Annotated in this window: 50 protein-coding genes and 1 riboswitch (1 of these 51 cut by a window edge); of the genes, 23 read left to right on the top strand and 27 right to left on the bottom strand. The window is 66.3% G+C overall.

The genetic code is table 11. The features are described from left to right. Window positions 1-114: 114 nt before the first annotated feature. Window positions 115-525: a thermonuclease family protein gene (locus AC0L6G_RS01395; RefSeq protein WP_473252739.1), complete on the top strand. Its 411-nt coding sequence runs from the start codon at window positions 115-117 to the stop codon at window positions 523-525. A 62-nt stretch (window positions 526-587) separates the two neighbouring features. Here AC0L6G_RS01395 and AC0L6G_RS01390 read toward each other — a convergent pair whose 3' ends face one another. Further along, the gene (locus AC0L6G_RS01390) at window positions 588-929 is read right to left on the bottom strand and encodes a hypothetical protein (RefSeq protein ID WP_184273177.1); all 342 of its coding nucleotides are present in this window, start codon (window positions 927-929) and stop codon (window positions 588-590) included. A 172-nt stretch (window positions 930-1,101) separates the two neighbouring features. Between AC0L6G_RS01390 and AC0L6G_RS01385 the strand changes: the two genes are divergently transcribed. The 5 genes from AC0L6G_RS01385 (at window position 1,102) to AC0L6G_RS01365 (ending at window position 8,403) form a co-directional block, all read left to right on the top strand. Continuing rightward, window positions 1,102-2,421, top strand: coding sequence for a TolC family protein (locus AC0L6G_RS01385; RefSeq protein ID WP_184273174.1), 1,320 nt, complete (start codon window positions 1,102-1,104; stop codon window positions 2,419-2,421). Beyond that, window positions 2,418-3,677 (top strand): efflux RND transporter periplasmic adaptor subunit, encoded by a 1,260-nt coding sequence (locus AC0L6G_RS01380; RefSeq protein WP_184273171.1) that lies wholly within the window; start codon window positions 2,418-2,420, stop codon window positions 3,675-3,677. Before AC0L6G_RS01385 ends, AC0L6G_RS01380 begins: the two co-directional genes overlap by 4 nt. A 14-nt stretch (window positions 3,678-3,691) precedes the next feature. Continuing rightward, window positions 3,692-6,877 carry an efflux RND transporter permease subunit gene (locus AC0L6G_RS01375; RefSeq protein WP_184273168.1) on the top strand — a complete coding sequence of 1,062 codons (3,186 nt, stop codon included), beginning with the start codon at window positions 3,692-3,694 and terminating at the stop codon, window positions 6,875-6,877. 111 nt (window positions 6,878-6,988) lie between these two features. Next, window positions 6,989-7,720, top strand: coding sequence for a HupE/UreJ family protein (locus AC0L6G_RS01370; protein ID WP_191558759.1), 732 nt, complete (start codon window positions 6,989-6,991; stop codon window positions 7,718-7,720). Between the two features lie 14 nt (window positions 7,721-7,734). Beyond that, window positions 7,735-8,403 (top strand): transmembrane anchor protein, encoded by a 669-nt coding sequence (locus tag AC0L6G_RS01365; RefSeq protein ID WP_184273162.1) that lies wholly within the window; start codon window positions 7,735-7,737, stop codon window positions 8,401-8,403. Between the two features lie 160 nt (window positions 8,404-8,563). Here the strand turns inward: AC0L6G_RS01365 and AC0L6G_RS01360 are convergent, their stop codons facing one another. Continuing rightward, window positions 8,564-8,983, bottom strand: coding sequence for a MerC domain-containing protein (locus tag AC0L6G_RS01360; protein WP_184273158.1), 420 nt, complete (start codon window positions 8,981-8,983; stop codon window positions 8,564-8,566). A 193-nt stretch (window positions 8,984-9,176) separates the two neighbouring features. After that, on the bottom strand, window positions 9,177-10,505 hold the full coding sequence (locus AC0L6G_RS01355; RefSeq protein WP_184273155.1) for an MFS transporter: 1,329 nt from the start codon (window positions 10,503-10,505) through the stop codon (window positions 9,177-9,179). A 67-nt stretch (window positions 10,506-10,572) separates the two neighbouring features. Here AC0L6G_RS01355 and AC0L6G_RS01350 point away from each other — a divergent pair, with 67 nt between their 5' ends. Together AC0L6G_RS01350 and AC0L6G_RS01345 are read left to right on the top strand one after the other, a co-directional pair. After that, window positions 10,573-10,848 carry a metal-sensing transcriptional repressor gene (locus AC0L6G_RS01350; protein ID WP_184273152.1) on the top strand — a complete coding sequence of 92 codons (276 nt, stop codon included), beginning with the start codon at window positions 10,573-10,575 and terminating at the stop codon, window positions 10,846-10,848. 9 nt (window positions 10,849-10,857) lie between these two features. Then, window positions 10,858-11,328 (top strand): DUF411 domain-containing protein, encoded by a 471-nt coding sequence (locus AC0L6G_RS01345; RefSeq protein ID WP_184273149.1) that lies wholly within the window; start codon window positions 10,858-10,860, stop codon window positions 11,326-11,328. A 56-nt stretch (window positions 11,329-11,384) separates the two neighbouring features. Here AC0L6G_RS01345 and AC0L6G_RS01340 read toward each other — a convergent pair whose 3' ends face one another. The 4 genes from AC0L6G_RS01340 to AC0L6G_RS01325 form a co-directional block, all read right to left on the bottom strand. Further along, window positions 11,385-12,590: a bifunctional alpha/beta hydrolase/OsmC family protein gene (locus AC0L6G_RS01340; protein ID WP_224762238.1), complete on the bottom strand. Its 1,206-nt coding sequence runs from the start codon at window positions 12,588-12,590 to the stop codon at window positions 11,385-11,387. A 15-nt stretch (window positions 12,591-12,605) separates the two neighbouring features. Continuing rightward, on the bottom strand, window positions 12,606-13,670 hold the full coding sequence (locus AC0L6G_RS01335; protein WP_473252738.1) for a DMT family transporter: 1,065 nt from the start codon (window positions 13,668-13,670) through the stop codon (window positions 12,606-12,608). A gap of 162 nt (window positions 13,671-13,832) precedes the next feature. Then, a complete protein-coding gene (locus AC0L6G_RS01330) occupies window positions 13,833-15,512 on the bottom strand; it encodes a tetratricopeptide repeat protein (RefSeq protein WP_221434179.1) in 1,680 nt (559 codons plus the stop codon). Between the two features lie 137 nt (window positions 15,513-15,649). Next, window positions 15,650-16,117 carry an Lrp/AsnC family transcriptional regulator gene (locus AC0L6G_RS01325; RefSeq protein ID WP_473252737.1) on the bottom strand — a complete coding sequence of 156 codons (468 nt, stop codon included), beginning with the start codon at window positions 16,115-16,117 and terminating at the stop codon, window positions 15,650-15,652. 192 nt (window positions 16,118-16,309) lie between these two features. Here AC0L6G_RS01325 and hppD point away from each other — a divergent pair, with 192 nt between their 5' ends. Then, window positions 16,310-17,380, top strand: a complete 1,071-nt coding sequence (hppD, locus tag AC0L6G_RS01320; RefSeq protein ID WP_184273137.1) for a 4-hydroxyphenylpyruvate dioxygenase — start codon at window positions 16,310-16,312, stop codon at window positions 17,378-17,380. A gap of 45 nt (window positions 17,381-17,425) precedes the next feature. Here the strand turns inward: hppD and cueR are convergent, their stop codons facing one another. Both cueR and AC0L6G_RS01310 read right to left on the bottom strand, forming a co-directional pair. Then, entirely contained in the window at window positions 17,426-17,878 is a 453-nt protein-coding gene (cueR, locus tag AC0L6G_RS01315) for a Cu(I)-responsive transcriptional regulator (RefSeq protein WP_184273134.1), read from the bottom strand. A 15-nt stretch (window positions 17,879-17,893) separates the two neighbouring features. Beyond that, window positions 17,894-20,401 carry a heavy metal translocating P-type ATPase gene (locus tag AC0L6G_RS01310; RefSeq protein ID WP_224762239.1) on the bottom strand — a complete coding sequence of 836 codons (2,508 nt, stop codon included), beginning with the start codon at window positions 20,399-20,401 and terminating at the stop codon, window positions 17,894-17,896. 159 nt (window positions 20,402-20,560) lie between these two features. Here AC0L6G_RS01310 and AC0L6G_RS01305 point away from each other — a divergent pair, with 159 nt between their 5' ends. Together AC0L6G_RS01305 and copM are read left to right on the top strand one after the other, a co-directional pair. Beyond that, entirely contained in the window at window positions 20,561-20,755 is a 195-nt protein-coding gene (locus tag AC0L6G_RS01305) for a heavy-metal-associated domain-containing protein (RefSeq protein WP_184273131.1), read from the top strand. Between the two features lie 11 nt (window positions 20,756-20,766). Continuing rightward, window positions 20,767-21,177 carry a CopM family metallochaperone gene (gene copM / locus AC0L6G_RS01300; protein ID WP_184273126.1) on the top strand — a complete coding sequence of 137 codons (411 nt, stop codon included), beginning with the start codon at window positions 20,767-20,769 and terminating at the stop codon, window positions 21,175-21,177. A gap of 155 nt (window positions 21,178-21,332) precedes the next feature. On the opposite strand, the gene AC0L6G_RS01295 is transcribed toward copM, so the two are convergent. The 5 genes from AC0L6G_RS01295 to AC0L6G_RS01275 all read right to left on the bottom strand — a co-directional run bounded on the left by AC0L6G_RS01295 (window position 21,333) and on the right by AC0L6G_RS01275 (window position 29,061). Further along, window positions 21,333-21,662: an ArsR/SmtB family transcription factor gene (locus tag AC0L6G_RS01295; RefSeq protein WP_184273123.1), complete on the bottom strand. Its 330-nt coding sequence runs from the start codon at window positions 21,660-21,662 to the stop codon at window positions 21,333-21,335. An 80-nt stretch (window positions 21,663-21,742) separates the two neighbouring features. Beyond that, entirely contained in the window at window positions 21,743-23,221 is a 1,479-nt protein-coding gene (locus AC0L6G_RS01290) for an efflux transporter outer membrane subunit (protein ID WP_184273120.1), read from the bottom strand. 80 nt (window positions 23,222-23,301) lie between these two features. After that, entirely contained in the window at window positions 23,302-26,481 is a 3,180-nt protein-coding gene (locus AC0L6G_RS01285; RefSeq protein ID WP_473252736.1) for an efflux RND transporter permease subunit, read from the bottom strand. Next, window positions 26,478-27,698 carry an efflux RND transporter periplasmic adaptor subunit gene (locus tag AC0L6G_RS01280; protein WP_184273114.1) on the bottom strand — a complete coding sequence of 407 codons (1,221 nt, stop codon included), beginning with the start codon at window positions 27,696-27,698 and terminating at the stop codon, window positions 26,478-26,480. The genes AC0L6G_RS01285 and AC0L6G_RS01280 overlap by 4 nt, the downstream gene beginning before the upstream one ends. Window positions 27,699-27,870: 172 nt before the next feature. Beyond that, window positions 27,871-29,061: an MFS transporter gene (locus AC0L6G_RS01275; RefSeq protein ID WP_184273111.1), complete on the bottom strand. Its 1,191-nt coding sequence runs from the start codon at window positions 29,059-29,061 to the stop codon at window positions 27,871-27,873. Window positions 29,062-29,137: 76 nt separating this feature from the next. Here AC0L6G_RS01275 and AC0L6G_RS01270 point away from each other — a divergent pair, with 76 nt between their 5' ends. Continuing rightward, on the top strand, window positions 29,138-29,413 hold the full coding sequence (locus AC0L6G_RS01270; protein WP_184273108.1) for a metal-sensitive transcriptional regulator: 276 nt from the start codon (window positions 29,138-29,140) through the stop codon (window positions 29,411-29,413). 15 nt (window positions 29,414-29,428) lie between these two features. Next, window positions 29,429-30,187, top strand: a complete 759-nt coding sequence (locus tag AC0L6G_RS01265) for a glutaredoxin family protein (protein ID WP_184273105.1) — start codon at window positions 29,429-29,431, stop codon at window positions 30,185-30,187. Window positions 30,188-30,258: 71 nt separating this feature from the next. Here AC0L6G_RS01265 and AC0L6G_RS01260 read toward each other — a convergent pair whose 3' ends face one another. The 5 genes from AC0L6G_RS01260 to AC0L6G_RS01240 all read right to left on the bottom strand — a co-directional run bounded on the left by AC0L6G_RS01260 (window position 30,259) and on the right by AC0L6G_RS01240 (window position 36,484). Next, on the bottom strand, window positions 30,259-31,296 hold the full coding sequence (locus AC0L6G_RS01260) for a cation diffusion facilitator family transporter (RefSeq protein WP_224762240.1): 1,038 nt from the start codon (window positions 31,294-31,296) through the stop codon (window positions 30,259-30,261). Window positions 31,297-31,466: 170 nt separating this feature from the next. Beyond that, complete coding sequence (kdsA, locus tag AC0L6G_RS01255; RefSeq protein WP_224762241.1) at window positions 31,467-32,312, bottom strand: 3-deoxy-8-phosphooctulonate synthase; 846 nt, start codon at window positions 32,310-32,312, stop codon at window positions 31,467-31,469. 102 nt (window positions 32,313-32,414) lie between these two features. Continuing rightward, a complete protein-coding gene (locus AC0L6G_RS01250) occupies window positions 32,415-33,332 on the bottom strand; it encodes a cation diffusion facilitator family transporter (RefSeq protein ID WP_184273095.1) in 918 nt (305 codons plus the stop codon). Between the two features lie 99 nt (window positions 33,333-33,431). Further along, window positions 33,432-34,814, bottom strand: a complete 1,383-nt coding sequence (locus AC0L6G_RS01245; protein ID WP_184273092.1) for an aldehyde dehydrogenase family protein — start codon at window positions 34,812-34,814, stop codon at window positions 33,432-33,434. A gap of 17 nt (window positions 34,815-34,831) precedes the next feature. Further along, a complete protein-coding gene (locus AC0L6G_RS01240) occupies window positions 34,832-36,484 on the bottom strand; it encodes an acetolactate synthase large subunit (RefSeq protein ID WP_184273089.1) in 1,653 nt (550 codons plus the stop codon). A 199-nt stretch (window positions 36,485-36,683) separates the two neighbouring features. On the opposite strand from AC0L6G_RS01240, the gene AC0L6G_RS01235 reads away from it, so the two are divergent. From AC0L6G_RS01235 to AC0L6G_RS01220, 4 genes are all read left to right on the top strand, one after another. Then, a complete protein-coding gene (locus AC0L6G_RS01235; RefSeq protein ID WP_184273086.1) occupies window positions 36,684-36,884 on the top strand; it encodes a heavy-metal-associated domain-containing protein in 201 nt (66 codons plus the stop codon). A gap of 133 nt (window positions 36,885-37,017) precedes the next feature. After that, window positions 37,018-37,608: a thiamine pyrophosphate-binding protein gene (locus AC0L6G_RS01230; RefSeq protein ID WP_473252735.1), complete on the top strand. Its 591-nt coding sequence runs from the start codon at window positions 37,018-37,020 to the stop codon at window positions 37,606-37,608. Further along, window positions 37,587-38,741: a thiamine pyrophosphate-dependent enzyme gene (locus AC0L6G_RS01225; protein WP_473252734.1), complete on the top strand. Its 1,155-nt coding sequence runs from the start codon at window positions 37,587-37,589 to the stop codon at window positions 38,739-38,741. The genes AC0L6G_RS01230 and AC0L6G_RS01225 overlap by 22 nt, the downstream gene beginning before the upstream one ends. A 211-nt stretch (window positions 38,742-38,952) precedes the next feature. Continuing rightward, window positions 38,953-39,705: a PepSY domain-containing protein gene (locus AC0L6G_RS01220; RefSeq protein WP_184273080.1), complete on the top strand. Its 753-nt coding sequence runs from the start codon at window positions 38,953-38,955 to the stop codon at window positions 39,703-39,705. An 83-nt stretch (window positions 39,706-39,788) separates the two neighbouring features. Here the strand turns inward: AC0L6G_RS01220 and AC0L6G_RS01215 are convergent, their stop codons facing one another. From AC0L6G_RS01215 to AC0L6G_RS01185, 7 genes are all read right to left on the bottom strand, one after another. Beyond that, on the bottom strand, window positions 39,789-40,199 hold the full coding sequence (locus AC0L6G_RS01215) for a copper resistance CopC family protein (RefSeq protein ID WP_184273077.1): 411 nt from the start codon (window positions 40,197-40,199) through the stop codon (window positions 39,789-39,791). An 11-nt stretch (window positions 40,200-40,210) separates the two neighbouring features. Next, entirely contained in the window at window positions 40,211-41,470 is a 1,260-nt protein-coding gene (locus AC0L6G_RS01210; protein WP_184273074.1) for a copper resistance protein B, read from the bottom strand. Then, window positions 41,467-43,272 (bottom strand): copper resistance system multicopper oxidase, encoded by a 1,806-nt coding sequence (locus AC0L6G_RS01205; RefSeq protein ID WP_184273071.1) that lies wholly within the window; start codon window positions 43,270-43,272, stop codon window positions 41,467-41,469. The genes AC0L6G_RS01210 and AC0L6G_RS01205 overlap by 4 nt, the downstream gene beginning before the upstream one ends. Before the next feature lie 445 nt (window positions 43,273-43,717). After that, on the bottom strand, window positions 43,718-44,224 hold the full coding sequence (locus tag AC0L6G_RS01200; RefSeq protein WP_260398552.1) for a periplasmic heavy metal sensor: 507 nt from the start codon (window positions 44,222-44,224) through the stop codon (window positions 43,718-43,720). 52 nt (window positions 44,225-44,276) lie between these two features. Further along, the gene (locus AC0L6G_RS01195) at window positions 44,277-46,790 is read right to left on the bottom strand and encodes a TonB-dependent receptor (protein WP_184273068.1); all 2,514 of its coding nucleotides are present in this window, start codon (window positions 46,788-46,790) and stop codon (window positions 44,277-44,279) included. 94 nt (window positions 46,791-46,884) lie between these two features. After that, a complete protein-coding gene (locus AC0L6G_RS01190; protein ID WP_184273065.1) occupies window positions 46,885-47,892 on the bottom strand; it encodes a FecR family protein in 1,008 nt (335 codons plus the stop codon). Next, entirely contained in the window at window positions 47,892-48,452 is a 561-nt protein-coding gene (locus tag AC0L6G_RS01185; protein ID WP_224762289.1) for an RNA polymerase sigma factor, read from the bottom strand. The genes AC0L6G_RS01190 and AC0L6G_RS01185 overlap by 1 nt, the downstream gene beginning before the upstream one ends. A gap of 144 nt (window positions 48,453-48,596) precedes the next feature. Here AC0L6G_RS01185 and AC0L6G_RS01180 point away from each other — a divergent pair, with 144 nt between their 5' ends. Beyond that, window positions 48,597-49,748, top strand: coding sequence for a metallophosphoesterase (locus AC0L6G_RS01180; RefSeq protein WP_260398551.1), 1,152 nt, complete (start codon window positions 48,597-48,599; stop codon window positions 49,746-49,748). 265 nt (window positions 49,749-50,013) lie between these two features. Here the strand turns inward: AC0L6G_RS01180 and AC0L6G_RS01175 are convergent. Then, window positions 50,014-51,200, bottom strand: a protein-coding gene (locus tag AC0L6G_RS01175; RefSeq protein ID WP_473252733.1) for an IS3 family transposase whose coding sequence is annotated in 2 segments (ribosomal slippage) — window positions 50,014-50,939 and window positions 50,939-51,200 — 1,188 coding nt in all. Because the reading frame shifts where the segments join, the coding sequence is not laid out codon by codon here. A gap of 96 nt (window positions 51,201-51,296) precedes the next feature. Here AC0L6G_RS01175 and AC0L6G_RS01170 point away from each other — a divergent pair. The 5 genes from AC0L6G_RS01170 to AC0L6G_RS01150 all read left to right on the top strand — a co-directional run. Next, window positions 51,297-52,399 (top strand): IS3 family transposase gene (locus AC0L6G_RS01170; protein WP_473252732.1). Its coding sequence is split into 2 segments (ribosomal slippage): window positions 51,297-51,558 and window positions 51,558-52,399, totalling 1,104 coding nucleotides; the frame shifts between segments, so codons are not numbered across the junction. Between the two features lie 879 nt (window positions 52,400-53,278). Then, window positions 53,279-53,339: riboswitch (Fluoride riboswitch) on the top strand. A 91-nt stretch (window positions 53,340-53,430) separates the two neighbouring features. Then, window positions 53,431-53,820, top strand: coding sequence for a fluoride efflux transporter CrcB (gene crcB, locus AC0L6G_RS01165; protein WP_184273058.1), 390 nt, complete (start codon window positions 53,431-53,433; stop codon window positions 53,818-53,820). Window positions 53,821-54,838: 1,018 nt separating this feature from the next. Next, on the top strand, window positions 54,839-55,168 hold the full coding sequence (locus tag AC0L6G_RS01160) for a hypothetical protein (protein WP_184273054.1): 330 nt from the start codon (window positions 54,839-54,841) through the stop codon (window positions 55,166-55,168). A 56-nt stretch (window positions 55,169-55,224) separates the two neighbouring features. After that, window positions 55,225-56,478 (top strand): TolC family protein, encoded by a 1,254-nt coding sequence (locus AC0L6G_RS01155; RefSeq protein ID WP_184273051.1) that lies wholly within the window; start codon window positions 55,225-55,227, stop codon window positions 56,476-56,478. Continuing rightward, on the top strand, window positions 56,478-57,129 hold the 5' portion of the coding sequence (locus AC0L6G_RS01150) for an efflux RND transporter periplasmic adaptor subunit (RefSeq protein ID WP_184273048.1). Its footprint extends 551 nt past the window's final position; 652 of the gene's 1,203 nt are visible here — the first part of the coding sequence; it begins with the start codon at window positions 56,478-56,480; the stop codon falls past the right edge of the window. The genes AC0L6G_RS01155 and AC0L6G_RS01150 overlap by 1 nt, the downstream gene beginning before the upstream one ends.

The following is a 57,129-nucleotide window of genomic DNA, read 5'->3' as shown; positions in this document are numbered from 1 at the left end:
CTGCTGTCCGCCTCCTCCGGGAAGGCGCCCGCCTCCGCCCTTCCTTTCCGATCGACGCCCCGCAGGCTTGGCGCTCGGAGCGGATCAGATCACCCTTCGGCCATGCTCAGGTTCGTGATCCCCGCCAGCTTGATTCTGGCCTGCTTCCTCCTGGCGCCGACCACGGCGCTGGCCGACCCGTGCGAGGCGCCCCTGCCCTCGCGCGCCGGCGCGACCTTCTCGGGATCGGTCCGATATGTCGGCGACGGCGACGGCCTTTGCGTCGGGCGATCTTCGGACCCGGCGACCTGGATCGAGGTGAGGCTGGCGGATTTCAACGCGCCGGAACTGGGCAGCCGCGCCGGACAGGAGGCGAGGCGCAGACTGATCCGCCTTGCCCTCGACCGTCCCGTCGCATGCACGGCGGTCAGGGGACGAAACGGCCGCGTGATCGTCCATGATCGCGTCATCGCCCGCTGCCGCCTGAACGGTCGCGGCCTGGGCGACCTGCTAAGGGCCGATGGCGGTCGCGAAGGCGGGCGATAGGCCTTGCAGAAATCGCGACATCCACGCCGTTGCATTGACGAGGCTTTCACCGTAACGGGAATCTATCGGAGAATTTCGATTTGCCACGCCTGCTCCGCCTCCTCTGCGTCTGCCTCGGCGTAACCGTAATGGTCGCGGTGCAGATGCATGGCGTGGTGAACAGCCAGCATCGTATCGAGCACGGCCTTCAATTCCCCGGCGTCTCCTATGAGGACGCGGCCGATCTGGCCCATGATCATGATCACCATCATGACCATGGACACGCCCATGAGACGGCCGATGACGGCCCTGTCTCCGATCAGGCCATGTCGATCGACATGGCCGTCGACAGCGGCGGGACGCCCTTCACTCATCATCACCACAATGGCGGCGATATTCATGTCGCCCTGGCCGCGCCGGTCCATCCCGCCGCCAGCCAACTGTATAAGCCCATTGACCTTGGCCCGGCGCGCGACGCCTTGCCGCCCGGCGCTGTTCTCGACGCGCCGCTCCAGCCCCCCAGACAGAACGCCTGATCGCCTGAAAAGCTGATCCTGCGCGGCCTTGCGGCCGTGCGCGTCCTGTTGGAGACATCCCTTGAAACCTTCCCAATCCGGCGTTGCCGGATGGCGAGGGCGAGGCGCGGCCGTATCCGCCCTCGCGCTCGCCCTGGCGGCGGCCTGGCCGCCGCCCGCCATCGCGCTCGCCCAGTCGCCGGCTTCTGCTGAAGCCGCCTCTGGTCCGGCGCTCACCCTTGAAGGCGCGCTGCGGCGCGCCGTCGCCGCCGATCCGGCGCGACCGGGTCTCGACGCGCGCCTGCGCGGCGTCGAGGCCGGGGTTCGCCAGGCCGGCCTTCGTCCCAATCCGACCCTGGGTCTGATGGTCGAAAACCTGCCCACCCTGGGCGGAGGCGACATTCTGGGGCGAACAGAAACCACGCTGACCTATGAACAGAAGCTGGAGAGGGGCGGCGATCGATCCGCCCGCACCGGCCTGGCGCAAAGCGAAGGCCTGCTGATCACGGCCCAGGCCCAGATCGCGCAACTGGATCGCCTCGAACTGGTGCAGCGCGCCTGGGTCGACGCCATGGCGGCCGAAGCCCAGTTGGATATCGCGCGGGAGCGGCTTTCGCTTGCTGAAGGCTTCCAGAGGGAAGTCCAGCGTCGCGTGAACGCGGCCCGTGATCCGTTGTTCGCAGGGGCGCGCGCCGAGGCCGAACTGGCCCAGGCCCAGATCGACTTCGATCAGGCAGAGATCGCCGTTCGCGTCGCCCGCATCGTCCTGGCCAAGTTCTGGGACGGCGTCGCCGACTTCCGCATGGGCTCCTCCGACTTTGACGACACGAGCGCCGCGTGGGTCGCCGCAGGGGCGGTGGCGCAAGCGGACCTTGAAGCCTTCCGCGCCCGTCAGGCCATCGCCGACGCCCAGGTTCGCCTGGAGCAGGCGCGCGCTGTGCCTGACCCCACGGTCAGCATCGGCGTTCGGCATATCTGGGACAATGAGGCGGCTCTGGTCTTCGGCGGGTCCATGCCGCTGCAGCGATATGACCGCAACCAAGGCGCCATCGATCGCGCCCGCGCCGATGGACTGGCGGCACGGGCCGATCAAAACGCCCTGCGCCTTGAGCGCGAGCGGGAAATCGCCCGCCTTCAGGTGCAGCTTCTGGCCCGCGCCAATGAAGCGCGGCGAATCGCCGAAGAAACCCAGCCTCAGGCTGAACGCGCCGTCGTCCTGGTCCGCGAGGGCTTCGCGCGCGGCGGCTTCACCTACAACGACGTGATGAGCGCCCATGCGGCCTTGTTGCAGGCCAAGGCCCGTCGTGCCGCGGTGCTGCAGACCTTCCACAACGACCGCGCGCGGCTCGACCGCCTGACCGGCGCGCACGCCGACCTGCTCGGCCTGGAGACACAACCATGAAGACGTCACGCACTTCCGCGACTGCGCTCGGCTGCGTCCTGGCCGCCGTCGCCCTGACGCTGGCCGCCTGCGGCGGCGGCGACAAGGCCGCCAAACCCGAAGGCGAAGCGGCGGCCGCCGCCGATTACGAACGCGGACCGCACAACGGCCGCCTGCTTCGCGACGGCGACTTCGCCATCGAGGTGACCATCTATGAGGAAGGGCCGGAACCATTGTTCCGCCTCTATCCCTACCTCAACGACAAGCCGTTCGATCCCAGACAGGTGCAAGCGAACATCGCTCTGACCCGCCTGGGGCCGAAGGTGGATCGCTTCGTCTTCACGCCCGAGAACGACTATCTGGCCAGTCCGGGCGTCGTGTCTGAGCCTCACTCGTTCGACGTCGCGGTCAGCGCCGTTCGTGCGGGCAAGCGCTCGGCCTGGACCTATCCGTCCTATGAGGGCCGGACGGTCATCAGCGCCGATGCGGCCCAGGCCGGCGGCGTCACCACCCAGCAGGTCGGCCCCGCCGTTCTCGGCGAGAGCCTGCCGCTCAGCGGCCGCGTCGAGATCACGCCGGAAGGCCAGGCCGAGGTCCACGCCCGCTATCCGGGCCGGGTCATGTCGATGACCGTTGAACTGGGTCAACGCGTCTCGCGCGGGCAGGTCGTCGCCCGCGTGGAGTCGAGTGAAAGCCTCCAGACCTATTCGGTCACCGCGCCCATCTCGGGCGTGATTACCGCCAAGACCGTCAACCCCGGCTCCATCACCGGCGGCGGCGCCCCCATGCTGACGATCGGCGACCCGACCCGCCTTCATGCCGAGTTCGTCCTCTATCCACGCGACGCAGAGCGCGTGCGCGTTGGGCAAAGGGTCGAGATCAAGAGCCAGGCGGGCGAGCATACGGCCAGCGGCGTCATCAAGGCGATCCTGCCGGCCGACGACGTGCTCAGCCAGACCCTCGTGGCCCATGTCGAATTGCCCTACCAGGGCGGTGTCTGGCGGCCCGGCCTCGGGGTTTCGGGTCTGGTCCAGGTCGGCCAGGGCGAGGCGCCGCTGGCGGTGCGCACCAAGGCGCTGCAGCCGTTCCGCGACTTCACTGTGGTCTACGCCAAGGTCGGCGACACCTATGAGGTGCGCATGCTCGACCTGGGCCGTCGCACCGAAGAATGGACCGAGGTTCTGGGCGGCATCGAGCCCGGCGCGACCTATGTCGTCGACGGCGCCTTCCTCATTCGCGCGGACATCGACAAGTCCGGCGCGAGCCACGACCACTAGGGGGATGCGTCACCATGCTTGAACGCATCATCAGCCTGTCGATCCGGCATCGCTGGGTCGTGCTGGCGCTCGTCCTCGTGGCGGCCGTCATCGGCGTCTGGAGTTTCCAGAAGCTGCCGATCGACGCCACGCCCGACATCACCAACGTCCAGATCCAGATCAATACGGAGGCGCCCGGCTATTCGCCGCTTGAGGCCGAACAACGCATCACCTTCCCGGTCGAAAACGCCGTCGCCGGCGTGCCGGGCCTGTCCTACACCCGGTCCGTCTCGCGCTACGGCCTGAGCCAGGTGACGGTCGTGTTCGAAGACGGGACCGACATCTACAGGGCGCGGCAACTGGTCAACGAGCGGCTTCAGACCGCGCGCGGCCAGCTTCCGTCAGGCCTGTCGCCTGAACTGGGGCCGATCGCCACGGGTCTGGGCGAAATCTTCATGTACACGATCGAGGCCAGGCCGGGCGCCCGCAAGGCCGATGGTGCGCCTTACTCGCCTGAGGATCTTCGCACCCTGCAGGACTGGGTCATCCGTCCGCAGATGCGCAACACGCCCGGCGTCACCGAGGTCAACACCATCGGCGGCTACGAGCGCCAGTACCACGTCACGCCCCGTCCTGAACGGCTCGCCGCCTTCGGCGTCACCATGGACGAGGTCGTTTCGGCGCTGGAGCGCAACAACGCCAATGTCGGCGCCGGCTATGTCGAACGCTACGGCGAGCAATGGCTGATCCGCGTGCCGGGTCAGGCCTCGACGGCGCAGGATCTGTCCAACATCGTCATCACCACGCGCGGCGGCGTTCCTGTCCGGATCGCCGAAGTCGCCGAAGTCGGCCTAGGCGAACAACTTCGCACAGGCGCGGCGACGGAAAACGGCAAGGAGACGGTCCTGGCGACCGTCCTGATGCTGGCCGGTGAGAACAGCCGTGTCGTCGCCCAGGCGGCGGCGGCCCGACTGGAGGAAGCAGCCAAGGCCCTGCCGGATGGCGTGGTCGCATCGCCCGTCTATGACCGCACCGACCTGGTCGAGCGGGCCATCAGGACGGTCGAGAAGAACCTGCTTGAGGGCGCCCTGCTCGTGATCGTGGTGCTGTTCCTGTTGCTGGGGAACTTCCGCGCGGCCCTGATCACGGCGGCGGTCATCCCCATCACCATGATGATGACCATCACCGGCATGGTGCGAACCGGGGTGTCGGGCAATCTGATGAGCCTGGGCGCGCTGGACTTCGGCCTGATCGTCGACGGCGCCGTCATCATCGTCGAGAACTGCCTGCGGCGCTTCGCCGAGGCCCAACATCGGCAGGGGCGTCTGCTGACCCGTGACGAGCGCTTCTCCCTGGCGGCGCGCGCGTCCAGTGAAGTGATCCGGCCGTCCCTGTTCGGCGTCCTGATCATCACCCTGGTCTATGTGCCGATCTTCGCCCTGGACGGGGTCGAGGGCAAAACCTTCCATCCCATGGCCATCACCGTGGTCATCGCCCTGACCGCCGCCCTGGTGCTGTCCCTGACCTTCGTGCCGGCGGCGGTGGCGATGTTCGTCACCGGCAAGGTGCAGGAGAAGGACAGTTTCCTGATGCGCTGGGCGCGCACCGGCTATCAACCGGCGCTCGACTTCGCCCTGAGGATGCGCATCGCCATGGTCGCCGTGGCCGTGGCCCTTGTCGTGGGCGCGGCCCTGATCGCCTCACGCATGGGGTCGGAGTTCGTGCCGAACCTGGACGAAGGCGACATCGCCATGCACGCCCTGCGCATTCCGGGCACCAGCCTGACCCAGGCCATCGAGATGCAGACCGCTCTCGAAGCCCGTCTGGCGAAGTTCCCGGAGGTCGAACGGGTCGTGGCCAAGATCGGCACGGCGGCGGTCGCCACCGACCCTGTGCCGCCTTCGGTCGCGGACACCTTCATCCTGCTGAAGGACCGCAAGGACTGGCCCGATCCCCGCAAACCGAAACTCCAACTCGTTCGCGAGATGGAAGAGGCGGTGAACGCTGTGCCGGGCAGCAAATACGAGTTCACCCAGCCCATCCAGATGCGGTTCAACGAACTGCTGTCCGGCGTCCGGGCCGACGTCGCCATCAAGGTCCATGGCGACGACCTGGATCAACTCGTGCAACTCGGCTCCCAGATCGAGGAAATCGTCGGCGCCGTACCCGGCGCCGCCGATCCGCAGTCCGAGCAGGTCACCGGCCTGCCCATGCTGCAGATCACCCCGAACCGGGACGCCATCGCGCGCCTGGGTCTGAGCATCGCCGATGTTCAGTCAGTCATCTCCACCTCGATGGGCGGGGCGACGGCGGGGCAGATCTTCGAGGGCGACCGACGCTTCGACATTGTCGTGCGCCTGCCGGAAGACCTGCGCCGCAACACCGCCGCCATCGGCCGCCTTCAGGCGCCGCTTCCGGGTGCAAACGGTCAGCCGCGAGGCTTCGTGCCGCTCAGCGAGATCGCGACGATCACGCTGGAGACCGGCCCGAACCAGATCAGTCGCGAAGACGGAAAGCGTCGCATCGTCGTGACGGCCAACGTCCGCAATCGCGACCTCGGCTCCTTCGTTGGCGAGGTGCGAGAGCGGGTGGATCAGGAAGTCGACCTGCCCGCCGGCTACTGGGTCTCCTACGGCGGGACCTTCGAGCAACTGATCTCGGCGGCCAAGCGGTTGCAGTTGGTCGTTCCGGCGGTCTTGCTGCTGATCTTCGGCCTGCTGTTCGCCCTGTTCCGCTCCTGGCGGGATAGCGCCATCGTCTTCTCCGGCGTGCCCCTGGCGCTGACCGGCGGGGTGGCGGCGCTGGCGCTGCGGGGGCTGCCGTTGTCGATCTCGGCCGGCGTCGGCTTCATCGCCCTGTCGGGCGTGGCCGTGCTGAACGGCGTCGTCATGGTCAGTTTCATCCGGGGTCTGATCGAAGAGGGCAGGCCCGTGGGCCAGGCCATCCGGGAAGGGGCGCTGACGCGCCTGCGCCCGGTGCTGATGACCGCCCTGGTCGCCAGCCTCGGCTTCGTCCCCATGGCGGTCAACGTCGGCGCCGGGGCGGAGGTCCAGCGTCCGCTGGCCACCGTGGTCATCGGCGGGATCGTCTCTTCGACCATCCTGACCCTGCTCGTGCTCCCGGCTCTCTACAGCCTGGTCCACGGACGCGACGCCCCGGGCGATCGGCCCAGGCCCGCCTGGCTGGACCACCTCCCCTTCCGTCGCCGCCGCGGGCTCTGAAGCGGTCGGCCGCCCCGTTCCGGGGCGGCCGCTCGTCAGCGCCTCAACGCATCACCGACATCCGCAGATGACGGCGGACGTCGCACCTTCACTCCCATCGCAAGGATGCCCATGACTTCCGCACCCTGCCGCGACCGTCTGTCGTGGCTTCGATCACCCTGGACCCTGGCGGTCCTCGTGGTCGGCTTCCTCTTCCTTGAGGGCCTACTGAGCCAGGTCCTCGCCCACGGCGTCGCCGAAGGCGACAAGGGCTATATCCAGGAGACCTCGGGTTTCCTGTTCTGGCCCTTCGTCTACCTGGGGGCCAAGCACATGGTCACCGGCTACGACCACCTGCTCTTCCTGTTCGGCGTCATCTTCTTCCTCTACCGGATGAAGGACATCGGCATCTATGTGACGCTGTTCGCCATCGGCCACTCATCGACCTTGCTGCTGGGCGTCCTGACGAACATCAGCGTCTCCAGCTATCTGGTCGACGCCATCATCGGCCTGTCGGTCGTCTACAAGGCCCTGGACAACATGGGGGCCTACCGGAGGTGGTTCGGCTTCCAGCCCTCCACCAAGGCGGCCACGATGATCTTCGGCCTGTTCCACGGCTTTGGTCTCGCCACCAAGCTGCAGGACTTCCAGCTTTCCTCCGAGGGACTGATCGGCAACCTGATCGCCTTCAACATCGGCGTCGAGCTGGGCCAACTGCTCGCCCTGGGCGGCATCCTCATCCTGATGGGCTTCTGGCGCCGCACGGACGGCTTCTGGAAGCACGCCTACCTCACCAACGTCGTGCTGATGACGCTCGGCTTCATTCTGACGGGCTATCAGCTCGTCGGCTTCTTCGTCATGTGACCGGAGACACCCTCATGTACAACGCAAACCGCCCATCCAAAGCCGACCTGCCGTCCACGGGCCACCTGTTGAAGTCGACCGGCGTCGCCGCCGTCACAGCCTCGGCGCTCCTGATCACGGTCGTTCTGCCCGCCGAATACGGCGTCGATCCCACCCGCATCGGCTCGGTGTTCGGCCTGACCGAAATGGGCCGCATCAAGCAGCAACTCGCCAAGGAAGCCGAAGCGGACGCTGCGGCCGACGCAGCCGCCGTGGATGCTGCCCCCGCAGCCTCGGCCGCCGCTTCCGCGCCCGCCATCGCACAGGCGCAGACGTCCGGGCCGAACGCCGCTCCCCCTGCGGCTCCGACGGTCGTCGCGCCCGGCGCCGTGCGCACCGACGAAACGATCCTGACGCTGCAACCCGACCAGGGCGCCGAGATCAAACTGGTCATGGAGGAAGGCGCCACCGCGCGGTTTACCTGGACGAGCAGCGGCGGGAAGATCAATTTCGACACCCATGCTGACCGGCCCGGTGTTTCCTATCATGCCTATGGCAAGGGTTCGTCCCCTCGTGAAGAAGGTGTCCTGACAGCAGCTTTCACCGGCAGCCACGGCTGGTTCTGGCGCAACCGCACCGGCCAGCCCGTGACCATCACCCTCAAGACCGAGGGCGCCTATACGGAGATCAAGCGGGTCGTGTAGGCCTAGTCCCTCTTCGCCGCCACCCGATCAGGCGGCGGCGAAGCCAGGCCTGAACGTGCAGGTTAACAAGGACCTCACGCGGAAGCGTCCCAGATCGCCTGCCTAGGCCTTCGGTTGGTCGGCGACAGTCATCGCACTTAACTCGTGACCTGATCGCGCCTCAGCGCGCGCAGCAAGCAGCTCTTTGGCGGGAGCGCCAGTTCAGGCCGTGCGCGAGGATCAATACAGCGCCTCCTGTCACAGTGATGACGGTTCCCCACAAAGGGCTCGGAACCTCGGCGGCTCCCAGAAACAGGAAGCCCGCGCCAGCCATCGCCAGTGCCCTCACCGTCCACGAACAGTCATGCCTGACCTGACGAAACAAGGTCCAAGCTGACAGGCCCGTGGCGGCGAAGGCCAACCCCCAATGCAGCGCTTCCGTTTCCACCCAGGCTCCAGAGAGCGAAAGCGCGCCAACGGCGATCGTCGCCGCCAGACAATGAAGGAAGCAGACCAGAGACAGAAGCATGGCCAGGATGTCGCCAGCCCTTCCGTCGCCCGATCTGCCCTTTGCGCCTTGGCTTGCAGCGGCCTGAATCATCCGTCGCACTTAGATTTGATAGGCCATGCCGAGACGCAGGTTACGACCCGGCAGCGGCGCTATGTCCTTGCGGGACGAAGCCATGAGGCGGAAAGCGGCGCGCATGAAAACCTCGGACAGAAAGACTCCATAAAATGTTATAGGATAACATCACATTCGGTCAAGCGGCCGTCCAATTTCCAGGCGCATCGCCTCACCGCCGCTTCGGCCACCGGCGGTGATTGTCATCAATCATTACAGGGTGGGCGTGCGCTACGCCTGCCGCATCGGGGCGCATTCCCTCGTCCAGGTGCGCGTGATCCGGCTCCATATCGAGGTGATCGTGCACCAGGTTCAGCGGATCATGCGCAGGCCAGAGGACGAGCGCCAGCAAGGCGCCGAGACCGCAAAGTCCCGCCAGAACGACGAAGGCCGCCTGAGGATCGGCTTCGGCCGACACCAGCCCCGCGACCGGATAGGCGATCAACCAACAGACGTGCGACAGGGCGAACTGGGCGGCGAACAGGGCCGGTCGCTCGATCGCCGTCGATGATCGACGCAGGGCGCGACCCGCAGGGGTGATGGTCAGGGAGTAGCCAAAGCCCATGACGATCCACAGACCGATCAGCATCGGATAGCTGCGGGCGAACAGGGCCCCTGCGATCAGCACCGCCGTCATCAGGACCGCGCCCGACACCATGGCGCTGCGGTCCGTCACCCGCTCCAACGTCTTCGGCAGAAACACGGCCGCCGTCATCGACCCGCCGCCGAACGCCGCCAGGGCCCAGGCAGTCGCCTGCTGCGACAGGCCGAAGTTCGACTGCACCAGGACCACGGTGTTGACGAAGACCATGGCGCCGCCCGCCGCCGTCGCCAGGCTGATCGCCAGCAAGCCGCGCAGGCGCGGCGTCAGGGCGAACAGCTTCACGCCCCCGGTCAGACGACGCAGGAACGGCAGGCTCTGCGACGCCGACAACTTGGGCAAGACCGCCGTTACGACGAAGCCCGCCGACAGGATGAAGCCCAGCGCCGTCCCGACGAAGAGGTTGTGATAGCTGATGACGGCCAACAGCACCGCCGCCAGCACGGGGCTGGCGACGCTTTCCAGATCGGCCGCCAGCCGGGACAGGGACAGGGCCTTGGTGTACTCGCCCTCATCCTCCAGCAGGTCGGGGATCATGGCCTGAAAAGCCGGGGTGAAGGCCGCCGAGGCGACATAGAGGACGGTCATCAGCCCGTAGACCTGCCAAGCCTCGGAGACGAAGGGCAGCGAGGCCGCGACGCCGGCCCGCATCACGTCCAGCGAAACCAGCAGGGTCTTGCGCGGCAGTCTCGACGCCAGGGCGCTGGCGAAGGGCGCCGCGCCGACATAGGCGATCATCTTGATCGCCAAGGCCACGCCGAGGATTTCACCGGCGCTGGCGCCTGCCAGATCATGCGCCAGCAGCCCCAGGGCCACGGTCGCCATGCCGGTCCCCAGCAAGGCCGCCACCTGGGCGATGAACAGGCGGCGATAGGCGGCGTTCCTCAGGGGCGAGAACATCACGGACCTTCCAATGCGGGCGTTTTCGCCATTTGACCTATCCCCACCAGGGGGATAGGTCAAACTCATGGCACACATCTCTCATGCTTCGCATCCGGAAGTCATCAAGCGCCTCAAGCGCGCCGAGGGCCATCTGCGGTCCGTCGTCCAGATGATGGAGGACGGCCGGGCCTGCCTCGACCTCGCCCAGCAGCTTCAGGCCATCGAGAAGGCGGTCGCAGCGGCCAAGAGGACCCTGATCCATGACCATGTGGATCATTGCCTGGCGCAGGCTGCGGCGGGCGCGCCTGAACAGTCGCGGGCCGCCTTGGCCGAATTTCGCGACATCACCAAGTATCTGTGAAGGATCGGCATGTTTTCACCCTCCCCCAGCCGTCGCAGCATTCTGTCTGGCGGGCTGGTGCTTTGTGGCGTCGTCGTCGGATCCGGAGCGATGGCCCAGACGCGACGAAACATCACGGTCTACAAGACGCCCTGGTGCGGTTGCTGCGGCCTTTGGGTCGGTCATCTGCGCCAGGCCGGCTGGACGGCCCGTGTCATCGATGTCGAGGACCTCGCCCCCGTCCGGGCGCGCCACGGGGTGCCGGACAGGCTCGCCTCCTGCCATACCGGCGTCGTCGGCCGCTACGCCATCGAGGGTCATGTGCCGGCCGCCGATATCGATCGGCTGATCAGGGAGGCGCCCGCTGGGCGCGCCCTGGTGGTTCCCGGCATGCCCGCCGGCTCGCCCGGGATGGAATCCGCCGGACGTGAGCCCTACGTCTCCCTGCTGTTGCTCGCCGATGGTCGGACCCGGGTGTACGGCCGTCATAACGGGGGGTGACTTTCGGCGGGTGTGGCCGGGCGACCGGCACTCGGCGCACACCCGGCCGAAACCGTTCAGGCGGCGGGGAGCAGTTCGGTCTCAACCTCCGCGCCCCGGACGAGCATCAGATCGACAGGGCAGCGGTCCGCCATCTCCAGCAACCGGGCGCGCTGCGTCTCGTCCAGCGCGCCTTCAAGGGTGATGGCGCGTTTGAAGACGTCGGCCGGCGTCTGGTCCCGCCGTTTCGAGTGCACGACGCGAACGGCGGCCCGTTTCAGCGGCCATCCCTTCCGGGCGGCGTACATACGCATGGTCATCACACTGCAGGCGCCCAGACCCGCCGACACGAGTTCGAACGGCGATGGACCACTGCCCAGGCCGCCCAGGCTCACCGGTTCGTCGGCGAGGAAGGCATGAGGCCCGGCGCGAACCCGGGTCTGATAGGCGCCGCCGCCCGTCTCCTCGACGAGGACGCCAGCCAAGTCGCCCTCGTCTCCCGTCAGGTCGGGCTCGAGCGCCGGAAGGTAGCGCGACGCCCAGCAGGCGATGACGCCGGCGACATAGTCGGCGTCCGTCTGGCGGGTGAGCAGGTGATCGGCGTCGTCCAGGGAAATGAAGCTCTTGGGATGTCTGGCCGCCACGAAGATGGCGGAAGCGTTGTCGATGCTGACGACCTCGTCCAGCGGCGCATGCATCACCAGCAGCGCGCGTTTCAGACGGCTGACGGCATCCAGAGGCGAGCGGGTCCTGACGTCGTCGACGAAGCTCTGGCCGATCCGGTACGGTCGACCGCCGAGCGTCACCTCGGCCTCCCCTTCGCTTTCGATCCGCTTCAGATCCTCTTCTGACACATGGGTCAGTACATGGGCCGCGTCGGCGGGCGCCCCTATGGTGGCGATGGCCCGCACCTGGGGCAGATGTTCGGCGGCGGCCAGCACCGCCAGGCCGCCCAGGCTGTGACCGACCAGAAGATTCGGCGTCATGCCGGCCGCTTCCATGGCTCCGCTGGCCGCGATCAGATCCTGCACGTCGGCGGCGAAGCTCGCGTCAGCGACCTGGCCGTCCCGATCACCCGCCCCGGCGAAGTCGAAACGCAGGACGCCTACCCCGCTTCGCGCCAGCGCCCGAGACAGCCGCACCGCGGCCAGACCGTCCTGACCACAGCTGAAGCAATGCGCGACGATGGCCCAGCCTCGCAGCGTCGCCTGCGGCCGCTCGATCACGCCGACGATCCTGCGCCCGTCCCCCAGTCCGAACTCGAACTCCTTGTCTCCGCTCATTCGCATGTTCTCCATTCATGGGTCCAATCGGCGCGGGCCGCTCGGGATGATGCGGCCCAGCCTACAGTGTTCCGCCGCGGCATGGTCAAGCGACGCGTCGTCGGGCTTCGCATCAGGCGGCCGCCTCGGTCTCTGTCGGCCGTCCCGGAGGGTCAGCCAGACGCCGCCGGCGCAGACCAGCAGCAACAGCAGGCTGAATGCGCCCGGCGCGGCTTCCCAGCCGAGCCCCCACTCCCCCATGCGGACGAGGAACGGCACCGCCAGCATCAGCGAGGCTGTGAAGAGCGCCCCCTTCCGCAGGATGAGCCTGTGCAGGATGAGGAAGACCGGCGCCGTCAGCCCCGCGCCCAGACCTGCGATGGCGGCCCAGTCTGAAGGCGCGACGCCGACGAGCGGAACGAAGAGAACGACCGTCACGGCCAGCATGGCGGCGCCGGCCCCGGTAATGGCCGGCAAGGCCGAGAGGGCGGACAGGTCCGCCATGCGCGCGCGGAAGACGTAGCCGTACAGGGCGTAGGACGCTGTTCCGCCGAACACGAGCAGGGCGCCGCCGATGAGGTGCAGCCCCTCCGCCCCGGCATGACCCTCGCTTGCGGGCATGTCTGAGATCGCATAGACCAGCGCGCCGCCCAGGGCGAGACAGGCTCCCAGCACCTTGTTGCGGGTGACCCGTTCCCCAAAGGCGACGGCGCCGATCACGAATGTGAGGCTCGGCAGAAGCGAGATGATCAGACCGGTGCGGGAGGGGCCGATGAACGCCGCGCCGAGCATGGTTCCGGCATAGTAGAGGAAGAAGCCCAGCAGTCCGAGCAGAGCGACTGTTCCGCCGCGTCGCGCCGCAATCCGCGCCTCGGAACGGCTCCGAGCGGAAAACAGCACGATCGCGGCAAAGACGATGAAGCTGGCCCCTGTGCGGCCGGCGGCCACCAGCAGCGGCGACACGCCCGAAACGAGGTAGCCGACGAGCAGCCAGCTCGCCGACAGAAGCAGAACGAGCGTGACCGAGAGGATCGGCGTCGTCAGCGCGGTGCGCGAGGCGGCGACCAGGCGAGTCCCGTTCCACATCCTGCTTCCCTTCATCGCCTCCTCCAATCGCCGACGAGCAAGGCTCCCCAGCCCGCCGGCGGCGTCCGGCAAGCCCGTGACGGATCAGAGGAAGACGCAGGTGATCCGGACATCGCACGCAGCGCGCCAGGCCCGGACGGCGCCGGCACGGTCAGGCCGGTCGAGCATCCGGTCCCGTCAGTCGGCCTCGTTCTCAAAGGCGCTCAGGCGACAGAAACAGGCTGCGGCGATCTTGATGTCGGCCGAAGCCACGGCGATGTCGCGCTGGAGGACGATCTCCCGGGCCTCGTCGTGCCGGCCGAGTTTCGTCAGACACTCGTAGAGGCCGTGCAGGCTCCAGACGTTGTTCGGTCGGATCCGCCGCCTGCCCAGCTTGCGCTCCAGCCCGAGGTCGATCCTGTGCTGTTCGGCAGCTTCGGCGTGCCGCCCCTGCTCGGTCAGCAGGGCGCAATAGGCGTGGCGGACGGGCTGCAGCCAGGCCGGAGGGTCGCTGTAGGGCAGCGTGTCCTCGAGGGCGATCGCCTCGCGCAACAGCGAGAACGCCTCCTCGATATTTCCCTTCCTGTATTCCAGTTCCCCGTCGAGCATCTTGCGCGCAATAGCGAGCGCCTGGAGCTCCGGCACGGGAATGGAGTTGAAACGGCTGTCCGGCACCGCGGCGACGGCGTCGATGAATTTCTCCCGTTCCGCCTCGGCTTCCGGCACGCGCCGCAGGGCCGCGAAAGCGATGCCGCGGGCATAGTGGATCATCGCCGTGGTCGAACAATAAAGTTCGCGGTCCGTCGGAAATTCCAAATCGAGGATGTCCTGCCAGCGCCCGAAGCGAATGAGAACATGCGGAAGCGTGGTGCCGTGCGCCTCGAGCAAATCCGCCATCGGCGGACTCTGGATGCCGAGCAGTTGCGGCGTCAGGACTTCCTTCAGCCGGTTCGCCATGAACAACGCCTCACGCGAACGGCCCGCCATCATCGCGCCATAGGCGCCGACCATCAGGTTGTGGACGCGATAGACGTTGTACCAGGCGCCGACTTCGGTCTCGTGACCGAAATAGCGTTCATCCGCCTCGACCGCATCGAGGTTGGAATCGATCACCCGGCGCCAGTCGCCGCAGGCGTTGTCGATGTGGGTGGACATATGCGCCAGATGGGCGCCGTCCCGCGACAGCCGACGCAGACGGTCGGCGGCCGGATGCGCGATCTCGGGCCACGGCGACATCTCCATCAGGTGGATATAGAGATGGTTCAGGACCGGATGCCGGTCGCCCCCGGGACGCGGCAGGGCGTCCTCGATCACCGCCCGGGCCTCCAGCGTGCCCGGTCCGATCGGTTCTCCCGTATCGAGATCCCACAGAGCCCGCGGACTGAGACAGATCAAGGCGTCCCCGAACAGCGCCGCCGCGTCGATGTCGTCAGAGAACTGCTGATAAAAGACCCGCATGGCGTCCGCGTAGGCGCGGTTCAGGCGATCGAATTCCTCCGGGTCGCGGGTCGCCTGTTCGGGAAAGCGTGGTCCAAGCGCCGCGATCAGGGCCTTTTCGAAGGCGGTGCCGTTGCGGGCGACCGCTTCGCGAGCGCGTTCAAGCGCGGCACGGCCGATCGTCACGGCCTTCTGCATGTCCTCGGCGTCGAAAAGCCGCCAAGCCTTGTTGTAGTTCGGGCCCGTGCCGAAGGCGACGCCCCAGTGCGCCATGGCGCAGTCGGGATCGTAGTCGAGCGCCTTTTCGAAGCAGCGGACCGCTTCCTCGGGATTGAAGCAGTAGGCCCAGGCCAGCCCCCGATCAAACCAGAGTTGCGCCTGTGGCGAGGTGGTCGTCACATCGCGACGGAAGTCGCCAAGGTCGTAATAGTCGTCTTTCATCATCCATGCTCCGCTGGCCAGGGCCGATCTGGGAACCCGACCGCCAAGGCTATAAGTTAATACCTGAATACATATTCATATATCATGTTTCAAGCGCAGATCGCGGGATTCCGGCCGTGTCGATCCATGCGATCCGCCTAGAGCGGCACGGCGGTGGTGTATTTCACCTGGCTGAGCGCGAAGTGGGAGGCGGCGGTCGCCACATTCGGATGGTTCAGCAGATCGCACATCAGGAAGCGTTCGTAACCGGCGACGTCTGCGGCCACGATCCGCAGAAGGTAGTCCCATTCCCCGGACATGGAATGGGCCTCCATGACGTCCGGCCGGGTGGCGAGGTAGGCCTCGAAGGCGGTCCTGTCTGCCGGGGCGTGCGACCGCATCCTGACCTGGCACATCACGTTCACGCCCCGGCCGACCCTTTCGGCATCGACCAGTCGCATGGCTCCCTTCAGAATTCCCGCCTCTTCCAGCGCCCGGATCCGGCGCCAGCACGACGCCGGAGACGATCCGGCGAGCTCCGCCAGGGCCACATGGCTCAGGCCGGCGTCGCCCTGTAAGGCGCGCAACAGCCGACGATCGACATCATCCAGCACTCTTTCTTTCATGAACTCGTCCATTCTGGAATTGGATTTCATATCACGCTCAAATTCGAGCCGCTTTGAAAGGCGATCCTCGCCTATCCGGTCTACAATGACCACGATGGCGCAGCCTCCTCGCGAGCTCTGGCCTCACCTCCCTCGCGCGCGCCTGCGCCATCTGTCACAGACGCGCCGTCAAAGAATGCCGGAGACACCCCCATGAGCATCACCCCCGAGAACCCCATTGGTCTGGACGGCTTCGAATTCGTGGAATTCACCAGCCCCGATCCCGAGGCGATGACCACCTTGATCGAACGCCTCGGCTTCGTCGCCACACACCGTCACCCGACGAAGGCGGTGGTTCGCTACAAGCAGGGGCGCACCAATCTGCTCGTCAACAGCGAAGCGACCGGACAGGCGGCTGCGTTCCGGGCGCTGCACGGGCCTTCAGCCAGCGGTATGGCCTTCCGCGTGGCCAACGCTCGCCAGGCCTATGATCTGGCCCTGTCGCGCGGTGCGCGCGCCGCCGACGCCGCCGCCGGCGCGCTCGGCGCTGACGCCATGGTGCTGGAAGGCATCGGCGGCTCCTACCTCTATCTCGTCGACCGCCACGGCGCAGCCGGGTCGCTGTACGACGATTGGACCGAGATCGACGGATGGCGCGAGGCCGAGGCCGCAAACAGCGTCGGCCTCGATATCCTGGATCACCTCACCCACAACGTCCGTCGGGGCCAGATGCGGACCTGGTCCGGCTTCTACAACCAGATTTTCGGCTTCGAGGAGCAGAAGTATTTCAACATCAAGGGCCAGGCCACCAGCCTCATCTCCCAGGCGATGATCGCGCCGGACAAGGCCATCCGCATTCCGCTGAACGAGAGCGAGGACGACCAGTCCCAGATCGAGGAGTTTATCCGTGAATACAACGGCGAGGGCATCCAGCACTTGGCCATGACCACGGATAACATCTACGAAACCGTCGAAGCCCTGCGCGCCCGTGGCGTACGATTGCAGGACACGATCGAGACCTATTACGAACTGGTCGACAAGCGGGTGCCCGGCCACGGCGAGGATCTGGAGCGGCTGAAGGCGAACCGCATCCTCATCGACGGAAACGTCGGCGAGGAAGGCATTCTGCTGCAGATATTCACCGAGAATCTGTTCGGACCCATCTTCTTCGAAATCATCCAGCGCAAGGGCAACGAAGGGTTCGGCAACGGCAACTTCCAGGCCCTGTTCGAATCGATCGAGCTCGACCAGATCCGGCGCGGGGTGATCAAGGTCGACGCCTGACCCGGCGCGGGGGTCGGATGCATATCATCCGACCCCCGTCATCGCTCAGACGCGCGACTTCAGTTGACCGACCCCGCCAGCCGACCGGACACCGGTCGGCGGCGCTTCCGAGGTTTCTTCCAGATCCATTAGGATCGGACAGTCGGGGCGATTGTCGCCCGCGCAACAGGCGATCAGCGTCTGCAGGGTTTCAGACATCTGCCTGAGGCTGGCGATTCGCGCATTGAGCACCGCGATATGCGCGCTGGCGATGCGTTTTACATCAGCACTTTGACGCGACCGGTCGTTCCACAGACTCAGCAGGTCCTGAATCTCAGCGACGGAAAAACCGAGGTCGCGGGCGCGCCGGATGAACCGGAACCGGTGCACGTCCGCGTCCGAATAGTCGCGATAGCCCGACTCCTTTCTGTCCGCCACCGGGATCAGTCCGGTCTGCTCATAGTAGCGGATCATCTTGGCGGATACGCCGGAAGCCTTAGCTGCCTGACCGATATTCATACTGATCTCTCCTATTCACCCAAGCCGTCCCGCGCCATCGCCCTCGCCGCCCTGCGGCGACCGGAAGCCACGCAGCCGCAGGGCGTTGCCAAGCACGAACACGCTGGACATGGCCATGGCGCCCGCCGCGAACACGGGCGACAGCAAGACACCCCACACAGGATACAGCACGCCGGCGGCGACAGGGATGAGCGCGGCGTTATAGACGAAGGCCCAGAACAGGTTCTGGCGGATGTTGCCGATGGTGGCCCGCGACAGGGCGATGGCCGTGGCCACGCCCTTCAGGCTGCCCGACATCAACACCACATCGGCCGCCTCGATGGCGATATCCGTGCCGTTGCCGACCGCCAGGCCCACATCCGATTCCGCCAGCGCGGGGGCGTCATTGATGCCGTCGCCGACGAAGGCGACCCGGCCATGCTCGCCCTTGAGACGGCGGACCGCCTCGACCTTGCCGTCCGGCAACACCTCGGCCACGACTTCGTCGATGCCCAATTGGCGGGCGATGGCGGCGGCGGTGCGGCGGTTGTCGCCGGTGATCATCGCCACCTTCAGGCCCAGTCCGTGCAGGGCGGCGATGGCCGCCGGAGTGCTGGCCTTGATCGGATCGGCCACCGCGATGATCGCCGCCAGACGTCCGCCGATGGCGGCGTAGAGCGGCGTCTTGCCCTCATCGCCCATGCGGCCAGCGGCGGCGGCGAAGACGCCCACGTCCAGTCCCAGTTCGCCCATGTAGCGATCCGAACCGATCTGCACGGCCTCGCCGTCCACTGTCGCGGTCACGCCACGTCCCGTAACGGACTCAAAGGCCGAAACCAGCGGCAGCGTCAGACCCTCGGCCTCGGCGGCCTCGACAATGGCGCGGGCGATGGGGTGTTCGGACTTGGCCTCGACCGCAGCCACCAGAGCCAGAACGCGGGCGCGCTCCATGCCGGGTTCAATCTGCAGGTCCGTCAGGGCGGGACGACCTTCCGTCAGGGTGCCGGTCTTGTCGACGGCCACGACCTTGGCGTCCTTGAGCAGTTGCAGCGCCTCGCCCTTGCGGAACAGCACGCCCAGTTCGGCGCCGCGACCGGTGCCGACCATGATGGAGGTCGGCGTCGCCAGACCCATGGCGCACGGGCAGGCGATGATCAGCACAGCCACCGCATTGACCAGGGCGAAGGTGAGCGCAGGCGACGGACCGAACACCAGCCAGACCAGGAAGGTCAGGGCGGCAACAGCCATGACCGCCGGAACGAACCACATCGTCACCTTGTCGACCAGCGCCTGGATCGGCAGCTTGGAGCCCTGGGCCTGTTCGACCATGCGAATGATCTGGGACAGCATGGTGCCGTCGCCGACCGCCGTGGCGCGGAACACCAGGGCGCCCTTCTGATTGACAGTGCCGCCCACCAGAGCTGCGCCCGAAGTCTTGGCCACAGGGACCGGCTCGCCGGTGATCATGGATTCATCGACATAGCTTTCGCCCTCGACGACTTCGCCGTCGACCGGAACGCGCTCGCCGGGACGGACCTCGACCAGATCGCCAGCCGCCACCTCGGTGATGGCGATTTCGACCATCATGCCGTCGCGGCGCACGCGCGCGGTCTTGGCCTGAAGCCCGACCAGACGCTTGATGGCCTCGGAAGTGCGGCCCTTGGCCTGGGCCTCAAGGAAGCGCCCCAGCAGGACCAGGGTGACGATGACGGCGGCCGCCTCGTAATAGACATTGACCGTTCCCGCCGGCAGTAGCGCCGGAGCGAAGGTCGCCACCAGGGAATAGGCATAGGCCGCCAGGGTGCCGACAGACACCAGCGAGTTCATGTCCGGCGCCAGACGCCCCAGGGCGGGCAGACCCTTCTTGTAGAAACGCGCGCCCGGCACGGCCAGCACCAGCGTGGTCAGGGCAAACTGCAGATACCAACTGGCCTGCATGCCGATGGTCCCTGCGATCATCGCATGGACGCCCGGAATGAGGTGCGACCCCATCTCCAGCAGGAAGACCGGAAGGCTCAGAGCGGCGGCGATGATCAGATCACGCTTCAGGGCGGCGCGTTCGGCGTCCTTGCGCTCGGCCGCTTCTTCGCCCGCATCCGCAGCGTCGCTCAGCGGACGCGCCGTATAGCCCGCGCCAGCCACGGCGGCGATCAGGGCCGACACGTCCGCCGCCCCCTGGATCGTGGCCCGTTCTGTGGCCAGGTTCACGCTGGCGCTCACCACGCCCGGCGTCGCCTTCAGCGCCTTTTCGACCCGCCCGACGCAGGACGCGCAGGTCATGCCCTCAATCGCCAGTTCGACGCTGGCGGCCGGAACGGTGTAACCGGCCGATTCCACAGCCTTGACGAGGTCTGCCATCTGGATCGGTCCGCTCGCCTGGATGTCGGCCCGCTCCGTGGCGAGGTTGACGCTGACCGCGGCCACGCCCGGCGCCTTGCTGATGGCGCGTTCGACGCGGCCGACGCAGGACGCGCAGGTCATGCCTTCGATCGGCAGACTCAACGGGGAGCCGACGGTTTTCGTCGGCGCATAGGGGGCGTTCATCGCGCGATCCTCACACGGGTGACTAGAGTTCGCAGGGATGATGGGGCTTCCCATTGTTGGAATGTCAACTCCCCAAAAAAAGTCGCGACCATCCTTGACCTTCCAACGATGGCAAGGGGCATTTCATCTCTCACCAACCGATGCGAAAGGACTTTTCCCATGCAGTTCCACGTCGAAAACATGACCTGCGGCTCGTGCGTGAAGCACATCACCCAGGCCATCGCCACGGTGGATCCGAACGCCCGTCTCGAGGCCGATACGGTGTCGCGCACCATCTCGGTGACCACCACCGCCGACGCCGACGCCATCCAGCAGGCGCTGGCGGACGACGGATACACCGCCCGGCCCCTCTGAGCTCTTCCGACATGCAAGCGAAGGCTCTCACCGTCATCTTCATCGCCGGCGTCGCCCTGGCCGCCAGCGGTCTCGCCTATGCCCAGTCCCAGATCGTCAAAGGAGATTCGGAACACGCCATGACCCAGAACAGCCACGCCAATCACCCCGCCCCCGTCCCTTCCGGCAATCCTGCCGTGCGCGCCTATCAGGAAGCCAACGACCGGATGCACGCCGACATGACCATCGATTTCACCGGCGACGCCGACGTCGATTTCATGAAGGGAATGATTCCACACCATCAGGGGGCCATCGACATGGCCCGCGTCGCGCTGGAACATGGACGGGATCCGGAGGTTCGCCGGCTCGCCGAGTCCGTCATCACCGCCCAAGAGGCGGAGATCGCCATGATGCAGTCCTGGCTCGATACCCGGAACCGGTAAAGGCCGCCCCTTCGCCGCCCGTCCGTTCCCTCCCCCGATGTGACGGTGGAGTTGGCGTCATCGGACAGAAACCTTCGAGAACGCCATGGCAGGCGCACCAGTCCCTGGTGCGCCTGAACCCTTTTCCGAACAGCGCCCAATCGCCGCCGTCGTCTTCAGGCGTCCTCATCCTCATTGATGTGGTGAAGCATGTCGATCAGCACATGACTGACATGATGATCGGCCACCTCGTAGAAAACCTGCCGCGAGGAACGTTCTCCCCGGACCAAGCGCGCCCCGCGCAGAAGCCTGAGATGGTGGCTGACGAGGGTCTGGGACAGGTCCAGGCTGTCGGCGATCTGCTTGACAGGCTTCGGGCCATTCAGACAGAACATGAGGATTCTCAGACGGGTCGGATCGCCCAGCAGACGAAAGGTCTCTGCAAGAGCCGACAGTTGGCGCGTATCCAGCGCTGGCACCTTTTCGTCGCTGGCCCGTTCCGACATGGCGTACGCTTCCCCGCATCATTAAACATATGGCGATGTCTTCACCTGTTCATGTATCGTGAGACAGGGCGTCGCTCCAATCAAGTGCGACCGCCTGTCTGCGTCTGTTCGGTCCAGCCGCCGCCCAGCGCCTTGTAGAGGGTCGTCAGATTGCTCAGCCGGGCCAGACGGGCGCGCAGCAGCGCCTGTTCCGATCCATAAAGGGTGCGCTGGGCGTCCAGAACCGACAGCGAACTGTCCTCGCCTTCCTGATGCCGCCTCTGCGCCAGATCATAGGCGCGGCGGCTCGCATCCACCCTTTGCTGTTCGGAAAGGATCTGTCGTTCGAGGGCGTCGCGCGCGGCAAGCCCATCGGCGACCTCCCGGAAGCCCGCCTGAACGGCCCGCTCATAACGCGCCACCTCGATTCTCTGCCGCACCTTGGCGAGGTCCAGATTGGCCGACAGGGCGCCGCCGTTGAAAATCGGCAGGCTGAGCCGGGGCGCGAAACTCCAGCTTCTGGTTCCGGCGCTGAACAGATTGTCCAGATCGCTGCTGGCCGATCCTGCCGAGCCCGTCAGGGTGATCGTCGGAAAGAAGGCCGCGCGCGCGGCGCCGATATTGGCGTCGGCGCCGCGCAGCATCTGTTCGGCGGCGCGGATATCCGGTCGTCGGTCCAGCAGATCGGATGGCAGACCGGCGGGCAGGTTCGCCTCGACCACATCATCCGGCAGCGGTTCGCCCGCCCATGCCTGAAGCGTCCGGGCCAGGTCCGCATCCAGAGGCTGGCCGATCAGCAGGGTCAAGGCGTTGAGATCCTGAGCCGCCTGCCGTTCGTAAACCGCCTGATCCGCCTCGGCGGAGCGAAGCGCGATCTCGGTCCTGCGGACATCGAGTTCGCCCGCCTCCCCGACCTCGGCCAGAAGCTGGGTCAGTTCATGAGAGCGCCGCTGGGCTTCGGCGGTGTCCCTGGCCAGTTCCAGCAGGGCCTGATCGGTGCGCAGGGTGAAATAGGCGGTCGCCACCTCCGACACCAGACTGAGTTGCGCGGCCGTCCGCGTCTCGTCCAGCGCAAGCCAGGTCGCCAGGGCCTGGTCATTGAGGCTGCGCACACGGCCCCAGAGGTCCAGCTCCCAGGCCGTGACCGCCCCGCCCGCCTCATAGGCGCGCGTCACCTCGGACTGACCGGTTGGGCTGAGATCCGCCGGCGTCCTCTGCGACACGCCCGCGGCGACGCCGTCGATGCGGGGCAGGCTGTCAGCGCGCCGGATGCGATACTGGGCGCGCGCCGCCTCAACATTCAGGGCGGCGACCCTCAGGTCGCGGTTGGCGTCCAGTGAGGTCGCGATAAGCTGTTGCAGGACCGGATCACGAAAGACATCGCGCCAGCCCAGATCAGCCGCCGCAACCGCAGCCGGAGCGGCCGCCTGATCCGCCTGCGAAGGATAGGCCGCCGCCACCGGCGCGACGGGCCGCACCGTCGTCGGCGCCATGGCGCAACCGGCCACCGCAAAGACCGCCGACAGGGCGACGCCGTAAGCGAGCCTGCGGCCCGGACGAAGCAGAGAAGAGGATTTCATGGAGTCATTCTCCTTGTGGGTTGGCCGCGTCGTCCTCCGTCCTGACCGCGAGGGCCGTTGAACGGAGGACGACCACGGCATCACTCGGCCGTCGGCGCGATGTGTCGGGCCGCATTGCGGCGGCGCTCACGACGCAGTTCGAAACGGCGCACGATCACGTAGAAAACCGGGGTCAGCAGCAGACCGAACAGGGTCACGCCCAGCATCCCCGAGAAAACGGCGATGCCCATGGCGTGCCGCATCTCCGCCCCCGCGCCCGTGGCCAGCACCAGCGGCACGACACCGGCGATGAAGGCGAGCGAGGTCATCAGAATGGGCCGCAGACGCAGACGGGCGGCTTCCAGAACGGCGCCGAGCGGATCGACCCCGTCATGTTCCCTGGCGCGGGCGAACTCGACGATCAGGATGGCGTTCTTGGCCGCCAGCCCCACCAGCACCACAAAGCCGATCTGGGTGAAGATGTTGTTGTCGCCCCCCGACAGCCACACGCCGACGATCGCCGACAGAAGGGCCATGGGCGCGATCAGCAGCACCGCCAGAGGCAGGGACCAGCTATTATACTGGGCCGCCAGGATCAGGAAGGCGAGCAGGACCGCCAGCGGGAAGACATACATGGCCGTGTTGCCCGCCTGCTTCTCCTGGAACGTCAGATCGGTCCATTCATAGGTCATGCCCGCCGGCAGGGTTTCCTGCACGATCCGCTCGATCGCCGCCGTCGCCTGGCCTGAAGAATAGCCGGGCGCGGCGCCGCCGCTGATGTCGGCGGACGGATAGCCGTTATAGTGCATGACCCGGTCCGGTCCCGAACTGCGCGTGATGCGGACCAGAGAGGCCAGAGGGATCATTTCGCCCGAGGCGTTGCGCACCTTGAGCTGGCCGATGTCCTCGGCCTGCTGACGGAACGGCGCGTCCGCCTGGACCATGACGCGATAGGTCCGGCCGAAACGATTGAAGTCGTTCACATACATCGAGCCGAGATTGACCTGCAAAGCCTCGAAAACGGTCGTCAGGGGCACGCCCATGGCCCGCGCCTTGACCCGGTCGATATCGACCTGAATCTGTGGCGCATTGGTCTGGAAGCTGGCCAGCATGCCGGCCAGTTCCGGCGTCTGATAGGCCTTGGCCATGACCTCGCCCTGGGCCTTGGCCAGGGCGTCGAAGCCCAGTCCCGCCCGATCCTCGATCTGGAGTTTGAACCCGCCCATGGCGCCCAGTCCCGGCACCGGCGGCGGCGGGAAGACGCCGATGAAGCCGTCGGGAATCTGGCTGAACTGCCCCATCAGGCGACCAGCGATGGCGTTGGCCGACAGATCAGGCGTCTTGCGCTGGTCGAACGGGTCCAGCATCACGAACATGAGGGCCGCATTGGGGATGTTGGCCCCGCCGTTGACCGACAGACCAGGGAAGGCGACGACGCTTTCGACGCCGGGCGTCTTCAGAGCCGTATCGGACACCTGCTTCACCACCGCCTCGGTGCGGTCCAGAGAGGCGCCCGTGGGCAACTGAACCACGCCGACCAGATAGTATTTGTCCTGCGGCGGCACGAAACCGTTGGGGATATGGTTGAAGCCCAGCCACGTCAGGCCGATCAGACCGCCATAGACGATCAGAACCAGTCCCGTGACCCGCACCGCGCGCTTCACCGACCAGACATAGCCGTTGGACGCACGATCAAAGGCGCCGTTGAAGCGGCGGAAGAAGCCGCCGAACAGGCGATCGATGATCCGGGTCAGCCGGTCGCGCGGCGCATCGCCGTGGTGCGGCTTCAGCAGCACGCCCGCCAGGGCCGGAGACAGGGTCAGAGAGTTGACCGCCGAGAAGATGGTCGAGATGGCGATGGTCAGGGCGAACTGGCGATAGAACTCGCCCTGCAGGCCCGACAGGAAGGCGGAGGGAATGAAGACCGCCGCCAGCACCGAGGTGATGGCCAGGATCGGCCCCGTCACCTCGTCCATGGCCGCGCGCGCCGCCTCCTTGGGCGACTTGCCCATGGCGATGTGACGCTCGACGTTTTCCACCACGACGATGGCGTCATCGACCACGATGCCGATCGACAGCACCAGGCCGAACAGCGACAGGGTGTTCAGCGAGAAGCCGAACAGATGCATCATCGCAAAGGTCGCCACCAGCGAGATCGGCACCGCCACCAGCGGAATGATCGAGGCGCGCCACGACTGAAGGAACAGCACCACCACCAGCACCACCAGCAGGATGGCTTCCACCAGGGTGACGCTGACCGACTTCAGCGAAGCCCGGACGAAGACCGTCGGATCATAGGCGATCTGATATTCAAGCCCCTCGGGGAACTCGGTCTGCAAACGATCCATGGCGCCGCGAACGGCGTCGGACACGTCCAGCGCATTGGCGCCGGGGCTCTGGAAAATCTGCATGGCCACGGCGGGTTTGCCGTTCAGCAGGCTGCGCATGCCATAGGCGTCGGCGCCCAGTTCGATGCGCGCAACATCACGCAGGCGCGTAACCTGCCCCTCATCGCCCGACTTGATCACAATGTCGCCGAACTGCTCTTCGGATGTCAGCCGCCCCAGGGTGTTGACGGTGATCTGGGCGGCCGCCGAGGCGTTGGGCTGCTGGCCGATGGAGCCGGCGGCGACCTGGACGTTCTGTTCGCGGATGGCCGCGACCACGTCGCCGGCGGTCAGGCCGCGCGCCGCCACCTTGTCAGGATCCAGCCACGCGCGCATGGCGTATTCGCCCTCGCCGCCCAGAACCACGTCGCCGACCCCCGGCAGACGCGCCAGTTCATCGCGGATATGCAAGCGCGCATAGTTGGAGACGAACAGGGAATCATAACGATCGTTGGGCGACCGCAGGTGGTCCACCATCAGCACGTCAGGCGACGTCTTCTGGGTGACGACCCCGATGCGCTGCACCTCTTCGGGAAGACGCGGCAGCGCGCGGGCCACACGGTTCTGGACCTGGATCTGGGCCAGGTCAGGGTCCGTGCCCTGTTTGAAGGCGACCGTCAGGGTCATGCGGCCGTCGGTGGCCGCCTGAGAGCCCATATAGAGCATTCCCTCGACGCCGTTGATGGCCTGTTCCAGCGGCGCGGAGACTGTCTCGGCGATGACCTGGGGATTGGCGCCGGGATAGCTGGCCGTGACCTGCACCGTGGGCGGCGTCACCTGGGGATACTCGCTCAGCGGCAGGCGCATGAAGGCCAGCCCCCCGGCGATCAGCATCAGGACCGAAAGCACGACCGCAAAGATCGGCCGGTCCACAAAGAAACGGGGAAATTTCATCGGGCGGCCTCCGCCGACGGGGCCGCCTGCTCAGCAGGGGCCGCAGCCCCCGTCGCAGTCGCAGCCGCAGTCGGGGCGGCCGCCATGGGCTGCGGCGTCACCTTCATGCCGGGACGCACCAGTCCCTTGACGATGACAGTGTCGCCGGGATTGAGGCCCGTCTCCACCACACGCATCCCGTCAACCACGGGACCGAGCGACACCGGGCGATATTCAGCGGTGTTTCCTTCACCCAGAACCATGACATAGGTCTGGCCCTGTTCAGCGCCGACCGCCTGATCGTCGATCAGCATGGCCTGACGCGGCGCCCCGGTATCCAGTCGGATCCTGGCGAAAAGACCCGGCGCCAGTTGACCGGACGGATTGGCCACGATCGCACGCGCGCGGATCGTTCCAGTGCCGCGATCGACCTGGGCGCCGAGGAAGTCCAGCGTGCCCTGATGCGGGAACCCGTCTTCGCTCATCAGCCCGATCTGGACCGGAAAACGCCCCGCCCGGCCCGAGCCGTTCGGACGGGCGCGCTGTGCGAAGTCGAGATAGGTCGCCTCATCCATGTCGAAATAGGCATAGACGGGGTTCACCGAGACGATGGAGGTCAGCGGCGTGGTTCCGGCGGCCACAATATTGCCGGTCGTCGCCAGCACCCGATCGACCCGGCCGCTGATCGGCGCGGTCACGCGGGTGTAGGACAGGTCCAGACGCGCGGCGGCGACGGCGGCGCGCGCGGCGGCGACCTGGGCCTCGGACTGACGCGCCTTGCTCTGGGCGTTCTCAAGGGCGCGGACCGGTATGGCGCCGCCGGGCGCCAGTTGCTCAGCCCGCGACAGATCGGACTGAGCCTGCGCCAGCAGGGCCTCGGCCTGCCTCAACTGCGCCTGGGCGCCGTCCAGCGCGACCTGGAATGGTCTGGGATCGATCTGGAAGAGCAGTTGCCCACGCTGGACCAGCCCGCCTTCCGGCACGCTGACCCGGATGATCGGGCCGCTGACCTGGGCGCGCAGCTCGACGGTATCGGGCGCAGCGAGGTGTCCGGTGAATTCCGCAGCCGGTGCGATTTCCCGCATGACGACCTTGGCGACGGGAACGGCGGGCGCTCCCGGCGGGGCGGAAGCGGCGGCCGGCACGCCCCCGCCCTGTGTTTGCAGAACATAGATCAGCCCCGCCGCGGCCAGCAGCCCGGCGGCCGCGATCACGGCGGTCTTCTTGTTGAAGCGCATCGGTCGTCCCCTTGGAAATCGCCGCAGATTCGACACTGATCGAAGGCGGCTTGGCGCTGATTTCCATGGGTGATGCAGATTCCAACGCTAGGAAGGTCAAGCGTTGAATCGCTGATATTCGAACAGCCGACGTCCAGACGTCCGCGGAACGCCGGGCCTCAGGAACCGGCGATCAGATCGAAGGGGGCGCGCTTCGCCGCGCGGCCTGCCACAGCAGGGGCGCCAGAATCAGGGCGACAGGCGGAAACAGCAGCCAGTTGATGGCCTGCCAGCCGGAGGTGTTCAGCACGGCCCCCGCCAGGAAGGACACGATGGCGGTGGCCCCGAAGACGAAGAAGTCATTGGCGCCCTGGGCCTTGCCCCGCTCCTCGGCCGTATGACAGTCCGTCACCATGGCCGTGGCCCCGATGAAGCTGAAATTCCAGCCCACGCCCATAATCATCAGCGACAGCCAGAAATTGGCCACCGCCATGCCTGACAGGGCGACAGCCGCCGAGACGGCGATCAGCACCATGCCCACGGCGGCGACCCGCTCCTTGCCGAAACGCCCCATCAGCCGTCCGGTGAAGAAGCTCGGCGCGAACATGGCCAGCAGATGCCACTGGATGCCCAGCGCCGCGCTGTCCACCGAATGGCCGGCGTTGACCATGGCCACCGGGGCGGCCGTCATGACGAAAGCCATCAGGCCGTAGGACACCACGCCCGTCGCCACCGCCAGGATGAAACGCGGAACGCGCATGATCTGACCCAGAGACCGGCCGCCGCCGGCGCCGGACTGAACGACCGCCGGCGGCGAACGCAGCAGCAACAGGACCGGGATGACCAGCAAGGCCAGGGCGGCCTGACTGAGGAAACTGCCGACGTAGGGCGTGCCCGGCACGGCGTCCCGGGTCCAGATGACCAGTTGTGGGCCGACGACGGCGGCGACCAAGCCGCCGACCATCACCCAGGAAATCGCCTTTGCTTTCAGGTCTCCTTCGGCGCCGTCGGCGGCCGCGAAGCGGTAGCTCTGAACATAGGAGCCGTAGAGACCGGCGGTGAAGGCGCCTATGCAAAAGAGCCAGAAGGACGCGATGAAGATGCCGAAGGCCGCCACGAGACCGGAGGCGACGCCGAACAGCGCGCCCAGCAGATAGCCGTTCCGACGACCATGTCGCCGCATGATGAAGGCCGCCGGCGGTGCGCCGAGGGCGAGGCCGACGCCGAACAGACTGACTGGAAACGTGACCCAGGCGGGATCGGCGGCCAGGTGCTGCCCCACCAGACCGCCTAAGGACATCACGATCGGCGGGCTGGCGCCGCCCAATGCTTGGGCGGCGGTGAGGACGGCCATGTTTCGGCGGGCGATCGACTGATCAGTCATGAAGACCTTCGGGAGGGAGGCCGGGCGGGAACAAATCGGTGCTTTGCACGATACCTAGCCAGGGTATGGTAGACACATGCAGGCCAGAGACGTCAAATCAATCCGCTCCGCCCTGAACCGGATTTCCGGTCAGGTTCGCGGCGTCAGCCAGATGGTGGAGGACGGCCGTTACTGCATCGATATCCTTTATCAGGTCCATGCCGCCCGCGCGGCCCTGGCCCGTGTCGAAACCCAGATTCTCAAATCGCACGCCGCGTCCTGTGTCGAGGAAGCGATTGCGTCAGGCGACGCCGCTCAGCAGCGCGAAAAATTCACCGAACTGGCGGAGTTGTTCGCCAAAGCGAAACTCTAGAACCCGGAGGGAACCATGGCCTCACCCGCCAAACGCGCCGAAATTTACCGAATGGTCATGCCGGGCCACACCTGCCCCTATGGCCTGAAGGCGCTGCACCTGCTCAAGAGTCAGGGCTATGCGGTGCAGGATCACCACCTCGCCTCGCGTGAGGAAACCGACGCCTTCAAGGCCGAACACGGCGTCCAGACCACGCCCCAGACCTTCATCGACGGCCAGCGGATCGGCGGCTACGACGACCTGCGGCGCTTCTTCGGCAAGCGAGTGCGCGACAAGGACGAAGTCACCTATACGCCCGTCATCGCCCTGTTCGCCATGGCCGCGCTGATGGCCGTCGCGGCGGGCTGGGCCGCCTATGGCGAACTGATGTCGGTGCGTGTCGTCGAATGGTTCATCGCCATCGCCATGTGTCTTCTGGCCCTGCAGAAGCTCAAGGACGTGGACGCCTTCGCCACCATGTTCCTGAACTATGATCTGCTGGCCAAGCGCTGGGTTCCCTATGGGACGATCTATCCCTTCGCCGAAGCACTGGCGGGTGTGCTGATGCTGGCCGGGGCGCTGATGTGGGTTTCGATCCCGGTCGCCCTGTTCATCGGCGGCGTGGGCGCCGCATCGGTGTTCAAGGCGGTCTATATCGACAAGCGTGAACTGAAATGCGCCTGCGTCGGCGGCGACAGCAAGGTGCCGCTGGGTTTCGTCTCGCTGTCGGAAAACCTGATGATGGTCGGCATGGCGATCTGGATGCTCGTCAAGCCGATGACCATGGGGCACTGAGCGGAAGCTCATCCACGAGCCTCCGCACATAGCCTGTCCGGCGCCGGTCGCCCGGCGCCGGATCACCTGCCTCAGTGGGCGTGCGCCCTGCGCGCCCCCGCTGCGGACTTTGGCTCGTGATCGTGACCGGCGTGGTCATGATCTCCATGATCATGGCCCGAATGGTCGTGATCCGAATGGTCATGACCAGAGTGATCGTGGCCAGAGCGATCGTGGGCATCATGGTCATTGACCGGCGGCGACGACAGGCTGCACACCACGGACCCATCGTTCCAGTCCACGGCGACGGTGGGATGCTCAATACTGAACCTGGACTTCAACTCCCGCTCAACAGCGATCGCCACGGCCCGCGCCTGAGCGTCGGATTCCGGACGCACATGCAGGGTCGCCAGGGTGCGGCCTGACGTGATCTGCCAGACGTGGACGTGGCTGACCTCGGCCAGACCCGGCACCTTGGCCTTCAGGTGAGCCGTCACCGCATCAGGCGCGGCGTTGTCAGGCGCGCCTTCCAGCAGGATGTGCAGCGACTTGCCCAGCAGCTTCCAGGCGCTGCGCAGGATCAGCAGCGAAACCAGCACCGACAGGATCGGGTCGATCGGCGTCCAGCCCGTCAGGGAGATGATGATCGCGGCGGCGACAGCACCGACCGAGCCAAGCAGATCGCCCATCACATGCAGGGCCGCGCCCTTGATGTTGACGTGTTCGGTGTCGCCGCGGGTCAGGATCCAGAACACCAGGATGTTGACCAGCAGGCCCGCCACGGCCACCCAGAACATCGGGCCGGCCAGAACGGCGTGCGGTTCCTTGAAGCGGTTCCACGCCTCAAACAGGATCCAGCCGACGATGGCGAACAACGTCACCGCATTGACGAAACCGGCGACGACCTCGAAGCGCATATAACCGAAGGTGCGCTTGGAATCGGCCATGCGGCGTCCGAAGCGGAACGCCAGATAGGCCAGCGCCAGCGCGATGGCGTCGGTCAGCATGTGGCCGGCATCCGCCAGCAGAGCCAGCGAGCCGGACGCCAGACCGCCGATCACCTCGACGATCATGAAGGTGAAGATCAGGCTGAAGGAAAGCAGGACCTTGCGTTCATTGTCGCGCGTCACGGTCGGCGCGTGAGAATGGTCGTGGTCGTGTGAGTGTTCGTGATGAGAATGAGACATGGAGCAGCGCCCGCTGAAAACAGATAACATATGAATACGTATTCATATGTTATCTGTCAACGCCATTCGCACATGCCGCGTCTGATCGTAGCGCGCCTGCGAGACGCCCGGCTTCAGGTCAGGTCGACGGGATCGAAACTCTTGACCAGATGGTCCACCGCCTTGACCTGCTCCAGCACCGCGCCCAACCGATCCAGCGGCAGGGCGCTGGGGCCGTCGCAGAGCGCCCGGTCCGGGTCGGGGTGCGCCTCCAGAAACAGACCCGCCAGTCCCAGGGCCAGCCCCGAGCGGGCCAGTTCCAGCACCTGTTCACGCCGCCCGCCCGACTGGGCGGCGCCGGGGGCGCGCGTCTGCAGGGCGTGGGTGGCGTCAAAGACGATCGGCGCCCCGCCAGTGACTGCCTTCATCACGCCGAAACCCAGCATGTCCACGACGAGATTGTCATAGCCGAAAGAACTGCCGCGCTCGCACAGGATGACATCCGGGGCGCCGAAATCGTCGAATTTCTCGACCACATGGGCGATTTGCTGCGGGCTCATGAACTGGGGCTTCTTGACGTTGATCGCGCGTCCGGTGCGCGCCAGCGCCTCGATCAGATCGGTCTGGCGCGCCAGAAAGGCCGGAAGCTGAAGGATGTCGCAGACCTCCGCGACCGCCGCAGCCTGCTCCGGCCAATGCACGTCGGTCAGCACGGGAACCGCGAATTCGCTGCGAACCTCCTGAAGAATGCGCAGCCCGGCTTCAAGACCCGGACCGCGATAGGATCGGTTCGAGGACCGGTTGGCCTTGTCGAAAGAGCCCTTGAACACAAAAGGCACGCCCAGTCGCTGCGTCTGCGCCTTCATCGCCTCGGCCACGGTCATGGCCAGATCGCGGCTTTCCAGCACATTGACCCCGCCGATCAACACCATCGCCCGACTGTTGTTGAAGGCGACCTCCCCGATCGTGACTGTCTTCATGGTCATCTCCTGACGGAATTGATCGGCCCCAGGGGACGGACTGTCAGTCAGCGCCCCTTGGAACCAGTTCGCTGTCGGCCGAACACGGCCCGAAAAACAGGCTCAGATCGGCGCGGGTCGCCGCAAGGCGCCGGGGGCGTCAACCTGAACGGTGACGTGATCAATGGCGTGATGGGTTTTCAGCCAGTTCGCCACAAGGGCCGGCAGGGTGATCGGATCGATCCCCGGCGCAGGCGTGACATGGATGGTGGCCACCACGGTTTCGTCGGTCAGGGTCCAGGCATGGAAATGGCCCGCTTCCTCGATCTCGGGCAGGGTCGCCAGATCCGTCTCGGCCTTGCGCGCGTCCAGTCCGCGCGGCACCGCCTGCAACAGAACCCGCAGCGATTCCTTCACCAGCGACCAGGCCGAGCGCACGACCAGCAGCGCCACCAGAACCGACAGCAGCGGATCAAGCAGCGTCCAGCCCGTCAGCATGATGCCGATCGCCGCCGCGATCGCCCCGACCGAGCCCAACAGGTCGCCGACCACGTGCAGCAGGGCGCCGCGCAGATTGCTGTCGCCCTTGCGGCCGCGCGACAGGATCCAGGCCCCGACCAGATTCACCACCAGACCGATGGTCGCGACAATCAACATCGGCCCGGCCATGACCTCGACCGGCTGGTTGATGCGGTTGACGGCCTCCCAGGTGATCCAGGCCACCAGCAGCAGCAGCGATGCGCCATTGGCCAGCGCCGCCAGCACCCGCACGCGGTGATAGCCATAGGTCCGCACGCCATCGACGGGACGGCGCGCCACCCGATAGGCGATCAGCGCCAGCAGCAGGGCGGCGGCGTCCGACACCATGTGGCCGGAGTCCGCGATCAGGGCCAAAGAGCCGGACATCCACCCGCCGATGGCCTGAATGGCGGCGTAACCGGCGGTGAAGATCAGGACGAAGCGGATGCGCCGCTCGTTATCCGCCGTCACCACCTCGCCGTGGTCGTGCCCGTCGCCCTCATCATGCTTCGCCGACGCCATGTCCATCTCCGATCCTTCTGGATGCAGGCCTTCCCGCATCGACAATCCTTTCGGCCCCATGCGTCAAGGCCGCCCTCATCCGCAACGACCGTCAGGGTCTCAACCCCGGCGGAGCACGACCATCTTCTCCTGCGTCATATCCCGCAGGGTGTAACCGATCCCGCCGGTCCCGTACCCGGAGGTCCGACGCCCGGCGAAGGGCATCCAGTCGGTCCGGAAGGTGGTCGGATCGTTGACCATGACCGCCGAGGCGTCCAGCCGGTCCGCCGCCCTGAGCGCGACACCGATGTCGCGAGCGAAGACACTGGCCTGGAAGGCCGTCGGCAGAGCGTTGGCGCGCGAGATCGCCTCGTCTAGATCCTGGTAGCGGTAGAGAGCCAGCACGGGCCCGAACACCTCCTCGCGCGAAATCCGGGCCTCGGCGGGCGGATCGAGCAGCACCGCTGGCTCCAGGGTTGTCGGCGACAGGCGCCCTCCCCCGATGGCCAGACGGGCGCCGCCCGCGACCGCCTCTTCGATCCAGGCCGCCACCCGATCAGCCTCACGCCCCCGGATCAGCGGGCCGACCTCGGTGTCCTCCCGCGTCGGATCGCCCGTGCGCAGAGCCGCCACGCGGGCGACCAGTCGCTCCGCGACGGCCTCGAAGACCACGTCATGCACATAGAGCCGCTGGGTCGACACACAGACCTGCCCGGCATGATAGAAGGCGCCTTTCACGACAGGCTCGATCAGGGCGTCAAGATCCGCGCTACGATCGACGATGGCCGGCGCCGCGCCGCCGTGTTCCAGCGCGGAACGCACGCCGGGCGCCAGGCGTGAATGCAGATACCATCCCACGCGGGCCGAGCCGATGAAGCTGAGAAAGGCGATGCGCGGATCCGTGGCGAGCCTTTCGGCAAGCGCGGTGTCCGCGGTGATCAGGGTCTGGCACCAGGCTTCCGGCAGGCCCGCCTCCCGGACGAGGGCGACGAGATCCAGGCAGGACAGGGGCGTAGCCTCGGCCGGCTTCACAATGACCGGACAACCGGCGGCGATTGCGGGCACGATCTGGTGCACGATCAGGTTCAGGGGATGGTTGAAGGCCGAGATCGCGGCCACCACCCCGATCGGCTCCCGAGTCGTGAAGGCCCAGCGGTCGTCCGATGCGGGCGACAGGCCCATGGGGATCTCGCGTCCGGAGAAGGTCCTGAGCTCGTCGGCGGCGTTCCGGACCCCGTCGATGGCGCGAACGGCCTCGATCCGGGCGTCGGCCAGCGGCTTTCCGCCCTCGCGCGCGATTTGCATCGCGAAATGCTCCCGTCGCGCCTCCATCAGTTGGGCCAGTCGCCGAAGGACGGCCACCCGCTCATGCGGTTTCAGCCACCGGTCACGGTGCGTGAAGAGATCGCGGGCGGTCTGCAACTTTCGCTCCAGCGCCGCCGCGTCGTCAGTCTCGATCCCGGCGATGAGGGCCTGGTCGTAGGGTTGTACGATCTGCAGCATAATATTCTCCGGCACGCTCAGGACAGGTCGATCGCCGACGCCCGGGTCTTCAGCTCATCGACCAGCACCCGGGTGTTCTCGGAGTAGTCGATGGCGCAGTCCACCAGGTGAACGCCGCCGCCGGCGAACGCGGCCTCCAGCACAGGGCCAAGATCCGCCGCCGACGTCACGCGGGAGCCCTTGGCGCCGTAGGCCTCGGCGTAGCGCACGAAGTCCGGATTGCCGAAGGTCATGCCGAAATCCGGAAAATCGTCGACCGCCTGCTTCCAGCGGATCATGCCATAGGCCCCGTCGTTGAGGACCAGGACGACGAGATCGAGGCCCAGACGGACGGCCGTCTCCATCTCCTGGGAGTTCATCATGAACCCGCCGTCGCCGCACACCGCCATGACCCGCCGGTCGGGATGCAGCATCGCCGCCATCATCGCCGACGGCAGACCCGCCCCCATGGTCGCCAGTGCATTGTCGAGCAGGAGGGTGTTGGCCACATGGGTCCGGTAGTTCCGGGCGAACCAGATCTTGTACATGCCGTTGTCCAGACAGACGATCCCGTCGTCCGGCATGACGGCGCGGACATCGCGCACCAGGCGCTGTGGCGTGACCGGGAAGCGATCCTCGTCCGCCCGGTCTGCAATGCGCGCCAAGATGCTCTGGCGCAGTTCCAGCATCCGTGTCTGGGGCGCCAGTCGCCCCGACAGGCGCCGGGCCAGCCCCGAGGCCGTCGCCCCGATATCGCCGATCACCTCGGCATCCGGATGATAGACCTGCTCGACCGTCGCCGACTGGACCCCGACATGCAGCACCTTCGGCCCCCCGGCGTCGCGCATCAGGAACGGCGGCTTCTCGACCGTATCATGGCCGATGGCGATGATCAGGTCAGCCAGTCCGATCGCCTCATGCACATAGTCGCCTTCGGACAGGGCCGCCGTGCCCATGTAGAGGTTCGAGCCGCCATCCACGGCGCCCTTGCCCATCTGGGTGTTGAAGAAGGGCAGGCCCGTCGCGCGAACAAAGGCGGACAGCGGTTCGACCAGTCGCGGACGATTGCCCCCGGCGCCGATCATGACCAAAGGGCGCTGCGCCGCCAGGATCATCCCGGCTGCCCGATCAAGGGCGGCCTCGGTGGCGACAGGCCGTTCCAGGGCGTGAATGGGAATGGGCGCGACATCCGCCGTCTCGGACGCCACGTCCTCGGGCAGTTCAAGATGCACCGGACCCGGGCGCTCCTCCATGGCCACGCGGAAAGCGTCGCGCACCACGGTCGGGATGCTGGCGGCGCTCAGAATCTGCCGGGTCATCTTGGTCAGGGGGCGCATGGAGGCGATTACGTCCACGATCTGGAAGCGCGCCTGTTTGGCCGTCATGATCGCCTTCTGGCCGGTGATCAGGATCATCGGCATGGCCCCCAGATGGGCATAGGCGGCGCCGGTCGAAAAGTTCAGGGCGCCGGGACCAAGCGTCGCCAGACACACCCCCGGCTTGCCGGTCAGGCGGCCATAGGTGGCGGCCATGAAGGCTGCGGCCTGCTCATGCCGGGTCAGGACCAGTTCAATCTTTGAATTGCGCAGGGATTCCACAAGATCGAGGTTTTCCTCGCCCGGCACGCCGAAGATGCGTTCAACGCCCTCGTTTTCGAGCGCGCTGACCAGAATGTCGGAACCCTTGGGCATCGAAGCCTCCCTTCAGTGAGCGGACGGACCGATTCCGGCGCCGCGCCCGGGAACGCCTCGGCTGACCAGCCCTTCGCAGGCAGGATGGGCCTTTCAACAGTGGCAAGGTCAAGCCCGGAATTATCATTCCGGCGGAGGCTTGACATTGCCACTGTTGGAAGCCGGACCGTGGTTTTCCTGCAAACCCAAGGAGATCGCCATGATCCATCTCAGCATTCCGAAAATGGCCTGCGGAGGCTGCGCCAGCGGCGTCACGAAGGCCATCCTGGCCCTGGACCCCGACGCCCGGGTCGACACCTCCACCGAGCGACGCGAGGTCACGGTCGACACCGTTTCGAACCAAGCCCAGGTCCAGTCCGCGCTCGCCGAAGCCGGCTACCCCTCGACACCTGTCGCCTGAGCCGTATCGGGCAGGGATCTCCTCCGCGCATGAAGAGATCCCGCCTCCCGGGCGGCGACGCTCGCCCCCTGTCCGATCCGGTCGCGGGATCGTCACAAGGTTTGGCCAGGATCGCCAGCCAGAGGAGTTCGAAATGACCGAAACCGTCGCCGACCTTATCGCCGAAACCCTCGCCGACGCAGGCGTGACCCGCATATGGGGGGTGACCGGCGACAGTCTGAACGGACTGAACGACAGTCTGCGCCGCATGGGCCGGATCGACTGGATGTCGGTGCGCCATGAGGAAACAGCCGCCTTCGCAGCGGGGGCTGAAGCGGCGATCACCGGGGAACTGGCCGTCTGCGCCGGCAGTTGCGGCCCTGGCAACCTGCACCTGATCAACGGTCTGTTCGACTGCAAGCGCAACCATGTGCCGGTGCTCGCCATCGCCGCCCACATTCCCTCCTCCGAGATCGGCCTGAATTATTTTCAGGAAACCCATCCCCAGGAGCTGTTCCGGGAGTGCGCGGATTTCGTCGAGCTGATTTCCAATCCGGCCCAGCTTCCCGAAATGCTTCACCGCGCCCTGAACGTTGCAATCGGACAGAAGGGCGTCGCCGTCCTCGTGTTGCCGGGTGATGTGGCGCTGGCCCCGTCGCCGGTATCCCCAACGCCCCGCTATACGGCGCCCCGCCCGCCCCGGATTCTCCCCCCGAGGACGAGATGGATCGCTTCGCCGCCCTGATGGATCAGAGCCAGGCCGTCACCATTCTCGCGGGCAGCGGGTGCGCCGGTCATCATGACGCCCTGGTCGAGCTGGCCGAGCGGCTGAAGGCTCCGATCGTCCACGCCCTGCGCGGCAAGGAGCATGTCGAATGGGACAATCCCTTCGACGTGGGCATGACAGGTCTGATCGGCTTCTCGTCCGGCTATCACGCACTGATGTCCAGCGACACCGTCCTGATGCTCGGCTCCGACTTCCCGTATCGCGCCTTCTATCCGAAGGAGGCGCGAATACTTCAGGTTGATCGCGATCCGGGCGCCCTGGGCCGGCGCGCGCCCCTCACACTGGGTCTGGTCGGCGACGTCGGCGAGACCCTGACGGCGCTCCTGCCCCGGTTGAAGGCGAGACCTGACCGCGACTTCCTCGACCGGGCCCTAAAGCACTACGCCTCAGCGCGTCAGGCGCTCGACGACCTTGCGACCCCGTCCGTCCGGGGACGCCCCATCCATCCCCAGTATCTGACCCGCCGCATCGACGAGATCGCGGCCAAGGACGCCATCTTCACCGCCGATGTCGGCACCCCGACCGTCTGGGCGGCGCGCTATCTGACGATGAACGGGCGGCGGCGGCTGCTCGGCTCGTTCAACCACGGCTCCATGGCCAACGCCATGCTGCAGGGGATCGGCGCCCAGGCCGCCGCGCCCGACCGCCAGGTCGTTTCCCTGTCCGGAGACGGCGGCTTCACCATGATGATGGGCGACTTCATCACACTGTCGCAGCTCGACCTGCCGGTGAAGGTGGTGGTCTATAACAACGGTTCTCTGGGCTTTGTGGCCATGGAGATGAAGGCGGGCGGCTATCTGGACACCGGCACCGACCTGAAAAACCCCGATTTCGCCGCCATGGCCCGCGCCATGGGGGTCAAGGGCATCCGGGTCGAGGCGTCCGACGATGTCGATGCGGCGCTCATGGAAGCCTTCGCCCACCCCGGCCCGGCGCTGGTCGACGTGGTGACGGCCAAGCAGGAACTGGTGATGCCGCCGAAGATCCAGCTTGAACAGGCCAAGGGCTTCAGCCTCTATATGCTGCGGGCGATCATCAACGGACGTGGCGACGAAGTGGTCGAACTGGCCCGCACGAACCTGCGTCGCTAGCTCCGCCGCCGACGGCTTTGAACAGCCCCCTGCGCCGATCTTGCCGCCGCCTTTCCCGGCGTTAAGGTGAAACGCGGCGTCGGTCAGACAACCGAGTCTCAAGGGGGAGATCAATCTTGACCAGCCGCGCCTGCCCTACCCTTGCCTGTCCTGACTTTGCCTGTCCGGGCCTCTCCTGTCTGACGACGCCGGTCGCTGTGGCTCCAAGCGAATGAAGCTGCTTCGTCTTTCCGCCCAGATCCACAAATGGATCGCGGTTCTGGTCGGTTTGCAGATACTGTTCTGGGTCGGCGGCGGTCTGGTCATGACCGCCATTCCGATCGAGACTGTCCGTGGCGAGCACAGGGTGCGGACGGCGCAGCCCCAGGCGCTGGACCTGACCGGCATACGCGCCCTCGACGCGGTCGTCGCCGAGCGGAATCTGACGCCGACGCGCGCCGAGCTTAAATCGACGCCGCGCGGCCCCGCCTGGCTGCTGACACCGACGGAAGGCGCGCCGATCACCCTGGACGCGCGCACGGGTCAGACGTTTGCACCGCTGGAAGCAGACGAGGCCCGGCGACTGGCGACGGCTGTTTATCGCGGCGGGGCCCAGGCCGTCGCGGCGACGCGGCTCAACGACGCCAAGCGCGAGACAGGTCGCACGGGTCCGCTCTGGCGTGTCGATTTCAATGACCGGGAAAAAACCCGTTTCTACGTCTCGCCCGACACCGGCGAGGTCATAACGCGCCGGTCCGCCGTCTGGCGTCTGTACGACTTCTTCTGGCGCCTGCACATTCTGGACTTCAAGACAGGCGAGAACTTCAACCACCCGCTGCTCATCGCCGCCAGCGCCCTGTCGCTCGTCGTCGTCCTGTCCGGCTTCGTGCTGCTCTGGATCAGGCTAGAGCGCGATTTCGTGCAGTGGCGCGTCCGTCGCGGCGGCAAACCGCGCCGGACGTCGGGACGGACAGGCAATTCCTGAAGGCGCCGCCCGGTCGTCATGGCGGCGGTCAGGCAATGGCGATGACGCCGGGATCATCCGGCGTCATCGCTCGCCTCAGGGGGTCAGTGAACCATGAAACGCACGGCGCCGTTCACGGCTTGCCCATCAGCGCCCTGAGCGGTCCAGTTCAGGGTGTAGTTGCCCGCCGCGAGACGCGGCAGGGCCGTCGAGACCTGCCTGGACGCCGCCGCCGCCGTCACCGGCGCCTGAATGGCCGCACGGCCCTGCGGCGTGATGGTGACGCTGCGCAAGGTCATCGGCTGAGGGAAAGTCGCCGAGAAACGCTGCGGCGAGCCATTCAGCATGGCCCCGTCCGCCGGGACGGTGACGACGCCGCTCGGCGTCGCCGCCGAAGCCTGGGCGCGCGGCGCAGAGCCATGGTCGCCGTGACCGGCGTGGCCCTGTTGCTGGGCCAGAACCGGCGTGGCGATGAAAACAGCCGCGACAGCGGCCAGCAGGGTGGATTTACGCATGTCTTTTCTCCTTAGAACCACGCACGCACACCAACGACCACCCGGGTGTGCTCGGGCTCCCCGCCCATGGCGCGCGTCAGGTCGGCGGTGCCGCCCAGATCGCTGCTCCATTCGACCCCGACATAGGGGGCGAATTCCTTTTTGAACTCGTAGCGAAGGCGCACTCCGGCCGAAACATGGGTCAGACCCGACGCCAGTTGCAGTTCAGGAATGTCCGAAGCCGACGCCTCGACCTCCACACGCGGCTGCAGGATCAGCTTCTGGGTGATGCGCTGGTCATACTCCGCCTCGAAACGTGCGGTCAGGTCGCCCTCGGTCGACAGAAAGGCCGCACCGTCGACCTCGAACCAATAGGGCGCCAGTCCCTGGATGCCCAACACCAGATGGGTCGTGTCTTCTCCACCCTCGCGGAAGTCCTGACGCACGCCCGCCTGGACATCCCAGAAGGGCGCGACGGCCCGACTGTAAAGCGCCTGGACTTCACCTTCGACCTCGCCATCGCCGCCGAAGTCGCCGCCGCCCTCTGACTTCCACCAGAAGCGGTTGATGTCGCCCCCGGTCCAGCCGCCGACATCCCACGCCCAGTTTTCGTTTCCGTCGCCGAAACCGGCCTCAAGCCGATCAATGACCACGGCCGTGGTGCGAATATCGCCATTCTCGCGCACCAGAACCTCGCGCGCGCTCGACATCGCCGCCTCGCCGAAGATGGCGTCCGCCGCATGGCGCGGACCCGACAGCGCCGCAGCCGGCGGCGGCGGGACAGGCGGACGTCCGGCGTCATTGGCGCTGGTCGGCACATCGGGCGGCCCCATGCTGGTCATGCCGCTCATGTCGTGACCCGCATGCGGATCGGCCTGAGAACTGGCCTGAGAACCAGCCTGAGACATGGCGCTCATATCGTGGCCTGCATGTGGGTTCCCGGCCTGAGGCGTCATGGAACTCATGTCGTGACCCGCATGCGGGTCCGCAGCCTGAGGCGCCATGGCGCTCATGTCGTGGCCGGCGTGCGGATCGGCCTGCGTCGGAGCCGGGGTCTGCGTCTGAGCCGGAGTCTGGGCCGGGCGCTGGGCCGCGCTCATGTCGTGCCCCGCATGAGGGTCCGCGGCTTGAGACGTCATGGCGCTCATGTCGTGACCTGCATGTGGGTCGCTTACGGTGGCCGCAGGGGTCTGCGGCGCGTTCTGGGCGGACGGGTTCTGACTGTGATCCTGAGCCGAAACCGTCCCTGCGGCGGCCATCAGAGGCAGAAGACCGATCGCGAGCCGGATCATGCGGCGTCTCCATCGAGGGGTCGCACGGTCACGACGTTGAACATGCCCGCATGCATGTGCATCAGCATGTGGCAGTGGAAGGCCCAGTCGCCCGGCGCATCGGCGGTCAGGTCAAAAGTGACCTTGGAGCCGGGCGCGACATTGACCGTGTGCTTCAACGGCTGATGCCCGGCCGGCCCGCCCGTCACCAGCTCAAAGAAGTGGCCATGCAGATGGATCGGGTGGGACATCATGGTGTCGTTCACCAGCGTCACCCGCACGCGCTCGTCGCGCTCGAAGCGGATCGGCTCGACCAGTTCAGAGAATTTTCGACCGTCGAAACCCCACATGAACCGCTCCATATTGCCGGTCAGGTGGATTTCCATCGAACGCGCCGGGGGCCGCTGATCCTTGTTCGGCGTCAGGGACGCCAGATCGGTATAGACCAGCACGCGATGCGGTTCGTTCTCCAGCCCCATGGGCCGTTCAGCCAGACGGTTGGCGGGCGACGGCGCCACCATGTCCACCCCGACGCCCACCGCCATATTGGCCGGCGCATTGTCGGGATTGCGCATGTCATGGCCCATGTTTCCATGATCCATGGGCGCGGCCTGTCCCATGCCGTCCTGCGCCATGGCGGAATGATCCATGCCGCTCATGTCCATGCCGCTGTGGTCCATGCCGCCCATGTCCATGCCGCTGTGATCCATCCCGGCCATGCTTCCCATGCCCATGTCGCGCATGGTCAGGGTCGGCACCTGCCGGAGGGGGGGAACCTCCGCCGTCATGCCCATACGGGGGGCCAGCGTCGCCCGCCCCATGCCCGAACGGTCGACCGCTTCGGAGACGATGGTATAGGCGCGGTCCTCGGTCGGCTGGACGATGACGTCATAGGTCTCGGCCACTGAAATCTGGAACTCGTCCGTCTCGACCGGCCGCACATTCTCGCCGTCGGCATTGACCACCGTCATGGCCAGACCCGGAATGCGCACGTTGAAGATGGTCATGGCCGAGGCGTTGATGACGCGCAGCCGCACCCGCTCTCCCGGCCGGAACAGACCCGTCCAGTTCTCCTGCGGGCCATGGCCGTTGATCAGATAGGTGTAGGTCGTCCCGGTGACGTCCGAGATGTCACGCGGATCCATGCGCATCGATCCCCACATGCGCCGATCAGCCGGGCTGACGCCGTCCTCACCGGACAGCAGGCCCGCCAGGGTGGTGCGCTGCTGGTTGAAATAGCCGGGGCTTTTCTTCAGCTTATCCAGGATCTGGTGCGGATGCATGAAGCTCCAGTCCGCCAGCACCAGCACATGTTCGCGGTCATAGGCCACGGGATCGGTCCCGGCCGGGTCGATGACCAGGGGCCCGTAATGGCCCATCGCCTCCTGAAGGCCGGAATGCGAATGATACCAGTAGGTCCCCGACTGGATCACCGGAAACTCATAGACAAAGGTTTCGCGCGGGCGGATGCCGGGAAAGCTGATGCCCGGCACACCGTCCATCTGGAACGGCAGCAACAGGCCATGCCAGTGGATGGATGTGTCCTCGTCCAGGGTGTTGGTCACCATCAGCCGGACGTTCTGCCCTTCGCGCAGCCGCACCAGCGGCGCAGGCACGGTTCCATTGACAGTGACGGCATGACCGGTGCGCCCGCCGACGGTGAACGGCGAATGGCCGACGCTGAGGCGAACCTCTGGCCCTTCAAGGGTCGGCAGCGTCGGCGCGAGCCCCCGCGACCCCGACTGCGCCCATGCCGGCATCAGCCCCTGAGCCGCCCACAGCCCCGCCGCGCCGCCAAAGAGGGCCCGTCTATGAAGCCTCATGCTCTACTCCGCCTGGATTATGCCCGCCTCGCGAGCCTTTTATCAAATTTACGCAAGAAAAAGCCGCGCCCCTCGCGACAGGGCGCCGCACCCTTCGCCGCACCGCCATTCCGGCGTGACGGATGGCCAAGTCGGCCTCAGACGTCCCGAAGCCTGGACAGACTGGCCGCAAGACTGCGACGCGCCCTGGCCACGCGCGCCTCGACGGTCTTGATCGAGACGCCCAGAATCGCGGCGGCCTGCGCCTAACTCAGGCCGTCCATAGCCGTCAACAGCAGCGGCTCCTTCAATTCGGAGGCAGGGCCACGACTGAACGGTTAAGGGCCGAGAGCAGTTCCCGCGTCGTGAGACTGTCATCAGGCGCAGGCGCGCCCTCCCCACCCTCAACGCCTCGGCGCTGTCGAGCGGCGCCGGCGGGCGGCGCAGGCTTCAAGGCTCTTATGAGTCACCGACGCTCATGCGCCCTCGGCGAGAATCGCGACAACCAGCTTCCCGTCGAACCGATCCGCCTGAACCGGCGTCTCACCATTCTCATTTCGGAAATGTGCGTGATGGTCGCCTGCTGAAGCTCCCCTATGGCGTCATGGAAGTGATCGACGGCGGGCCGCACGACGCTCACATCCCCGTCGCTGGCGGAAATGGCGGCGGCCAATTCTCGATTCGCGGCCTGGACGCGGGCCTCGAGTGCGATCCGCCGGGGCGCGAAGCGCGCCTCAATAGCCTCGATACGGACGCCTTGATCGGCGTCAAGCGCCAGATCGCGGTAAACGATGGCATGCAGCGAGGGCGGCGCATCGCGTTTCTGCACCCAGGCGCCCCCGCCCCACGCCCCCCCGCGCCACTGGCGATCAGCGCTAGAGCGACGGTGCCGGCGACCGACTTCCATCCCATCGACATCACCGACCTTCCAGCCGCGCGAGCGAGAATGCAGCAATATGAACTGTTCGGTCATCCCCCGGCATGCGCCGTCGCCTTGACGTGAGAGCGACGGCGCAATTGGACCCTCAGAAGCTGTAGCGCAGCCCCACGCCATAGGTCGCCGGGGCGCCGACCAGCCGCGACGCGCCGTTCAGCTCCGGGAAGTAGACCTCGTCGGTGATGTTGCGGCCATAGGCGTAGACCGCCCAGTTGGCCGCGCTCTCCAGTTCCACCCGTGCGTTCAGCAGGGTGTAGGCCTCAGCCGTATTGCCCGGCGCGGCGTTCAGGCGGTTGCTTTCCTCGCCGTGGTGCGAAACCGACAGCCGTGTGTCCAGACGCCAGCCGTTGGCCAGCATCAGCCCGTGGTTCAGCGAGGCGGTGGCCGTCACGTCCGGCGCGCCCGGGAGGGGATCCCCGACCGTCGACAGCACCTCGGCCACGCGCGCCGAGCTGAAGGAGATGATCTCGGTGTCCAGGAAGGCCGCCGCCACATCCAGGTCCAGCGTCTGGTTCGCCCCTTCGAACAGCAGGGCGTTGACGGCGAACTCCACGCCCTTGCTCTCGGCCTCGCCGACGTTGGCGCGACCATTGGTGTCGTTGGCCAGGCGGGTCGTCGCCTGCAGCTCCTTGAACCTGTAGCTGAAGGCGTCCAGCGAGAGGCGCAGGCGGGCTGTCGTCCAGCGCAGCCCGGTCTCGTAGGCGATGACGGTCTCGGACTCGAACGGCAGGGTCTCGGCCTGGGTGAAGATGGAGGTGCCGTCGAAGCCGCCGCCGCGATAGCCTGTCCCCGCCGAGACGAAGACGTTCAGGTTCGGAGTGAAGGCGTACCTGGCCGTGACCCGGCCCGAGACATTGTCGTCCTCGAAAGCGCGGTCCCAGATGAAGGGGTTGGTCGTTGCGAAGGTGGTGGTGAAGGTCGAGATGCCCCAGGGGTTCAGGTCATCGTTGCGACCGCTGAAGGTCGCCTCGTCTCGCGTGTAGCGCAGGCCGCCCGACAGGGTCAGCTTGTCGGTCAGGTCATAGTCCGCCTGGCCGAAGACGGCGAAGCTGTTGCGGGTCTGCTTGTGCAGGTTGTCGTACTTGGTCCGGGCCGTATAGCTGGTCCAGTGGGTGTCGAAGTCGATGTCGTCCGAGACGTAGAAGACGCCCGCGATCCAGTCCAGGCGGCCGCCGGTGTCGTCGCTGAGGCGCATTTCCAGCGACGCCTGGCTCAGCGTCTCGTCGGCGTCGAAACGCGAGGCCGGATAGGGCGAACCGTCGCCGTTGCCCCGGACCGAACGGGTCGTGCCCTGGACGTTGCCGATCACGGCCAGGTTCAGGTTGTCAGCAAACCGATGCGCCAGCGCGGCCGACACGCCGTAGATGTCGATGCTCTGGGTCGGATATTCGGACGAATAGAACTCGTAGGGGTCGTCGTTCTCGCCAGCGTTGGCGATGTTGCTGTCCAGCGCCGCCGAGATGCGGTCGTACTGGCGCGTGTCGCCCCGGTCGCGGCTGCCGAACAGCTTCACGGTCAGGTTGGTGTCCGGCGTGAAGTCGAAGGCGACCGTGGCCCGGCCGGCGAACAGGTCCTTGTCGCCGAAGCCTTCGCGACGGCCCGGATCGACGATGGCCGGAACCTGGGTCTGGACGACCCCGCCGATGACCGGGCGATAGCCGGCCAGGTCGCCCGCGCCCGCGCCGGTCATGAAGCCCCCGCCCTGCTCGGCCAGGACGGCCAGGCGCACGCCGATCTTGTCGCTCAGCGGCCCGCCGACAGCGGCCTCCATGGCGGTGTAGTCATGGCTGCCGATCTCGAGACGCCCGCCGCCCTCGACCACCTCGCCCGGCCCCTTGGTGATGGCGTTGATCACGCCCGCCGTGGTGTTGCGTCCATAAAGGGTGCCCTGCGGTCCCTTCAGAATCTCGACCCGGTCCAGGTCGAACAGGGGCATGCCCAGATAGGCGTTGGAGGTCTGGTAGACGCCATCGACATGAAGGGCGACCGAGGGGTTGCCGTTGGGCTTGTAGTCATCGGCGCCGCCGATGCCTCGAATGCTGATCAGGCCGTAGTTGGTGCCGCCGAAGGCGTAGTTGACCGAGACGCCCGGAACCTCGTCCACCAAACCGGTCACGCTGTCTATGCCGCGGCGCTGGGCGTCGTCGCCGTCCAGCACCGTGACGGCCAGCGGCACGTCCTGGATTCGCTGAGCGCGCTTCTGGGCCGTGACGATCACGTCCTCGATGGCCGTGACGTCTCCGGTTCCGGCGTCAGCGCGGTCGACTGCAACAGAAAAGGTGCGCGCGCCGACCGGCGTCACGGTCAGGCCCGTACCCTCCACCATGCGGCGCAGCGCCTCGGCGGGCGCCAAGACGCCGACCACGCGGTTGGCGCGACGGCCGCGCACGGCTTCCGGCGCGAACAGCACCTGCACGTCGGCGGTGCGGGCCAGGGTCGTCAGCCCCTCCTCCATCGACTGGCCTTCAATGGCGAAGGAGACGACTGCGCCGCCGTTCGGCGACTGGGCCAGAACCGGCGTCGCCGCTGCGACCGCGGCGACGGCCGAGCAGGCCAGAAGCATGCGCTTGAAGGCGCCGGCGCGCGGCTTGGAAATGAACATGGGAGCCCCTGAAAACTGGTCGGCCGCTCGTCGGCGGCTCCCCCTCAGAAACGAAAGGCGCCCTGCAGACCCCCACCCCGTCGTGGAAATTTCATCAAAGCGTAGCCGCCGCGTCAGACGATTTCCCGGGCGTTCCGATGCGCCATTCCCCGTCCGCCGTCCTCTGCACGGACAGGTCGAACCCGCGCGCCAGAGCCATGACGAACTCCTGCCCTCCGTCGTAACGGAAGGAGCCGGATATGCGCACCTCGCCAGCCGCCGCGTCCGTCAACGTCAGTCGTTCCGAGGCGTAGCGATTGAAGCTCTCGACCACCTCGCGAAGCGGCCGGTCGCGCACGACCAGTCGCCCCATCCGCCAGGCCGTCGCGGCCTCGACATCGACGGGCGCGGCTCGCAGTTCGCCACCCAGCGCCTGTCCGCCCTGCCCCGCCGTCAGGAACAGATGCGCGCCTGCGCCGCCTCTTTCCACCAACCGCAACCGCCCTTCCTCGACGATCACCTCCGGCCGTAGATCCGCATGGGTCGCCTGGAACCGACCCTGTGCGGTCGTCACAAGGCGGTCGCCGACGCGCAGGACGAAGGGCTCGGCGTCCGGCAGGATGTGGAAGTAGGCCTGGCCGGCCTCGAGCACCGCCGAACGACGATCGGCGCCATAGTCGAGGCGCAGCCGAGAGGACGGCGCCAGGGTCACCTCCGACCCGTCCGGCAGCGGCGCGGTCAGCCTCTGGCCCGCCTCCGTCGAGATCAGCGCCCGGGCCGGCGACGACGCCGTCATCACCCACACCCCGCCGCATGACGCCGCAACGGCCCCGCCGGTCAGGCCGAACAAGGCGCGTCGTCGCGTAAGGCGGCGGGCGCCGGGCCCCAGGGCGGCCGCTCGCAGCGCCAGCATCTGCGCCTCGCCGGCGTCCAGCTCCAGCAGGCGCCAGGCCTGCTGGCAGCCGCGATAGGCCCGGGCGTTGTCGGGGTCTTCGTTCAACCACCGTCGGAACGCGGCCTCATCCTCCATAGGAGTCGGATCGCCGCTGTTCATCCGCGCGAACCAGAAGGCGGCCAGGTCGGCGTGATCGTCGTTGCTCGGCTCAGGGAGGAGAGAGGACATCAGCGATCCCCCTCGACCAGATCCAGCCGCAAGGCCGCCATCGCGCGCGCCATATGCTTCTCGACCGCGCTCACGGATATGCCCAACCGCCTCGCGATCTGCAGGTAGGTCAGGTTCTCGAACCGCCGCAGGATCACCACCTGGCGCGCGCGAGGCGGCAGGGCGTTCAGAGCCGCCAGCATTCTTTTCAGCCGCTGCTTCCCCGCGACGATCTGCTCAGCGCCGGGCGCCTCGCTCTGCGCGACCAGGTCGTCGATCCCGACATGCCGTCCCTGCCCCCGGGCCTGTTCATAGCGTCCCCGGTCCCGCACCATGTTGGCCGCCGCCTCGAACACATAGCCGTCGACGTTTTCAAGGCTGAGCAGATCGGCGCGGCGCAACAACCGAACGAACAGGTCCTGCACCATTTCCTCGGCGTCGGCCGGCGACCCGGACCGGCGCAGGAAGAAGTGAAACAGCGGTCCGCGAAGCCTGCGTGTCAGCCCCCCGAATCCGTCCTCGGACGCAAGGCCTGACGACGGAATATCCGCGCCGATCAATGTATCTGTCTGCTGGTTCACAGGCGGCTGATGACGCTCAAGCGTCACCGCCTGATGTCGGTTGCACGACAAATCCATATCAGTTGCGACGCTCCGGACGTCCGGAGGAAAAACGTCACACAGCATCGCTATGGGCGTCCGAACACGTAGGCTCGGGGCAGACTCATGGACATGTTCAAACGGATCGGCGCGAGCGTGGCTCTCGCCTTGTCGCTGGGCGGGGCGCTGCTTGCGCCTGCAGTTCCGGCCAGGGCCGAGATCTTCACCGTCGCCGTCGTTTCAGACACCCAGAACTATGCCGACATCACCCTGCCGCAACCACGCGGCGCCGATACCTTTGACCAGCAGATGCGCTATCTGGTCGATACGCGGCAGGACAAGAACCTGGCCTTCGTCACCTTCGTCGGCGACATCGTCCAGCATGGCGACGGGCAGTTCCGTCGGGCGATCCCCGACGCCGAGGGTGAATACCAGTTCTTCGACACGCGCGAGGAATGGGACATCGCCAACCGCGCCATCTCGATCCTCAGCCGCAGCGGCCTGCCGTTCGGCATGGTTCCGGGCAACCACGATTACGACAACTATTCCTGGTGGACCCAGGATGGCCCCGGCGCCTCCAAGCCGCTGGCTGGCGGCCGCACATGGAGCCTCTATTTCGGACCGACCTCGCGCCATTTCGCCGGCAAGGCCTGGTACGGAGGCGCGTCGGAAAATGGACTGAACAGCTATCAGACCTTCAACGGCGGCGGACGGACGTACCTGCACCTGTCGCTGGAGATGGAGCCCCCGCAATCCGCGCTGGCCTGGGCCCAGGGCGTGATCGACGCCCATCCCGGCCTTCCCGTCATGATCACCACCCACGAATGGCTGCGCCCTGACGCGCAGGAGCGATCAAACGGCTACGACAGCTATTTCCCGGGCGCCGACAACCTCAGCCCCGACCAGGTCTGGGATCGTTTCATTCGCAAGAACGCCATGATCTTCATGGTCCTGAGCGGACACAACTACACCCGCCCGGTGGACGGCGTGTCCAATGGCGAGAACCTTCGGATCGACCTCAACGACGCCGGGCATCCGGTCTATCAGCTGATCCAGGACTACCAGGGCAATACTGTCGGGCCGGACGGAACGGCGGGTTCGGCCAACGGAGGCGCGGGCTGGCTGAGGTTCATGGCGTTCGACACCGACACCCGGAAAATCCGCTTCTACACCTACTCGACCTTACTGGGGCGGTACGCTGGCCGTGACGGCGAAGCCACCTTCGGCGTCGCGCCCGAACGGTCCGAGTTCGAACTGCCCTTCCCGCCGCAGCTATAGTCCCCGATTGCAGGGTCTTCCCCCCTCCCATTCAGGCCGGCAGGCGGTTTTGCATCAGGCCGCCACCATCAGTTCTCGCCTGATACATGAGGCATGACCTGAACTATCTCAAGGAAGGGGCGAGGCGCATGGGCAATGCTCCGGCTTCGCGCGTTTCCTTCCATCTCTGCCGTTTGGAGGCGGCAGGCCTCATCGCCAGCCGCCGGAACGGCCGATCAATAATTCACAACGCCGTCTTCCCCGCCCTTGACGTGCCTCTGAGTTTTCATCCAGCGGCGACCAGAGTCCTTGGGTTAGTTACGCCTCGCAGCGTGGGGTGAGCAACAGGCCGGGCCGCGCAGCTTTCATACTGCGCAGCGGGTCGGCCTGTTGCGGTCAGACTGGCGGCAAAAGCCTCCGGGGTGAGGTAGCCGATCGATGAGTGCGGCCGGCAGGTATTGTAGTCCAGCGCCCAGGCGGCGACCTTCTGGCGGGCGTGGTCGAGGCCGAAGAACAGGCTTTCGTTCAACAGTTCGTCGCGCATCCGCCCGTTGAAGGATTCCACAAACCCGTTCTGGGTCGGCTTGCCCGGCGCGATGTAGTGCCAGTCGACGCCATGATCCTGCGCCCAGGCCAGGATGGCCGTGGACGTGAACTCCGTGCCGTTGTCGCTGACGATCATGGCAGGACGGCCCCGCCGAGCGATCAGCGCTGTCAGCTCCCGCGCGACGCGGCGTCCCGAGATCGAGGTGTCGGGGATCGCCGCCAGGCACTCGCGGGTGACGTCGTCGACCACGTTGAGAATGCGGAAGCGGCGGCCCGTGGCGAACTGGTCGTGCACAAAGTCCAGCGACCAGCGGGCGTTCGGCCTGGCCTCGACCAGGATCGGCGCCCGCGTGCCTATGGCGCGACGACGTGAGCGGCGCTTGCGCACCGTCAGGCCTTCCTCGCGATAGAGCCGGTAGATCCGGTTCTTGCCCGAAGGCTCGCCCTCACGTCGCAGCAGCACGAACAGCCGGCGATAACCGAACCGTCGCCGCTCCACAGCCAGCGCGCGCAACCGCTCCCGCAGCGCCGTGTCCGGCTGACGGCAAGATCGATAGCGCACCGATTTGCGATCGGCCTTGATGATGGAGCAGGCCCGCCGCTCGCTGACGCCGAACGTCGCCTTCAGATGGGCGACGGCCTGGCGCATCGCCGCGGGCCCTACCACTTTTTTGAAAGCAGATCGTTCAGCGCCGCCTTGTCGAGCATGGCGTCGGCCAGCAGGCGCTTCAGCTTTCCGTTCTCATCTTCCAGGGCGCGCAGACGCTGGGCGTCCGACACGCTCATCCCGCCGAACTTGGCCTTCCAGGCGTAGATCGTGCCCTCGGACACGCCGTGCTTGCGCGCCAGCTCGCCCGCTTTGGCGCCGGCCTCGTTCTCCCGCAGGATCCCGATGATCTGCTCTTCCGTGAATCTCGCTCGTTTCATTCCGTCCGTCCTTTCATGATCTGCTCCCCGAAAACTGGATCACGGGACGTTAGAGTTTTTCGCTGAGATTTCCCTGGCTGGGAAGGAGCGGAAACCATGAAAGCATCGGCTTTCTCGGACGTCCAAAAGGCGTTCATTCTGAAGCAGGGCGCTGACGGCGTGCCGGTGGCGGAGATCTGTCGCCGGGCTGGGATCAGTCCGGCGACCTACTTCAACTGGAAGAAGAAATACGATGGTCTGCTGCCAACGGAGATGAAGCGGCTCAAGCAGCTCGAGGACGAGAACGGTCGCTTGAAGCGGATCGTGGCCGACCTGTCGTTGGACAAGGAGATGCTGCAGGACGTCATCCGGCGAAAGCTCTGAGGCCTGGTCGCAAGCGCGAGCTGGTGGCGGGCGTCTGTGGTGACTGGGGCGTGTCGATCCGGCGGGCTTGCCGGGTTCTGGAAATGGACACTTCGAGTTTTCACTACAAATCCCGCCGCCCCGACCAGGCCGGCCTCGAAGCCCGCATCAAGGCGATTTGCGAGACACGCGTGCGCTACGGCTATCGCCGGGTGCATGTGCTCCTCCAGCGCGAAGGTTGGCGGACAAACATCAAGAAGACCCACAGGATTTACAAAGCCTTGGGCCTTCAACTGAGAAACAAGACGCCCAAGCGGCGGGTGAAGGCCAAGCTCCGGGAGGATCGCTGTGAGGCGACGCGGCCGAACGAAACCTGGGCGATGGACTTTGTCCACGACCAGCTGGCAACCGGTCGCAAGATCCGCATTCTGACCATGGTGGACACTTTTTCGCGGTTCTCGCCGGTGATCGATCCCCGTTTCACCTACCGGTCTGAGAACGTCGTGGAAGCGCTCGACAAGGCCTGCGCGAAGCTCGGCTATCCCAAAGCCATCAGGGTCGACCAGGGCACGGAATTCGTCTCCCGAAACCTCGACCTATGGGCCTACGCCCATGGTGTCACCCTGGACTTCTCTCGTCCGGGCAAGCCGACGGACAACGCCTTCATCGAGGCCTTCAACGGCCGCTTCCGGGCCGAGTGCCTGAACGCCCACTGGTTCCTGACGCTTGCCGACGCGGCCGAAAAGTTGGAGGGTTGGCGTAGATACTACAACGAGGATCGGCCCCATGGGGCCATTGGCAACAAGACGCCGATCACGCTGATGAATCCGGGTGACATAGCCAGCCTGTCACCCTGACTCGGGCCGGAAAACTCTAGCCTCGGGTGCTCCAGAGAACGGGGGCGGATCATCAAGGGCCGGACTCTAGCTCCGCGTGGAGGAAATTCTCAGGGGCACGTCACCCTGTCTGATCTGGTGGCGCTCCTGATGCGAGACTGTTGTGACGGTCATTGCGAGTTTTGCGGTCGCGCTATCGCACTCTTCTTCCAATGCACCGGTCCCCCCGCGGACAAAGCTCGTAAAGGTCGGGCCGTCATCGATCTGGCAGCCGTTTCCATCCTCCCGGGGATGGATTGGGATGGGCGTCCATAAGCCTGCCTTGGCAGCGCCGTTGCGCCTTCAGGTGTTTGCCCTCAGCCCCGATCAAAGCCTCTAGCCAGGGTCGGGGCCAACTGGGCGAGGCCCTCTTTACCGATATCAAGGCTGACCTGTTGTCCCGACGCCAAAGTCGGCGTCCCGGGTCGAAGACGCGCGTAGTGTTCAAAGCCCCAGCATAGCACACGATTACGAAGCGCCTTGATCTCAATTCGTCATGCGCTCCCGTCTTGACCACCTCACGAGCGCCCGGGTCCGGCGATCCGAGCGATCCGCCCGCTTTCAAGCCGTCTCTGATTTTGACTCAGATAGCGACTAGCCCAAGGCACTGTATTTTCACCGATTTTCAGGGAGCTTTGCACTAATGTGCTAATCTTAGCGCTAAACGCACCGAGCTTTGGCGCTGCCTGATCTGACGGGCAGGCGCGTTCGATACCGATGTCTAGCGCGTCTGCGCCGCCTTTCGCCACGATTTCACTTTGATTTGGTGAGGCTTCGGGATTTTGGGATGGAGACAGCAAGGGCGGCGTGCTCACGCGGCTCTTTAAGGGATAGCTTGCGTATCCTTTTGGGCGTATAATCAGTGTTGATGGGGATGGAGCTCCCCGATAACCGCCGCAAGGCTGATAGCTCCTGCTATGCGAGAGGCCGCTTGGCCGCGCAATGGCGGGAGCATATGACCTTTCCCACCCATTGAGCGAAACCCGCGCGCCTCACAACACAATGGAGGCAAAATGGGATTTTTGATTGTTTTTCTAGGATCGGGTATCGGAGGCGCGATGCGCCACGGCGTCAATCTCTTGGCCGCAAAAACATGGGGCGAGGAGTTTCCGTTCGGTACGATGGCGATTAACGTCCTCGGCTCATTCGTCATGGGGCTGTTGGTTGAGCTGTTCGCATTCAAGTTCGGAATGAGCCAGCAGTGGCGACTGTTTCTGACTACTGGCGTCGTAGGCGGTTTCACCACGTTCTCGACATTCTCGCTTGAGGCGGCGCTCCTGTGGGAACGTGGGCATGTTTTGCAAGCATTCCTCTATGTGTCTGGTTCGGTGGTGCTAGGCATAGGCGCTCTGTTTGTTGCGCTGTACCTTGGCAGACACTTGCTAGGCATCAGTGATGCCTAGTAGGCAAGGGTGCAAATAGCGGCTCCCCGCCAGAACCAGTTTACAGATTAGCCAAAACGCATAGCCAATATTGGCGTTTTGGCGGTTTCTTAAACCACTGGCGCGCTTGCGCGCCAGTGACATTCTTATCTTTCCTATCCCATCTTATCGGGAGGGGCTCCGAGGTTTTGGGGCGGAAACGGAAAGGACCGCGTGGTAACGTGGCCTCTTCCGTTCAGAATAATTCGCCTTGTCGGGTGGCTTCGACATGGCGTCGCCACTCTGGCTTTGTCGCCTTCTCGTCCAGCCATGCGACGATCTGCGCTACAGATCGCCGCCGTTGGCCTCGACGGCGCCGCAGGGATGGAAATGCGATTTGTAGCCGTATCGGTGATGGGAAGCGGCGCGCGTTCTGGTCGAATGCTTTGGTTTTCAAGGCGGGCGATCACGCCCTCGTCCACGTCGCCGCAATAGTAGTCGAGCAATTCCGCGCCAAGCGCGCCATGCTCGGCGATGAACGCGGCCAGTTCGGCCACCCGTTCAAGGCTGGCATATTCGCTAAGGCGCCCGCTACCGCCCTTGCTCTCTCGATCGACGTCCCACGGCCGGCGCTCGGAGCGGATCAGATCACCCTCCAGTCATGATCGGGTTCCTGGTCCCTGCCTGTCTGTTTCTGGGCTGTATCCTATTTGCCCCTGCTACAGTCCTGACCGCCCCTGGGAGGCGGCGCTGCTCGCCCTGGGCGGCCCGTCTTCTCAGGATCACTCCGGTACGTCGGCGACGGCCTATGTCTCGCGCGATCCCCGGGACTACGGATCGGCCCTCATGATCCGGAACAGACCCGACGCCCAGACCCGCGGTGACAAAACATCGCAAAACCAATGAGAAGAAGGATAAGGCCGCGCTATAGCCGGGCGCGACGCCGCTGCAGCAAGCAACGTGCTGTGTCTTTAGACGGCGCTCTGCGTTTCAGGGCGAACCTTATAACAGATTGCCATTGGCGTTTGACGTTATTAGCTAGGCTTTGATGCCTTGGTCGATGATCAGATTGGCGAGAATTTTTGCGGCGCTGACCCTGGTCATCGCCGTTTTCGCCGTGATTCCGGCGACCGACGCCGCAGCCTGCACCCCCGAGATCCCCGCTCTCGAGCAGGTGCTCAATCCTCATCCCAGCGATACGCATGGCGGCGAGGGCGTCGAATCTGGGGCCTGCGCCCACGGCCATTGCCACCATACGGCCAGCGAGCGTCATGCCATCCCCGAAATCGATGTGACGGCGCCCCATGCGGCGTCGCCGCGTGTCATCCCCGGCGATGACACGACCGTGTCCTTCGCCCCCAACGGTCTCAAGCGCCCCCCCAGAGCCTGATCAGAAGCCTGCGCCATCGCGCGCCCTCCTTCTGAATTAATTCTGGAAATTCAAACATGTCTCCGACAATTCGTCGTCGGCCGCGCCTCGCGACCGGCTGCGCGCTGGTCGTGCTCGCCTCCCTTGCGGCCGGGCCGACCTGGGCCGAGCCTGCACCCTCCTACGCCGAACTCCTGGCCCGCCTGGACCAGACGCCGGCCGCATCCGAAGCGTTCGCCTTGGTCGACGCCGCCGAAGCCCGTGTTCGACAGGCCCGCGTTCGCCCCAATCCCAATCTTTCCCTCACCGCCGAGAATGTCGGCGGCTCGGGTCCCTATTCTGGTTTCGGCGCAGCTGATCTAGGCCTCTCATTCAGTCAGGATCTCGAGCTGTGGGGGCGCAGGCCCGCGCGGGTGAACGTCGCACGGGCCGAGGCAGGATCAGCGGCTCTTCGGCGCGACCTAGCCCTCATTGACGCCGGCGGCCGCCTGGCCCTGACCTATGCTGAGGCCGAGGCGGCCCAGCGCCGAACCCAATTGGCCGAGGAAGGCCTTTCCCTGGCCCTGGCGGACGCTCGCGCCGCCCTGGCTTTGGTCGAGGAAGGGCGCGAGCCTCTCCTGCGGGGGGTCCAGGCCGAGAGCGAAGCCGCCGCCGCCCGGGCCAGTCTGGACGAAGCCCTGGCCGAACGCCAGGCCGCCCTCGCCCGCCTGACTGCTGTCGCCATGCTGCCCGCTCCGGCCACCTCGATCGACGCCAGCCTGCTCGACGCCGCGGTCAGCGTCCAACCGACGCCGGTCGACAGCGCCCCGACGGTTCGGGTGGCTGAATCGGAGGCCACGGCCGCCGAGCGCCGCATCCAGGTCGAGCGCATCGACGGCCGTCCAGACGTCACCGCCAGCGTCGGCGTGACACGGTACGGCTTGGAGGACGAGACCGCCCTGACCGTCGGTCTCAGCCTGCCCCTGCCCCTGTTCAACAGGAACCGTGGCAATATTGATGCGGCCCAGGCTGAGTTCCGCGCAGCGGAGGCCCGCGTTCTCCAGGCGCGGCAGGACGCCCATGCAGACCGATCAGCCGCGATGGCCCGCCTTGCCTCCTCCGGCAGCCGCGTCTCGGCGGCCGATGCAGGAGTGAAGGCGGCCGAGGAGGCCTATCGCCTGTCGCGACTCGGCGCCGATGCCGGGCGCATCTCCCAACTCGAACTGCGGGTCAGCCGCACCGCCCTGATCAACGCTCGCGCCGCCGCCGTCGACGCTCGCCTATCGCGCGTCCGCGCCGAAATCGATCTGGCGCGCCTGGAAGGCCGCGCCCCGTTCCAAGGAAACTCCTGATGCGCTCCAAGACATCCAACAAGACCCTGCTGATCGGCGGTGTCGCCGCCCTGGTCATTCTGGGCGGCGGGGGCCTCTATATGGCCCTGCAGAAACCATCTGCGACGCCGGCGGAAGAGGCCGCTCCGGCGAAGGCGGCTGACCAGGCCGAGGGCGAAGCGGGCCACGCCGACGAAGGCGAGACCCCCGAGGGCGTCGTCGAGCTCAGCGCCGAACAGCTCAAGGCGGCCGGCATCTCGATCGTCGCCGTCTCGCGCGGCGGGGGCGGAGAAACCCGTCTGTCCGGCCGGGTCGAGGCCATGACAGACGCCCGGGCCGCCGTCGGCGCCATGGTCGGCGGCACGGTCGAGCGGGTGCTGGTGGCGCCGGGCCAGACGGTCCGTGCGGGCCAACCCCTGATCAGCCTCGTCAGCGGCGAAGGCGCCGCCTTGCGCGCCGATATCGACGCCGCCTCGGCGGCGGCGACGGCGGCTCGTCAGGCCTTCCAGCGCAACCGCAACCTCGCCGACCAGGGCGTCGTCGCCCGTCAGGAGGTCGAGGCCTCCCAGGCCCAGGCCGCCAGCGCCGAGGCCATGGCCCGCGCCGCGCGGGCGCGCGCGACGGCGGCCGGTTCGCCCAACGCCTCGGGACGAATGAGCGTCGTCAGTCCCA

Source organism: Brevundimonas sp. D3-1P, from assembly GCF_055809335.1.
The sequence above is the reverse complement of the archived record's forward strand: the minus strand, read 5'-3'. Positions and strand labels throughout refer to the sequence as shown.

Coding starts and splice junctions, on each gene's coding strand:
- AC0L6G_RS01275 (WP_184273111.1), bottom strand. CDS start 29,061: ATGACTGATCAGTCGATCGCCCGCCGAAACATGGCCGTCCTCACCGCC.
- AC0L6G_RS01355 (WP_184273155.1), bottom strand. CDS start 10,505: ATGTTCTCGCCCCTGAGGAACGCCGCCTATCGCCGCCTGTTCATCGCC.
- AC0L6G_RS01235 (WP_184273086.1), top strand. CDS start 36,684: ATGATCCATCTCAGCATTCCGAAAATGGCCTGCGGAGGCTGCGCCAGC.
- AC0L6G_RS01380 (WP_184273171.1), top strand. CDS start 2,418: ATGAAGACGTCACGCACTTCCGCGACTGCGCTCGGCTGCGTCCTGGCC.
- AC0L6G_RS01290 (WP_184273120.1), bottom strand. CDS start 23,221: ATGAAATCCTCTTCTCTGCTTCGTCCGGGCCGCAGGCTCGCTTACGGC.
- AC0L6G_RS01340 (WP_224762238.1), bottom strand. CDS start 12,590: ATGAGCGGAGACAAGGAGTTCGAGTTCGGACTGGGGGACGGGCGCAGG.
- hppD (WP_184273137.1), top strand. CDS start 16,310: ATGAGCATCACCCCCGAGAACCCCATTGGTCTGGACGGCTTCGAATTC.
- crcB (WP_184273058.1), top strand. CDS start 53,431: ATGGGATTTTTGATTGTTTTTCTAGGATCGGGTATCGGAGGCGCGATG.
- AC0L6G_RS01180 (WP_260398551.1), top strand. CDS start 48,597: ATGGACATGTTCAAACGGATCGGCGCGAGCGTGGCTCTCGCCTTGTCG.
- AC0L6G_RS01195 (WP_184273068.1), bottom strand. CDS start 46,790: ATGTTCATTTCCAAGCCGCGCGCCGGCGCCTTCAAGCGCATGCTTCTG.
- AC0L6G_RS01280 (WP_184273114.1), bottom strand. CDS start 27,698: ATGCGCTTCAACAAGAAGACCGCCGTGATCGCGGCCGCCGGGCTGCTG.
- AC0L6G_RS01325 (WP_473252737.1), bottom strand. CDS start 16,117: ATGAAAGAAAGAGTGCTGGATGATGTCGATCGTCGGCTGTTGCGCGCC.
- AC0L6G_RS01335 (WP_473252738.1), bottom strand. CDS start 13,670: ATGAAGGGAAGCAGGATGTGGAACGGGACTCGCCTGGTCGCCGCCTCG.
- AC0L6G_RS01200 (WP_260398552.1), bottom strand. CDS start 44,224: ATGACCGAACAGTTCATATTGCTGCATTCTCGCTCGCGCGGCTGGAAG.
- AC0L6G_RS01305 (WP_184273131.1), top strand. CDS start 20,561: ATGCAGTTCCACGTCGAAAACATGACCTGCGGCTCGTGCGTGAAGCAC.
- AC0L6G_RS01245 (WP_184273092.1), bottom strand. CDS start 34,814: ATGCTGCAGATCGTACAACCCTACGACCAGGCCCTCATCGCCGGGATC.
- AC0L6G_RS01155 (WP_184273051.1), top strand. CDS start 55,225: ATGTCTCCGACAATTCGTCGTCGGCCGCGCCTCGCGACCGGCTGCGCG.
- AC0L6G_RS01360 (WP_184273158.1), bottom strand. CDS start 8,983: ATGATTCAGGCCGCTGCAAGCCAAGGCGCAAAGGGCAGATCGGGCGAC.
- AC0L6G_RS01330 (WP_221434179.1), bottom strand. CDS start 15,512: ATGAAAGACGACTATTACGACCTTGGCGACTTCCGTCGCGATGTGACG.
- kdsA (WP_224762241.1), bottom strand. CDS start 32,312: ATGAAGACAGTCACGATCGGGGAGGTCGCCTTCAACAACAGTCGGGCG.
- AC0L6G_RS01365 (WP_184273162.1), top strand. CDS start 7,735: ATGTACAACGCAAACCGCCCATCCAAAGCCGACCTGCCGTCCACGGGC.
- AC0L6G_RS01225 (WP_473252734.1), top strand. CDS start 37,587: ATGGATCGCTTCGCCGCCCTGATGGATCAGAGCCAGGCCGTCACCATT.
- AC0L6G_RS01310 (WP_224762239.1), bottom strand. CDS start 20,401: ATGAACGCCCCCTATGCGCCGACGAAAACCGTCGGCTCCCCGTTGAGT.
- AC0L6G_RS01230 (WP_473252735.1), top strand. CDS start 37,018: ATGACCGAAACCGTCGCCGACCTTATCGCCGAAACCCTCGCCGACGCA.
- copM (WP_184273126.1), top strand. CDS start 20,767: ATGCAAGCGAAGGCTCTCACCGTCATCTTCATCGCCGGCGTCGCCCTG.
- AC0L6G_RS01375 (WP_184273168.1), top strand. CDS start 3,692: ATGCTTGAACGCATCATCAGCCTGTCGATCCGGCATCGCTGGGTCGTG.
- AC0L6G_RS01205 (WP_184273071.1), bottom strand. CDS start 43,272: ATGAGGCTTCATAGACGGGCCCTCTTTGGCGGCGCGGCGGGGCTGTGG.
- AC0L6G_RS01285 (WP_473252736.1), bottom strand. CDS start 26,481: ATGAAATTTCCCCGTTTCTTTGTGGACCGGCCGATCTTTGCGGTCGTG.
- AC0L6G_RS01265 (WP_184273105.1), top strand. CDS start 29,429: ATGGCCTCACCCGCCAAACGCGCCGAAATTTACCGAATGGTCATGCCG.
- AC0L6G_RS01350 (WP_184273152.1), top strand. CDS start 10,573: ATGGCACACATCTCTCATGCTTCGCATCCGGAAGTCATCAAGCGCCTC.
- AC0L6G_RS01295 (WP_184273123.1), bottom strand. CDS start 21,662: ATGTCGGAACGGGCCAGCGACGAAAAGGTGCCAGCGCTGGATACGCGC.
- AC0L6G_RS01345 (WP_184273149.1), top strand. CDS start 10,858: ATGTTTTCACCCTCCCCCAGCCGTCGCAGCATTCTGTCTGGCGGGCTG.
- AC0L6G_RS01270 (WP_184273108.1), top strand. CDS start 29,138: ATGCAGGCCAGAGACGTCAAATCAATCCGCTCCGCCCTGAACCGGATT.
- AC0L6G_RS01220 (WP_184273080.1), top strand. CDS start 38,953: ATGAAGCTGCTTCGTCTTTCCGCCCAGATCCACAAATGGATCGCGGTT.
- AC0L6G_RS01370 (WP_191558759.1), top strand. CDS start 6,989: ATGACTTCCGCACCCTGCCGCGACCGTCTGTCGTGGCTTCGATCACCC.
- AC0L6G_RS01160 (WP_184273054.1), top strand. CDS start 54,839: ATGATCAGATTGGCGAGAATTTTTGCGGCGCTGACCCTGGTCATCGCC.
- cueR (WP_184273134.1), bottom strand. CDS start 17,878: ATGAATATCGGTCAGGCAGCTAAGGCTTCCGGCGTATCCGCCAAGATG.
- AC0L6G_RS01250 (WP_184273095.1), bottom strand. CDS start 33,332: ATGGCGTCGGCGAAGCATGATGAGGGCGACGGGCACGACCACGGCGAG.
- AC0L6G_RS01240 (WP_184273089.1), bottom strand. CDS start 36,484: ATGCCCAAGGGTTCCGACATTCTGGTCAGCGCGCTCGAAAACGAGGGC.
- AC0L6G_RS01190 (WP_184273065.1), bottom strand. CDS start 47,892: ATGTCCTCTCTCCTCCCTGAGCCGAGCAACGACGATCACGCCGACCTG.
- AC0L6G_RS01390 (WP_184273177.1), bottom strand. CDS start 929: ATGGACCGGCGCGGCCAGGGCGACATGAATATCGCCGCCATTGTGGTG.
- AC0L6G_RS01210 (WP_184273074.1), bottom strand. CDS start 41,470: ATGATCCGGCTCGCGATCGGTCTTCTGCCTCTGATGGCCGCCGCAGGG.
- AC0L6G_RS01215 (WP_184273077.1), bottom strand. CDS start 40,199: ATGCGTAAATCCACCCTGCTGGCCGCTGTCGCGGCTGTTTTCATCGCC.